Genomic DNA, 44536 nt, shown 5'->3' on the forward strand with positions numbered 1-44536 from the left:
AAGCGCTGCCGCACCCATTCGGATGCGAAAAGCTCGTCATTAACCAAACCACTTCGGGTCAGGTCATCAACGACTTCTTCAATCATCGAGGTTGGAAACTCCTCGACTGCCTCGAGCCTTTCTACGAGTTCCTTGCGGGAGCGCATTCGCTGATCGAGCAAGCGCAGCGCCTTAGCACGAATCGGAGCCTTGGATTCCTCACGACCCGCATCGTAGAGCGAACTACCGTCAGCTTCCGCAATCTGCTGAGCAAGCTTTTCGATAGTCTCCCGCACATCGCGGCCGTTACGATCCTCCACGGTCCTCACTTTTCATGTGTCCCGGCACTACGCCTCGAGCCAGCTAGTCTTCCAAATCATCGAAGTCGATGTCCGGCACGACATCGACAGGGGCATCGATATCGGTCTCGTCCTCGACCTCAGCGAATTCCCCGACCCCGAGTTTCTTCTTAATCTTGACTTCGATTTCCTGGGCAATTTCTGGATTCTCGCGCAGGTGCATACGAGCCTTTTCCTTGCCCTGGCCCAACTGATCGCCCTCGTAGGTAAACCACGAACCCGACTTCTTGACGATGCCGTTATCAACGCCCATGTCAATCAACGAGCCCTCACGCGAAATGCCCTCGCCGTAGATGATGTCAAACTCTGCCTGCTTGAACGGCGGCGACACCTTGTTCTTGACTACCTTCAAGCGCGTGCGGTTACCCACGGCATCCTGGCCGTCCTTCAACGTCTGAATTCGGCGTACGTCGCAGCGAACGGAAGCGTAGAACTTCAGTGCTTTACCACCCGTGGTGGTCTCAGGAGAGCCGAACATGACGCCAATCTTTTCACGCAGCTGGTTAATGAAGATGGCAGTGGTGCCGGTGTTAGACAGGGCGCCCGTCATCTTTCGCAGCGCCTGACTCATCAACCGCGCCTGCAGACCAACGTGGGAATCGCCCATTTCACCGTCGATTTCAGCCTTCGGAGTCAACGCGGCCACCGAGTCAACCACAATGATGTCAATAGCACCGGAACGCACCAACATATCTGTGATCTCAAGTGCCTGCTCACCGGTATCTGGTTGGGATACCAGAAGGTTGTCCGTATCTACTCCAAGCTTGCGCGCATAAACCGGATCCAGCGCATGCTCCGCATCAATAAATGCGGCAATACCGCCCTGCCGCTGTGCCTCTGCAATAGCATGCAGTGCGACTGTGGTCTTACCTGAGGATTCTGGACCATAGATCTCTACGATACGACCACGTGGGAACCCACCCAGGCCCAAAGCCACGTCGATAGCGATATTGCCGGAGGGAATAACCTGAATTGGAGGACGATTGTCATCCCCCAGGCGCATAACTGCACCTTTACCAAAGTCCTTCTCAATATTCGCCAGAGCTACATCGAGCGCCTTCAGGCGATCATTGCCCTGGTTCGAAGCCGTAGCCTTCTTACGAGCCATAGTTCGTTGTTCTTCCTCATTGTCATTGTCGCGTACGGTATCGGGTTCTGGAGCCGTACTCAGAGAATGTGTGTCCCGATTTTCATCCAAAACAGAAACTTCGCTCACACTTAATTAGGCGCGAAACTAGCCGTTCCGGTTCCAAATTGGTCCGCGACATCTCTACTGCCGGTTACACCCGGAAGTTATACCGAATCAGACGGATTGACTTCATCAGCACTTTCGATAATATGCGAAACCCTGTTCGAATGGCAACGACACGCAAGTGCCGTCGGCAAGCATTCGCCGTTGTCTACGCCGGAACCTATTCGTCAGGGCCGTACCAGCGGTCTTCAGGAATATCGTGTTCCCTACACAGCGCCCACCAGATATCTCGAGGTTCGACCCCGTCCTCAAGCAATTCCGCGGGAGTCTTTCCATATTCCATCAGCACGTGGGAATGCAACAGCCACGGGCCGTGCTGAGGCCCAAATTCGTAATTGACGAAGTTGTGAAAATCGGCCAATCGCATGAGACCAACGTACAAGATACCTGTCACTGATACCTACCTGGCCCCCTCTGTTCATAACCTAATCCCCGCTCCCCTGCCTGAACAGTGCTCAACCCAGGGGATTAAGATGAGAGCTGTGAATAATTCCAAGGTGTATGACCTCACTATTATCGCTGCTTTCGCAGCACTGATCATCGTACTCGGCGGGATTGCCATTCCCGTTGGCGGTCTCGGCGTGCCAATCGTGCTACAGAACATGGGCATCGCACTGGCAGGGATGATTCTCGGATTCAAACGCGGCGGCCTCGCCACTACCCTGTTCCTGGCTGTTGGGCTCGTGGGTGTCCCAAACATGGCGGGCTGGAAACCACTTCTCGCCGCACTCCCCGGCCCTACCGTGGGTTACATTGTCGGCTACTTAATTGCCGGTTTCGCAATCGGCGCGATTGCCCAGCAAGCACCGCGGGCGAAGGTTTCACGAATCAGCGTCTTCATCGGCGCGGGCCTCGTCGGAGTTCTACTGCAGTACTTCTTCGGATCTGTCGGCTTGGCATGGCGTATGGGACTTAGCTTCACCGACGCACTGATTACCAACGTCCCGTTTATCCCGGGCGACGTTGCAAAGGTTGTCGTAGCCGCGCTTATTGCTACTGCCGTACTGCAGGCTTTCCCTGATTTGCTTCCCGACGCTGCCAACCGTAAGCAAAGTCGTTTGGTTAAGGAAGCAGCCACCTCGGGCAATTAACCCACAGACTTAGAAAGGTCCTCGAGTCGCACTATGCCCACCATCGCTTTTGACCGCGCTTCCGCAACCTATTCGGGACGCCAGATATTGAGGCCAACCACGCTAACTCTCACAGAGAACCGTATCGGCATTATCGGCGAAAACGGTGGCGGTAAGTCCACGCTGGTGCGACTTATTAACGGCCTGGGCCCGGTCACTGGCGGCACGGTTACGTATGAGGGCATGAATGTCGCAAAGCAGGCAAAGGCAATTCGCAAGAAGGTCGGCTTCATCTTTTCTGATGCGGATAACCAAATTGTGATGCCGACAGTCGCAGAGGACATTGCCTTTTCACTACGCAAGCGAAAGCTAACAAAGGATGAGCGCAACCAGCTGGTGCAGGAAGCCCTCGAGCGATTTGGGCTCGCCGATCATGCTGACGCCTCGCCGCACGTGCTCTCGGGTGGACAAAAACAGCTTCTGGCGCTGGCGGCAGTGTTAATTCTTAATCCCACGACCATTATTGCCGATGAGCCCACTACGCTCCTCGACTTGCGTAATCGTCTCCACATTCGGAAAATTTTCGCCCAGCTTGAGCAGCAAATTATCGTGGTCACTCATGATCTGGATTTTCTTATGGACTTCGACCGGGTTATCCGTGTAAGCGCAGGAGAAATCGTCGACGACGGTGCGCCCAAGGAAGTTATTGACCGATACGTCAGCGATATGACTCGTGCAGAAGAAGGCCGCTCATGATTCATCCAGCCGATGTCCCGTTAGGGCTTTACCTCAACCATAAGTCGCCTGCGCACAGGCTCCCGACGGCCCCCAAGCTCATCATTGTCATCGCATTTTTATTGCTCACCGGGATCCTCGTGGATACCTGGTTAGGCGGGGCGATTGCCCTGGCAATTGTCACCCTCGCTTATGCGGTGGCCAAGGTGCCACCCATGGTTGCTTTCCGACAGCTCCGTGGAGCCGTAATCATTTTGGCGCTGCTTTCGCTTCTCCTATGGTGGCGCGCCGGGGGTGAGCAAGCGCTGACGACCTTCCTCGCGCTTCTCGCCGCAATCGCAGCGGCAATATTGCTAACGCTGACGACCCGCGTCAGCGACATCATGGATACTTTGACCACTGCGATGCAACCGTTCGCTCGTTTCGGCCTACCAGTCGACACCATCGCGCTCGCACTATCGCTGACGCTGCGTATGATTCCGCTTCAAGTTATGGCCGCTGCCGAGGTACTGGAGGCTCGAAAAGCCCGAGGGGCTGCCGGCTCAATCATCGCCTTCGGCGTACCTGTGGTCATCCGAACCATTAACCGCTCGAAGGCAATGGGTGATTCGCTAATCGCACGTGGCGAAGGTGAGTAGCAGAATTAATTGCCCTCACGCAGCTGGCGCATGCGCTCAGCAACAGCAGGGTCAACGTTGGAGGCAGCATTTCCCTCGATGGACTTCTGAGCCTCGCCACCAGAGAGCTCGTTGCCGCCGTTCATTTCTGCGCGAATCTGCTCCAGGCGAGAGTGCCCAGCAAGCTGAACGCCTGCGGCCTCTACCTCAGCCATACGCCCCTGAACCGAGTTCTGAGCCAGCTCAGCCTGGCCAAGAGCGTTAGCGTAACGACGCTCAATCTTGTCACGAACCTGATCCAGGTTAGGTGTAGCCCCCGAAGAAATCTGATTCATCGACTGCAAGGACTCAGAGACCTTCTCCTGCATCTTTGCTTGCTCCAGCTGGCTGAGGAGCTTTGCGCGCTCCGCGACCTTCTGCTGCAACTGCATGGAATTACGCTCGACGGCCTTCTTAGCCTGAGTTGCCTGCTGCAGCGACTGATCGTGCAGAGCCTTCAAATCTTCTACCGACTGCTCAGCAGTAACCAACTGAGCTGCGAAAGCCTCAGCTGCGTTCTCATACTCCGTAGCCTTGGCGGTATCCCCCTCAGCACGAGCCTTGTCAGCGAGCTGCAATGCCTGACGAGTGTTCCCCTGCAGCTTTTCAATTTCAGCGAGCTGGCGGTTAAGGCGCATTTCCAGCTGGCGCTGATTACCAATCACCGCCGCTGCCTGCTGCGATAGTTCCTGGTGCTGCCGCTGGGCATCCTCGATAGCCTGCTGAATCTGCACCTTCGGATCAGCGTTTTCCTCAATCTTGGAATCAAAAGCGGCCATCAAGTAATTCCACAGCTTTACAAATGGATTAGCCATAGCGTCCCATACACCTTTCTTATTGCAACTACCTCAAAGCAGGTCTGTGCTTATCGCGCACCCAATCTTAACTAAAGCCAAGCATCTTCGGGTGCTAAGTGCCGGAGCAGTGGAGTGAAATTCCACCGCCGCAACCAATTTCTACATCGCTGCCAATTCCGGGCTCGCCGAATGCAGAGCCATCGCTGTGGCCGCCTCCATCATCAAATCTGACACCGTCACACCAAGCGCCGCACATACGGACGCCAGCAGCTCAGATGAGACTTCTTTCCGTCCACGCTCAAGCTCGGACAAATAACCAGGGCTAATAGCCGCATGTTCAGAAAGCTCACGCAGCGTCTGTCCACTGCGCGAACGAATATCACGCAGCGTTTCCCCCAGTGCCTCTCGCAGGAGTGGCTCACGAGATTCTCCCCGTTCCGCCAAATCCTGTGCCGTTAACTTTGCAACCGATTCAGGCTGCTCCGCTACAGCCACCCGTGCCGACGGCGCTGTGGCATCCATGGAAGCCTGCAAAGCAGCAGCGCTATCTACCTCTGGGTAGCGAATGGTCATAAGTGCAGTATTGTTGGTCATCACTTTCTCTAACGCTTTAGAGGGCCGACCTGTTCCCAATTTTCAAAAATTCTACTCACCCTCGAGATTCTGCAACAACAGTTCTAACGCCAATACCACTGCTTGACGACGAATCTCCGCGCGCGACCCCTCTTTATTCACCGGCAACCTAACAGCAGTTACCCCATCAAGGTACGAAACTCCCGGCGGTTTCAGACCACACCAGACTTCACCTACTGGGTGCCCATCCTGCATCGCTGGACCAGCAACGCCAGTTAGCGAAATCCCCCAGTCCGCCACTGCTTTATTTGCCACTCCAAGTGCCATATACCGGGCCGTCAACTCGGACACGGGGCCATATGCGGCCAAAGCATCCTTTGGCACGTCGGCAAGCAATGCCTTCGTGTCAGTGGCGTAAGTGACCACGCCACCGCGGAGAACGGCGGAGGCTCCCGGTACGGAGGCAACTGTAGCGCAGAGAAGACCTGCGGTAAGTGATTCTGCGGCTGCAAAAGTCTCGCCACGAGCCGTAAGCGTTTGGACGAGTTGAAGCGAAACGCCATCGACACCGTCAGCGTTTTCGTCGCTCTGGGAGAGGCGTTCGACTGTGTTCACAGCTTTACCCTCCACTTAATTTCTCTACGAGACCTTTCGCGCATCCACAATGTACTGGATACCAGTACCGACGGTGACGACAATGGCGGCAACCATCACAATCCAGGACGGCCAGAACAACCAGTCCACTGGCATCAGGAAGAGCCCCACTGCTACAGACTGCAGGACCGTCTTTATCTTGCCGCCCCGAGAAGCCGGAACAACACGCCCCTGACGCAGGGCGAACATACGCCAGATGGTGATGCCACCTTCGCGAATCACGATGATGACAGTCACCCACCACGGCAGAATGTCGATGATGTTCATACCAATCAGCGCAGCCAGCATTAGAGCCTTATCGGCAATCGGATCGGCAATCTTGCCAAAGTCGGTAATGAGGTTACGGCTACGTGCGAGGTGCCCGTCCAACTTGTCAGTCGCCATCAGAAGCGCGAATACGACAAACGACCACCAGCGCCAATTGGTGGCTTCGCCGCCCTCCTGAAGAAGTACCCACAGGAACACCGGTACTCCGAGGATGCGAAGCACGGTCAGGAAATTGGGCAAGTTCCAGTTGGAAACACGGCTTGTATCAGCACTTGGAGCAGTCACAGTTGTTACCTTATCTCACAATCGTGTTCGATTAACGCCCAGGCTCGTTCTTACCGGTGTGTGAACCGTTAGTTTCGCTTCCGGCCGACGTTGACCCCTCACTGACAGAAGTAGAGGAGGCGTGAGAGCCGAGGCCATCGCGGCTTCCATCATCATCGTGGTGAACACGCGGAAGGGCAATCGCACCCATGTTTTCATCACGCTTGCTCTTGAGCCACGATGCCAGGACAGTCACCACCAGAACGATGACGATGACCGCCAGCGACGCCCAGGTCGATACTTCAGGCACCGACACGTTCTCACCGCTGTTGATAAACGGCAGGTTGTTTTCATGCAGTGCGTGCAACAGCAACTTCACACCAATAAAGGCCAGGATGACACCCAGGCCATAAGCCAGGTACACCAAGCGATCCAGCAGACCGTCGAGCAGGAAGTACATCTGTCGCAAACCCATGAGAGCAAGGGCATTTGCAGTAAAGACGATGTATGCCTCATCCGTCAGACCGTAGATAGCCGGGATAGAGTCAAACGCAAACATCACATCGATAAAACCGATGGACACCAGCGCGATGGCAAGTGGAGTCAAGTAACGCTTGCCGTTTTCCTTAACGGTCAACTTGTCCTTGTTGTAATGGTCCGAAATTGGGACGATTCGACGCAGCCATTGAATCAGCTTCATATCCGACGGATCGGGTTCCGGCTTATCGACGGCTTCGTCGTACACCGTCTTGATAGCCGTGTAAATCAGGAAGATTGCAAACAGGTAGAAAACGTCAGACCACTTGGCAATAACTGCCGCACCAGCCCAAATGAACAGGCCTCGGAATACCAGCGCCATCGCAATACCAAACAGCAAAACCTTTTGTTGGTACTGGCGCGGAATCTTGAATGCGCCGATGATGAGTGCAAAGACAAATAGGTTGTCTACGCTGAGCGCCTTTTCGGTGATATAGCCCGATAGAAACTCAATGCCTCGGTGGTGATCCCATAACAACCACACCATTCCGCCGAAAATTAATGCCAAGACTACGTAGAAAGCGGTCCAGATGCCGGCTTCCTTCATAGTTGGGTTATGCGGCGTGCGAACGTGTGCATAGAAGTCAAAGGCGATAAAACCCATGACGACCACAATGGTGATAATCCATACCAATGCGGGGACATGCATATTAAAAAAAGACCTCCGGTCGTGCGAACATGAACCGGAGGTCTCTCCTGCTTCTGCCATCGTGGCAAAAGTGACGGTACCGGGATTCGATGTGCACAAGACGAGTCTGTGCGTCCAATCCGTGCTGACGATAACCGTCACGGGCTAGCGGAAAACATCCGCTTTTACCGGGGATACTCCCCTCCACGTGTGCCGACTATACACGCAATCAGAAACGGCGGTAAGGCTGGGTCGTCCTACGCCATAGATTGATTCGGATCCGCGTCGACTACGTTTACTTCTTCCTTAGGAGCATCCTCCGGGTTTGCGCCCTTGATCATCCACTTAATGGTTTCGAGCTCCTCTGGCTTGACCAGCACCTCACGTGCCTTAGATCCCTCTGACGGTCCAACCACTCCGCGAGTTTCCATCAGATCCATCAGTCGACCGGCCTTGGCGAAACCGACTCGCATCTTGCGCTGCAACATCGAGGTCGACCCGTGCTGTGCGGTGACCACCAGCTCGACTGCCTGAAGCAAATCTTCCAGGTCATCTCCGATATCAGGGTCAATGTTGCGCTCAGCCTCAGCGCTCTTATCCTCCGTGACTCCCTCGGTGTAATCCGGCTCGGCCTGCGCCTTAGCTGCATCGACTACTGCCTGAATCTCTTCGTCTGTGACGAAGGCGCCCTGAAGACGTCGCGGCTTGCCTGCACCCTGTGGGATGAACAGGCCATCGCCCATACCAATGAGCTTTTCAGCACCGCCCTGGTCAAGAATGACGCGGGAGTCCGTGAGCGACGAGGTAGCGAATGCCAGTCTCGATGGCACGTTCGTCTTAATCAAGCCGGTGACCACATCCACAGACGGACGCTGCGTAGCCAGCACCAAGTGGATACCGGCGGCACGGGCCTTTTGCGTGATGCGCACAATCGCATCTTCGATATCGCGGGGTGCGGTCATCATCAGGTCTGCCAACTCGTCAACGACACAGACAATGTACGGGTACGGACGGTACTCGCGCTCCGAGCCAAGTGGGGTCGTAATCTCACCGGACTTGACCTTACGGTTGAAGTCCTTGATGTGACGGACGCGGGCGGCCTTCATGTCCATGTAGCGCTGTTCCATCTCTTCAACCGGCCACTGCAGAGCCGCCGCGGCCTTCTTCGGCTGAGTAATGATTGGCGTAATGAGGTGAGGAATCCCCTCATATGGAGTCAGCTCGACCATCTTCGGGTCCACCAGAATCAGGCGGACATCCTCCGGGGTCGCACGAGTCAACAGTGACACCAACATCGAGTTTACGAATGCGGACTTACCCGAACCGGTCGAACCGGCAACGAGAAGGTGCGGCATTTTCTGGATGGAGTGCGAGATAAACTCGCCCTCAATATCCTTACCGAGACCAATCAGCATCGGGTCATCGTTCGCAACGGTCTTGGGCGCGTTGAGTACGTCGGCAAGCCGAACCATCTCACGGTCGTTGTTCGGCACCTCGATACCAACGGCCGACTTCCCCGGAATCGGAGTCAGTAAGCGGACATTGTCGGTCGCTACCGCGTAGGCAATGTTGGACTGCAGGTTCGTGATCTTCGAGACCTTCACGCCCGGGCCAAGCTCGACCTCGTAGCGAGTCACCGTCGGACCGCGAGAGAAACCAGTCACCGCAGCATCGACCTTGAATTCTGCGAATACTTCAGTAATCGCCTCGATCATGCGGTCGTTCGTCGCCGTACGTGTCTTGGGACGCTCACCTGGAATCAACAAGTTAGTCGATGGCAGGTGATAGTCAGATTCCGGCGTGCGTGCCGACGAACCGGAAGTACCCTCGGCATCCTTTTCCAATTCAGACTTCGGAGTTGTGGCCGGAATCTTAGAGGCATCGATACCAGAACGAGCGGCAATGGCATCCATTGTGCGGCGGGTAGCCTCAGACACTGCATCCCGCGAATCATCGACAGACGACTCGCCCTGCGGCGCGCTCGCCGGCTCTACGACCTCAGGTTGAACAGCGGGCTGTTTCGGAGCTCGGGAATCGGAAACACAATTCCGTTCGCTGTTACTAGCTGCAGCAGCCTCCTGCGTCGGGTACTCGGAGTACTCGTCATAATCCTCGTCGACAGCGTGGTAGTTCGTGCCCCCGACAGCTGGAATAGTCGATTCTGTCTCAGCGGTGTCGCGATGTACTGCATCCGACTGAGTTTCCTCCACGTACTCAGCTGCCGGAAACGCCGGCTCCACTGGGGAAACTCGATTGGAGTGCGGTGCCCCATTCCGGACATCGAACACTGTGGTCTTTGCCGAGTCGTAGTCGACATCCTCAACCTGACGGGCACGTCGCGGAGCCTGTCGGTTCCTCTGCGGCTCTTCGTTCAAAAGATCGTAGAGGTTACCGTCAGTATCCGGTTCGTCGTAAGGCGCGGGTTCGGGTGCGGACATACGGCTATCCGCGCCACGACGAGGCGCTCGGTAAGCAGAGCGATCGGTCGAACGAGACGAGGAATGTTGCGTGCGGCTGCTGTGGCTTGGGCGACGCTCAATTAGCTGCGTCGGCTGGTCAAAGTCCTCATCGGCATATGCGGTATCGGAATCCCAGCTCGCACGACGTTCCAGCATGTCATCGACATTGCCGTAAGGATCGTCCGATTCCGCCTCGTCGCCGGCACGACGCGAAGACCATTCGGAAAAATTGAAGTATTCCTTAGTGGCATCGATAAGCTGGCGCACCGTCGCGCCAGAGAGCACCAGAGCGCCGTAAAAAACGATACCCAGCAACAAAACCACGGCGACCCACGAGGTAAACCCGGCTGCTAGCGGCGAACCGATATAGCCACCAATTGCGCCACCGGCTGCACGTCGCCCCTGCCAGTCCGCAGGACGACCCGAGCCGATATGCACAATTGCGAGCAGCCCCACCACGATCAGCGAAGCTCCAGTGATCGTAGGTGTCAGACGTTCACGGCGTGGCATAGCATCCAGCATCATTAATACGGAAACAACACCGAGCAGCACCGGAAGTACAAAAGCGCCGATACCAATGAGCGTGCGCACTGCCGTTTCAATGAACTCCCCCACTGGCCCTGCCAGGTGGAACCATGTCGAGCCAGCGAGCACAATCGCCAACGCCAGCACGAGTAGTGCGAGGCCATCCTTCGATCCCGGATCGCCACCCTCATCGAAGTCTGCGTCGAACTCGTCAGCTGGCACGGAGGCCTGTGCCGGCGGTTCAATTACATCGTCATAGCCGCTAGCAGCTTTACGACGCTTCCTACGGGGCTTCGTCGAAAAATCGGCGTCACTTTCGCGCCGCGACATATTCTCCTCTTCATCTCGCTTATTTTTGCGACCGCCTACCCGACGGGCAAGACCGGCCACGCCGCGGGCAGTTTCAGTCCAGGCGCTGGCCAAGCTATTGCCCACGAACGACATGGCGCTAGGAGTGCGCTCGAATTCCTCCGTGGCACTGTGCACGGGGTATCGCCGCGTGGCATCTGTCTCCGCAGAGCGGGAAGATCCACGACGATTGTCAGTTCTGGTTCGGCTGGTCGCAGACATGACCATTACCTTACAGCTAACACCGGATCGTTTTCACATTAGTCACACGCATGTCATTGTTTAACAGGTGGGCTGCCACGACCGTCCAGAACTGAGAACGCGATCTTAAAGGCTGTTGCGCTTGATGCCCGATTCGTCGCCGTCGATGGTGACGCGTACCTCGTCACGGCCATAGAGCCACAACACCAGTTCCCCGACGCTACCGCGGACAGTCACAACCGGAGCACCTTTAGCGCTGTTGTCGATTAGGGTCACCGCAACCCCGTCGTCGCGCATTAGCACCACGGTCGAGGTCGACCCGCGCAACATCATACGGCCGGCAGTAGTGACCAGGCGCCACAGGTCTGAAACTCCGGAGGGTGGTAGCTGACGAACGGTCCAACCTTCCTGGGCACGACGGACATCCTCGTGGTGAACGAAGTTCTCCGCAGTGTTGACGTAGCGGTCTGCCCAGTTCATTGGATTCCATCGCGGAGCACCACTGCCCCACTTCCCCACCACTTCGACGTAGGGCATTCGATTGACCTCAGCGGTAACAGCATCGAGGCGTTCCGAAAGCGCCTTGACGAACATCCCGCCAGCGGCATCCAGACGGTTTTCGCGAATGTAAAGGTGGTTGGCCAAATCCCGGGTTGTCCAGCCCTCGCACAAGGTCGGTGCGTCGGGACCGACGCTGAGCAGTAGATTAGCTAGGTCTTCACGTTCCCGTTCAGCAAAAGTCATAGCTCCAGACTAGACCAGGCACGGAGAAGCCCGCATCCACACGGCTTTAGGTGGATGCGGGCTCTTACGCTAAAAGACCCTCTAGAAACTTAGATGCTTTCGCGCGACTCCTTGATTTCCTCATCGGTGACCTCTTCGGCTGCCTCTGAGGACATCGGCACGATGGTCGGAACAACCATCGGGCTGCGACGCCATTTCTGGTTAATGACGCGCTCGGTGCGGCGACGAACTTCCTGAGCCATACGGTATGGATTGTTCTCGCCACTGCCAGCCAGGTCAAAGAGAGTATCGTCAACTACCTGCTCGACGGTTGCGAGCACTTCCTTGGCGTCGTCCGAGTAACCGCGAGCCTGAGCCCGTGGCTTCTCCAACGGACGACCAGTGCGGTTATCAATGACGGCTGTGACGGTGATAAGACCACCTTCACGCATTTCAGCACGGTCTGCCAGCACGTCAGCGTCGACGTCACCCATGGTGACGCCATCAACGTAGAGGTTACCAACCGGAACCTGGCCAACTACACGAGCGCGGCCGTCAACGAGGTCGACAACCACACCGTTCTGAGCGAGGACAACGTTTTCTGGCTTCACACCAGTGGACACAGCCAGTTCCTTGTTGGCACGAATGTGGCGCCACTCACCGTGAATTGGCATGACATTCGACGGACGGGCTGCGTTGTAGAGGAACAGCAGCTCGCCGGCAAACCCGTGACCGGAGGTGTGAACCTTGGCTTCCTTGCCAGTGATAACCGTGGCACCAATCTGGGCCAACATGTTAATAACGCCGAAGACCGCCTCTTCATTACCCGGTACCAGCGAAGAACTGAGGATAATCAGGTCGCCATCACGAACGGTAATCTGACGGTGCTCACGACGGGCCATGCGAGACAGCGCAGCCATTGGCTCACCCTGCGTACCGGTAGTCACCAGCACGACCTTGTGGGGCGCCATGCGAGCGGCCTCGTTCATCTCCACGATGGTGTTCTCTGGCGCGGTCAGCAGACCCAACTCCTGCGCGATACGCATGTTGCGAATCATGGAGCGGCCGTTGAACGCGACCTTTCGTCCAGACTTGACAGCTGCATCGATAACAGCCTGAACGCGGTAGACATTCGACGCGAAGGCCGCGACGATAACGCGCTGCTTTGCGTCCATAATCAGACGACGCAGGGTCGGAGCCAACTCCGCCTCGGAACCGGAGAAGCCCGGGATTGTGGCGTTGGTGGACTCACACAAGAAGAGGTCGATTCCCTCATCACCGTAGCGGCTCAGCGCCGGCAGGTCAGTCGGCTTTCCGTCCGGCGGGGTCTGGTCCATCTTCACGTCACCGGTGTGGACAACCATGCCAGCTCCGGTCTTAATGACGATGCCAAGGCACTCCGGAATCGAGTGGTTGACATTGAAGAAACGCAGATCGAACGGACCACGCTGTATGTGGCTGGTGTCGTTGACCTCGATGACCTTCGGGCGCTGACGGTGCTCCTGTGTCTTGGCCTGAATCAGTGCCAAGGTAAAGCGGGAAGCAATAATCGGGATGTCCGCGCGCTGCTTGAGCAACCAAGGGATAGCACCGATGTGATCCTCGTGACCGTGGGTGACCACGAGAGCTTCCACGCGATCCCACTTGTCTTCCATGTAGGAGAAGTCAGGCAGAATCAGGTCAACACCCGGCTCATCCGAGCTCGGGAACAGCACGCCACAGTCGACGATAATCAGTCGGTTTTTGTACTCCAACACGGTCATATTGCGACCGATTTCGGAAATACCACCCAGCGCGACCACGCGCAGACCGTCCTTGGGGGCCTTTGGCGGCGCGGGCAGACGTTGCGTCAAGTCTGCACCCTGCATCGACTGCACTACGTTACGACGGTTACCGCCACGCCCGCCACGGCCACCCCGCGAATTATTTCCGCGGTTACCGCCACGGCCACCGCGACCACCACGAGAACCGCGGTTGGAAGAATTCGACGAACCTTGGGACTTCTTAGCGTTGCCGGCGTTCTTACGATCACCGGAACGCTCAGAGCGCTCGGAACGCTGCGAGGACTTCGAGCCGTTGGAATTAGCTCCACCCTTGTCGGAGCCCTTGGATGCAGAGTTCTTGGACTGCTCTGCTGCAGCCACGTCAGACTCGGAAGGCGGACCGGCCTTACGAGTTACCTTGCGGGCGCGATTGCGTCCTTCAGCCACTACAGAACACCTGCCTTCCGCATAGCTTCTTCAAGCACCTCAAGCTGCTGGTCATTTGCTGCAATTTGCGGCAAGCGTGGATCTCCTATCTCAATGCCCTGCAGACGCAGAGCGGACTTAGCAAAACTTACACCGCCAAGTGCAGCCTGAGCGGCAAACAGCGGAGTCATCTTTGCGTGGGCAGCCTGCGCACCAGCAAGGTCTCCCTTGTCAAAGCAAGAGCGCACCTCAGCCAGCAGCTGCGGGGCTGCATGTCCAATAACGGAAATGAACCCGGTGGCGCCAATCGACAGCCACGGAAGGTTCAGCACATCGTCACCGGAGTACCACGCCAAATCAGTATTAGCGATAATGCCGGCGGCAGCTCCCAAGTCCCCCTTGGCGTCCTTAACAGCCTGGATTCTCGGGTGCTCCGCCAACCGGTAAATGGTATCAACTTCAATCGGAATAACCGAACGCGGCGGAATGTCATACAGGCACACCGGAGCCTCGGTTGCGTCGGCCACCGCCGTAAAGTGGCGGTACAGGCCCTCCTGGGACGGCTTGGAGTAATACGGCGTGACGACGAGCAGCGCATCCGCGCCCGCCTCCACAGAAGCCTTTGCCAGCTCAATGGACCCGGCCGTGTCATTGGTGCCGGCACCGGCCACAAGCTTGACCTTATCGCCCATCTCTGCGCGGACAGCTCGGAGAAGCTCAAGCTTTTCCTCAACGGTCGTAGTAGGCGACTCGCCAGTAGTACCGGCCAGAATGAGTGCATCGCAGCCGCCGTCTACAAGATGCCCAGCGAGCTGCACACCTGCCTTGACATCGAGGTTTCCGTCCTTATCAAAAGGGGTCACCATAGCTACGGCGACAGTGCCGAAAATGTCAGCACCGCGAGTTGACGCAATTCCTGTGCTCATTGTTGACTACCTTTTCTTAAAAATCTCAATCGACTATATCTTCACACTGTACGTGCGATTACCCCTCGAAGGCGTAAGGACTCGACGCGACGACCGACCCATCCTTCAGAGTGTTGATCTCAAAATCCCCAAAAGCAACAGGAGCGCAGCGCTGCAGCTCCCGCAGACAAGCCACCGCCAACTCCCGAATTTCAGCATCGGCATGCTCGGTCGCACGCATCGAAATGAAGTGGCGCCAAGACCGGAAATTACCAGTAATCACGATTCGAGTTTCGGTGGCATTGGGCAAAACCGCCCGGGCTGCCTGGCGTGCCTGCTTTCGCCGCAAGATAGCGTTGGGCTCATCGGCCCACTTCTCTTCCAGTGCGTCTAATAACTCACCATAGGCGAAACGGGACTGATCAACCGCGCTTTCGAAAACTCGCAATAGATCCGGGTCCTCCGCAATTGCGGGAGGAACCACAACATTGTTGGAACTAGCCGGCACAAACCGCTGCGACAACTGCGAAAAGGAAAAGTGACGGTGCCGTGTGAGTTCATGTGCACACGAGCGCGACAGCCCACGGACATAGATGCTTGCACTTGCGTGTTCAAAAAGTGAGGTGTGGCCTACCTCGAGCACATGCCGCAGATATCCCCTATTCGTCGCAGTTCGCGGATTGGGCTTGTCCCACGTTTCATAACAAGCCCGGCCAGAGAACTCAATTAATGCTTCCCCACCGTCGGCATCGGTATCAAAGTCGATGTCCTCAGGTGGGAAGAAATTGGTCGAGGCAATCAGTTGCGCCTTGAGAGTGACGTTTTCAGACATTTTCAGTGAACTCCTGGCAATTACAGTCCCAGGAACGGCTCCAGTCCCACAGTCAGGCCCGGAAAATCCTCAATTTTACGCACGCCCAGCAGCACACCCGGCACAAAGCTGGTGCGCGAGTAGGAGTCCTGCTTGATGGTGAGCGACTGTCCTTCAGCGCCGAAGATAACGGTCTCGTGAGCCACCGAACCGGTCATGCGTACTGCGTGTACCGGAATGCCCTCCACATCAGAACCGCGAGCGCCCTCGAGCGTCTGTTCAGTGGCATCGGGCTGCTCCCCCATGCCTGCTTCCTTGCGAGCACGGGCAATAGCCTCAGCAGTGTGGATAGCGGTGCCCGAGGGGGCATCCTTTTTAAAAGGATGGTGCATTTCGATAACTTCAGCGGACTCGAAGTACGGAGCGGCTAGCTCTGCCATCTTCATGGTCAATACTGCAGAGATTGCGAAGTTCGGTGCAACAAGGACATTGGCGGCACCGTCGGCGTCGTCAAGCCAGCGCTGCACCTGATCGAGGCGCTCCTTGGTAAAGCCCGTGGTACCCACGACGGCGTTGATGCCATTCTTAATACAGAACTCAAGATTGCCCATCACAGCGTCGGGCTGAGTAAAGTCAACAATGGTCTGCACACCAGCGGTGACAAGTTCATTCAGGTCATCGCCCGAGTCGAGACCCGCTGCCAGCTCCAAATCGTCGGCGGCATCAACTGCCTCGCAGATGGTGGACCCTACCTTGCCCTTGGCGCCAAGTACGCCGACCTTGATATTGCTCACAGCTCTCTTGTCCTTTCCCAACGGGTTCATCTCTATCCCTTACCTTAGAATGTGTTGGGCAACATGTGTGCCAATGCCCCCCGTCGGCTTTGCCGTTTTGTCGGCTTACGATGGGGATTTTCTTGCGCTAAGCCGCAACATCTTTGAAAATTACTTTTTCAGTACCTATATCTAGAAAGTGACTTCTCTTGGTTTCTGAATCTGAAGATTCCGAATTGAGCCCAAGTTCGGAAGCAGCACAGGCCAAAGCGCCGAAAAACGCTTACATGGCCATTTATGTGCTACTAGCTGCGGCATTTATGGCTATCTTGAACGAGACGGTCATGAGTGTCGCAATTCCCGTCGTTAAGGCGGACCTTAACATCAGCGCAGCGACTGCCGGATGGCTGACAACGGCATTCCTGCTGACCATGGCTGTTGTCATTCCAGTCACTGGATTTCTCATTGCCTCAGTGCGCTTCCGCACTCTTTTCGCCATCAGCCAGGGGCTATTTGTCGTAGGCACTCTCATTGGTGCCTTCGCGCCAGGTTTTGCAATCGTGCTGCTCGCACGCGTTGTTCAAGCCTCCGGCACCGCAGTGTTGCTGCCACTACTGATGACCACGGTTCTCAATGTGGTACCGGAACATGAGCGCGGTCGCATGATGGGACGCATGAGCATAGTCATCGCCGTCGCACCTGCTATCGGCCCCACTTTCTCCGGTTTAATTCTGGAGATTGCAAACAACAATTGGCATGCGCTCTTCGACACGATGCTGCCGCTCGGCCTGATTGTGCTCGTGGTCGGTGTCATCCTCGTGCCCAACATCGAGGAAAACTCCGCCAAGCCCATCGATATTCTCTCGGTGTTCCTCAGCGCAGGCGCATTCGGTCCGCTCGTGTATGCGCTCAGCCGTGTGGGTGCCGAATTTTCGCTTATCGACGGAATCCTCTGCGCAGCCGGAATCGTGCTACTGGTGCTCTTCATCATGCGTCAGCGCCGCTTGGCACCACGAAACCGAGCTCTGCTGGACCTTCGGACCTTCCGTACCAAGAGCTTCACACTGTCCACAACCATCCTGACTTTCGGCTTTATGCTGATGTTCGGTGTGATCATCATTCTGCCGCTCTACCTCAACCTGCGCGGTGTTGATGTCAAGACCATTGGACTAATTGTGATGCCCGGCCCGCTGATTATGGGGCTTATGGGTCCGACTGTTGGCCGCCTTTTCGACACCTACGGTCCGCGTCCGCTGGCAATCCCTGGTTCTATTGTTCTCGCCCTCGGTCTCTTCGGGCTCGGCTTTATCTCGGCGTCCACTCCGCTGTGGTGGATTGTCGCCTGCCACATCGTCTTTGAGATCGGTCTGGGCCTGCTGTTTACTCCACTGTTCACATTCGGCCTTGGCGATCTTCCCAAGAACCTCTACCCGGATGGCTCAGCGATCCTGAACACGCTGCAGCAGGTTGCAGGCGCGGTTGGTACTGCACTTTTTGTCGCACTGTCGACTGTCATTGCCGCGGGTCTTTCCGGCGCTGGTGCAGCAGCTCCTGCAACCGCCGACCTGATTCGTGGCTATAGCATTGCGATGTTTACCGCCGCGGGGCTTGGCGTGGTGCTGATATTCCTGACCACGCTGCTCAAGCCGCAGCGGAAGAAGATCGCATTGCAGTAGCCCCCCCGAGACCGGGAGTAATACCGCCTAGACTAGGCGGCTTGCTCCCGGCCCCGGATTTCCAACGAAAAACTCCGGTTCCGGCATTCCTCGGTCACGGAAAGCCGACGCAACTGCATTCGCTGCAGCATTGACACGGTCGTGTGGCAGCAGCGCAATGGCACTGCCACCAAAGCCACCGCCAGTCATTCGGGCACCGAGCGCGCCCTGCTCAAGCGCTACGTCTACAGCAATATCCAGCTCTGGACAGGAAACTTCGTAGTCATCCCTCAGCGAAAGATGGCTTGCCACCATCAAAGTGCCAAAAGCCTCGAAGTCCCCCTCGGAAAGCTTTTCAATCGCCTGTGCCGTCCGGTCAATTTCGGTAACAACGTGACGCACTCGGCGCGCCACCGTATCAACCCACTGATCCCTATCTGCCTCAGCTGGGACGTTCTCCTTCGCCCAATTGATAGCAGCACCAACTGCATCATCCAGGCCGCGGAAATCAGATGCCCCAACACCATTTTTCACGGCATCAATGATTCCGCGACGCGTCGCATACTGACCATCCGAGAGACTATGTCGAACATTGGTGTTGATCACCAAAATTTCTAGATCCTCGTCTGCGAAAGCAGCCTTGACAAGCTGGTCAGAACTCTTCGCAAAGTCAATGGCCAGTGCATGTTTTTCCTTGCCCTTGATGGATATACGCTGATCCAGACCGCCGGTAGAGGCACCAACGACCTCATTTTCTGCGCGGATAGCCGCCTCAACAATTCCCTGCTGCTCTTCATCGTTTGGTGCACGACCGTGGACGAGTTCAAAGGCTGCAACGCCGACAGAACACTCCAGAGCGGCGGAGCTAGACAACCCAGAGCCGACCGGCACATCGGAAGAAATCGCAATGTCAAGGCTTGGGCAATCTGCAGGCAACAGCCCTGCCTCACGCATAGCCCAGATAGTGCCAACTGCGTATCCCGTCCAATTTGCAGGAGAGTTCGGACCGACATCGGACATTGCGATATTAACCGGCCTGTCACCGTCTGCGGCATCGTCCTTGTCCATCAAGTCCGAAACGATTCGCACTGTCCACGAGTCCCTGGCATTCTGAGCACCCACCGCTGCAAAAGTACTCTGCGCCAACGCGAATGGCAGACAGATGCCATCGGCATAATCGACATGTTCGCCAACTAGGTTGACTCTGCCTGGGGCGCGAAAGACACCCTGTGGTTCCGAACCGAAGCTGCGCCGAAATTGCTCTGTTACATCAGATACGGCCTGCTTATGGGGACGAGTGCGCAGCCAGCGAGTCTGGCCAAGCTCCCGGAAGCGGTCAGCGATTGCCTCTGGTGTTGTATCCGAAATCCAGGCTCCTTGCCCGGACTCTGAACCAGCGAGGAATTTCATGCGTCCTGCAGAGCGCATCATGGAATAGAGCTGCAAATGGAGGCGCCCAAACTGGTGATCCTCGCCTACCGGAGCTTGGTTCCAGGCAGCGATGTACGGCGTTTTATCGATGCCGGGGAAGAATCGGTCAATACGTCGCAGCAGGTCAAGATACATTGCTGCCAGTTCGTCCTTTTCCGCATCGGTCAGCTCCTGGAAGTCACCGACAGCGCGATTTGCCATCAGCATGACTTCGACTGGCCACTTAGCTGCAGCTGGGACGAATGCGGTGAAGTACTCCCCTTCTGCGATGATTCGTCGACCTGAAGCCTTTTCGGCCTCCAGGACATCATCAAAAAGGTCGCGGCCGGTGGTTTCAAAGTGAGCCTTCGCGCGTGCAGCGATGGCCGCCGCACGAGATGGCAGATAGGGGTAGGAGTAAATCTGCCCATGGGGATGCTGCAGTGTTACCCCAATTTCCTTGCCCCTGTTTTCAAAGGGGAACACCAACCGCACACCTTCGAGCTTGCTGAGTTCCGCAGTGCGGTGCGCCCACGCTTCAATAACGGTGCGAGCACGAGTGAAAGTCAGATCCCGGAAGGAGTCCGAAACATTCGGGGTAAAGCAGACAACCTCACACCGAGCCAAGGCCGGCTTCCGCGGGAAAATCTCGGCGCCGTCGACAGTCTGAGCAAAGTCATCCGGAACTTCCATGTGCATAGAAAGCGATGGGAATCGGTTTTCAAAAACCACCACGTCGTAGTCGCTGGCAGGCACCTCTGTGGGAAGTTGTCCCGGCAGCGTCGGAGCTAAGGGGTTCTCGCCAGCAGGAGGCATAAAGGTGCGGTTCATGCGGTGTGCCGCGTAGCAGTACCAATCACCTGTCAGCGGATCTTGGCGCAGCTCCGACTCTGTAATCGCCTGTGGCAAATCACGTTCGTCGGTTAATTTTCGGGTCTTCTTGCCCGAGACATAGTCCGGTTCATCGTCGAAGTAGATTAGCTCGCGACCGTCGGCAAGCGTAGTGCGCGTTACCGAAAAAGCGTGAGAGTGCTGGTCGTCGGTTGTCATTTATCCTCCTTATGATTCTTCGACAACCGTTGGGCGTAGTTTTGCCCAGGCATAGAAAACGATTGCAAAGAGGAGCAGGGCTATTCCGCTGTACAGGTTATACGTCGGCTCTTTGGCAACATTGGTCTCAGGGTTGACCCCAGGATCGAGGAACAACCACGATAGCAGCAAAATGATGCCGTAAAGACCAAGCATCGCCCCAATGACGTTGCGAATGTCAAAGGCACCTGCTTTCTTTTTACCGGCGCTGACAGTCGCTTTTACAGTTGAGTTGTTTTGCGTCCGTGACATGATTTCTCACTAGCTCCTATGCGAAAACGATGTTGAGAACTACGGCCATCACCAGGCACAAGATACCCAGCGGAACAGTTCGCTGTAGCAATGGCAGCTCTGCCTCAGCAGCGTCTGTGAAGTGAGCCTTTGGGGTGACGGATTTGACGAAACCGACCAGCTCCTCATCGGGTTTCGGCCTTGTCATGAGAGAAACGACGACGGCCACCACAATATCGACGACGAATGCCACGGAGGCGGCAGCGAACGCAGTGCCCTGCCCCGGTAGCTCAAAGATAGTTGCGCTTGCCGACGTGAACTCGGAGATGTACCAGTACAAGATTGCAGCGCCCGTTCCTGCAAGCAGAGACGTCCAACCTGCTGTCGGCGTCATGCGCTTCCAGAACATACCGATAAGGAAGGTAGCGAACAACGGTGCGTTGAAGAAGCCGAATAGAGTCTGCAAGTAGTCCATGACATTGCCGAAATTATCGGCAATCAGTGCGGTGAACACTGCGATGCCGGTCGCGCCAATGGTAGCGATACGGCCAACCTTGAGGTAGTAATCATCTGCTCGATTCTTCACGACGTAGGTCTGCCAAATGTCGTAGCTAAAGACTGTATTGAACGCGGAAATATTCGCCGCCATACCTGCCATAAAAGCTGCTAGCAGCCCTGCAATAGCGATGCCCAGCAGGCCGTTGGGAAGCAGATCTCTCATTAGGTACAGAATTGCGTCGTTAGGCTTGGCGGTCTGATCCATGATGGGTGCGACGGTGGCGCCGGCGATCATGCCCGGCAGCACGACGATGAACGGGATGAACATCTTCGGGAAAGCACCGATGATTGGAGTCTTGCGGGCGGCCGACAGTGAGTCGGCGGCCATGGAGCGCTGAACTTCCACGAAGTTGGTTGTCCAGTAGCCAAACGACAGCACGAAGCCGAGGCCAAAGACCAGTCCAATGACGGAAATCACGGGGTTATCAAAACCGGAAATATCCGTGCCCGGCCAAGTGTGGAAGTGCGATTCAGTGGCAACTTTTTCCTTCAGCCCGGACCATCCGCCGACGCTGTGCAGGCCGATCAGAGTCAGTGGCAACAGAGCTGCGACAATCACGAAGAACTGAAGTACCTCGTTGTAGATTGCTGCGGACAGTCCGCCCAGCGTGATGTAGGACAGCACGATGACTGCGGCGACTACCAACGTCAGCCACAGCGGCCAGCCGAGTAGCGCATTGACCACTTTGGCCAGAAGCAGAAGGTTAATGCCTGCAATCAGCAGCTGCGCGATAGCGAAAGAGATTGCATTGACCAGGTGTGCACCGGGACCAAAACGACGCAGCATGAACTCCGGAACTGAGCGAACCTTGGAGCCATAGTAGAAGGGCATCATGACAATGCCCAAAAACACCATGGCTGGGACGGCACCAATCCAGAAGTAGTGCATGGTCTGGAAACCGTATTGCACACCATTTGCGGACATGCCCACGATTTCCACGGCACCGAGATTGGCTGAGATGAACGCCAACCCCGTCACCCAAGCCGGCAGTGAGCGCCCCGAGAGGAAAAAGTCAATGGAGCTGGACACTTTGGCTCGTGCAGCCCAGCCAATACCGAGGACGAATAGGAAGTACAGAGCAACGATGGAGTAATCCACCCATGTCGCGTCGAGTCTTAAGGCTGATTGCGCCACTATCACGACGGCCTCCTTGCGGTTAGGCGGTTGATACGTATTCAGAAAATGCACGAATAGGGATTTCCCTTATTTCGGCACCTGATATGGCGCACGCCCAACAATGGCCATGAAAGTGGCTAGACCTACCGCAAACCGTAGGGGCAAATCGCCACTACCCTGCACAAAAGGAAGACCTATTCTTTTACATTCGTCCCCTAGTGTAGTTTCCTTTCTTAATTCAAGGTGAATTAATTAAGACGGATTTAACCCAGTTGAGGGGGCTGCAGTCCTCTGAGCTGAGTAAAACTATTTTCCGCCCGTCTCCGCGCGCAGTCCCATGGCAAGAGTTTTTGTCTCTCCAGCCTGAAGTCGCAGCAACCCGGTTCCGGAGCGGAGCGCATCTGGCGGACATGTCATTGGTTCCACCGCAATCGCATTCCCGTGCCCAGGGAATCCTTCTCGTCGTCCAGCGTCGGCAACATAGACCTGGAAGAACCGGAATTCATCATCGGCCCAGAGCACAGCACCCTTGCCATTTGGTCCAACCAAATGCGCTTCACGACGGCGCGGTGAGCCATTCTCGGCTGTTTCCTCGGCAGCAAGGAAGCAGTGATCCAGCCACAGTCCATCCAGAGATACTCCCTCTCGAAGGCTGGGAATCACTGTCTCCGCTGGCACCGCTGGGCCAGCGGGCAGGTTTCGAATTGGTTCCAGTGGCAGGTTTTTATCAACGGGCAACCGAAGTGTGCAACTGTCGAAATCAGCGCCCAAAGCGCTTAGGTAAGGATGCCAGCCCAGACCAAACGGGCACTCCCTATCGCTGCGATTATGCACTGTGAACTCAGCCGATAGGCCGTCTGTAGCGGTGACTTGCCAACGCACGGTCATACCGAGTTCCCAAGGCCAGCCCGACTGCGGCTCAACTTCCACATGCAAGGTGACGCTGCTGTCATCAGCATCGACCACGGTCCAAATGCGATCTGCAACAAACCCGTGAATAGCATTCGCCCGGGACGGCTCCGAAATATCTAACCGATGGACTTCCCCACCGAAGATAAACACTCCGTCAGCGACCCTGTTCGGCCACGGAGCCAGGAGCGTACCTGCGGACAACGGTGGATTGAATCCCTTGGGATAGTCTGTCAGCAGTGGCAGACCACAGTACTCCAGTGATCTCGGGCCACCACCGAACTGGGAAATACTTGCGACGTAGTCACCGGCGGAAATGTCGATGAATTCATGATCGTGCGCGACAAGTTGCATGCGCAAATCACCTTCCACGTGGGTTCGAAAATTAATCCCTTCGAAACCCGAGATTAACCCAAAACAAAAAGCGCGGTTAGGTCAATTTGTGACCTAACCGCGCCATCGCTACTCGCGTTGTCGGAGGCTACATACAGCACATCCTCCGTCGCCAAGCATTAGTCGTCCTCGACTGGAACCAACGAAATCTTGCCGCGGTTGTCGATATCAGCGATTTCGACCTGAATCTTGTCGCCGACATTGATGACATCCTCAACCTTCTCGATGCGCTTGTCGCCACCGAGCTTGGAAATGTGAATCAGACCGTCACGGCCCGGAGTCAGGGAGACGAAAGCACCGAAAGCGACAGTCTTCACGACAGTTCCCAGGTAGCGCTCGCCCACCTTCGGCAGTTGCGGGTTAGCGATTGCATTAATCTGCTCAATTGCAGCGTCCGCAGCCTTACCGGAAGTTGCCGAGACAAATACGGTGCCATCGTCCTCGATGGAGATATCAGCACCGGTTTCCTCGGTGATGCCGTTGATTGTCTTGCCCTTCGGGCCGATGAGCTCACCGATCTTGGACGCCGGAACCTTAACGGTGGTGATCTTCGGAGCAAGACCGCTCATCTCGTCCGGAGACTCGATGACCTCGGCCATGGTGGACAGGATGGCCAGACGTGCGTCACGAGCCTGGGACAGGGCATCGGCCAGAACCTTCGACGGAATACCGTCGAGCTTGGTGTCCAGCTGCAGTGCGGTAATGAAGTCCGCAGTACCAGCGACCTTGAAGTCCATGTCACCGAATGCGTCCTCGGCACCGAGGATATCGGTCAGCGCGACGAAGCGGTTCTCACCGTCAACCTCGCCGGAAACCAGGCCCATGGCGATACCGGCAACCGGAGCCTTCAGCGGCACACCGGCGTTGTACAGCGACAGAGTCGAAGCACAGACCGAACCCATGGACGTCGAACCATTAGATCCAAGGGCCTCGGAGACCTGGCGAATGGTATACGGGAACTCCTCACGGGACGGCACGACCGGCAGCAGAGCGCGCTCAGCCAGTGCCCCGTGACCAATCTCGCGGCGCTTCGGAGAGCCAACACGACCGGTCTCGCCGGTGGAGTACGGCGGGAAGTTGTAGTGATGGATGTAGCGCTTGGAAGTAACCGGGGTCAGCGAGTCAATCTGCTGTTCCATCTTCAGCATGTCCAAAGTGGTGACACCCAGAATCTGGGTCTCGCCGCGCTCAAACAGCGAAGAGCCGTGGGCACGCGGAATCAAGCCGACCTCAACGCCCAGGTCACGAATGTCGGTAACACCGCGACCATCGATGCGGAAGCCCTCAGCCAGAATCTTCTCACGGACAATCTGCTTCATCACTGCGTTGTATGCAGCGCGAATCTGCTTAGATGCAGCCTGCTCGTCGACATCATCGGAGACGAAGCGCTCCAGCAGCTGCCCCTCGACGTCCTCCATGTACTCGTTGGTGGCGTCATCTCGATCCTGCTTACCCGGGATGGTGAGCAGCTTGGCCAGCTTCTTAGCAGACTTCTTCTCGACTGCATCAAAAATCTCATCGCTGTATGCCGGGAACAGCGGGAACTCCTGCGTTTCCTTCGCTGCGCGCTCAGCCAGCCCCTTCTGTGCCTCACACAGAACCTTGATGTGCGGCTTTGCAGCCTCGAGGCCCGCGGCGACGATGTCCTCAGTCGGTGCCGGTGCGCCGTCAGAAATACGCTTGACGACGGTCTCCCCTGCTCCGGCCTCCACCATCATGATGGCGACATCTTCGACGTTCTTACCGCGACGCTTACGGGTGACGATGCGGCCAGCGACGACCATCTCGAACAGAGCCTGCTCGTGCTGCTCCTCGGTCGGGAAAGCGACCCATGCACCCTCCGGATGCTTGTCATCGGCGACAAGCGCGATGCGGACACCACCGACAGCGCCGGAAACCGGCAGCCCGGAAAGCTGAGTTGCAGCTGACGCGCCGTTGATTGCGACGACGTCGTAGCAATCCTTCGGATCCCAGGACATGACGGTGACGACAACCTGTACCTCGTTGCGCAGGCCCTTGACGAAGGTCGGGCGCAGCGGACGGTCAATCAGACGACATGCCAGGATGGCGTCGGTGGACGGGCGGCCCTCACGGCGGAAGAACGAACCCGGAATCTTGCCCGCAGCGTACATACGCTCTTCAACGTCGACGGTCAGCGGGAAGAAGTCAAAGCCCTCGCGGGGCTGGTTGGAAGCGGTGACGGTGGACAGGAGCATGGTCTCCTCGTCCAGGTAGGTGGTCACCGAACCATCGGCCTGACGAGCCAGCTGACCCGTTTCAAAGCGAATGGTGCGGGTGCCGAAATCACCATTGTCGATGGTAGCAACGGCCTCGGTAATACCGAAATCCTCATCAAAGAAAAATTCAACAGCCTTGCTGTTGGCCATAGGTTTCTTACTCCTAGAAATAGCGGCGATCATCGATGTCGCCTGTAAAAGATCGAATGAACTTCGTTTGCGTCACGCATTCTACCAGCTAACGCAGAAAGTTCTCGTATTGGACGGATCGGAGATCTCTCACTGCCATCTGGGTTCTTGCACCTACGCGGGGTTCTAGGAGTTTGCGGAGCGGGGGCACTTATCGATGACTTCTCTTCACTCATCGATGGATTACCGTGTCTTGTCGATGGTGCCCCGACACTTATGCGCACGCTGTCGATCAGCCCCCTCCACATGTCGATGAGGTATTCACTTGTGGCCACGCTACAGCGCATCGATGAGTGAATACCACAACGACAAGTGACCAAAAAGCCCCGCCGTGAGCTTCCATTCAATGGAAATCCAAACGGCGGGTCTAAAAGCTTAAAAGCCTTGAATTAACAGAGCAACTTACACCAATGACGCTCTGACAAACAGGACCTTAAGGGAAACCTTAGCGGCGCAGACCAAGGCGCTCGATCAGCTTACGGTAGCGCTCAACGTCATTGTCCTGCAGGTACTGCAGCAGGCCCTTGCGGCGACCGACCAGCAGCAGCAGACCACGACGAGAGTGGTGATCGTGCTTGTGGAACTTCAGGTGCTCGGTCAGCTGACGAATACGAGCGGTCAGCAGTGCAACCTGAGCCTCCGGGGAACCGGTGTCGGTCTCGTGCAGGCCGAACTCCTTGAGAATCTCAGCCTTTTCTGCAGTGTTCAAAGCCATGTAAATCTAACTCCTTGAATCAAATTATGGTCGTTTTTTCAGTCCACATTCTCGGCTTTCCCGGAACCAAACAGCGTCTGGCAGCTGGTTCCTCGCAACTACTTGTGGACCGCAGTCACAGCCGACGTTTTACTTTAACAGCTAATCGGTCTTTGCCAAAATGGCCTCGGTGTCTACTACGTCCTGGTTCATCCGGTCAATGAGCTCCTCGACCGAGTCGAACTTCTCCATTCCGCGAATCCGATCGACAAACTCAACCTGCCCGGCGATGCCGTAGAGGTCCGCGTGACGGTCAATCACGTAGGCCTCGACCGTTCGATCAGTGTCTCCAAAGGTCACATTAGTGCCCACCGACACGGCTGCTGGGTAGCGCACCCCAAACTCGATATCGCCCTTCGGGTCCGGCTCCGGGCGGGCTGCCGTCGGCTGAGCCGTAAACCATGCCGCGTAGACACCATCAGCCGGGACTGCCAAGCCCTCAGCGAAGTCAATATTGGCGGTCGGAAAACCCAGCTGCGCTCCCCCACGCCCCTGACCGGGAATAACGTCACCATCGACACGGTAGAAGTACCCGAGACACGAGGCGGCTGCGGACACCGCTCCGTCGGCAAGCAAACCGCGAATACGTGTCGACGAAACGCGTTCGGTCGAATCCGCGGCAGTGACGTCGAGGAGGTCGACGATGGTGACGTCGACCCCACACTTACGGCCGTGCTCCGGCATAGTCTCGGCAGTACCTGCGGCCTTCTGCCCATAGGTGAAGTTCTGGCCAACAAAGACGGCCTGTGCATTCAGCTTGTCGCGGATAACGGTGCGTACAAAGTCTTCTGGGGGGATGCTGGAGAAGTTCTTGTCGAAGGGCACGACGAGCATGGCATCAATTCCCTCCGCTTCTGCCAGCTCGGCACGACGGGACACGGTGGACAGTGCCGGCGGCACCTTATCCGGGGCAAACAGCGCTACGGGGTTGGGGTCGAAAGTCATCAACAGCGACTTCACGCCACGAGCGCGAGCGTCACTGACCGCAGCAGCTATCAGGCGCTTATGCCCTAGATGAATACCATCGAACACTCCGATGGTTACGACCGTGTCCCCCAGGTCTTCGGGTGCATTGTCCAAGCCATACCAAATCTCCACAAAGAGCTAGTGTAACTGGTCACCGTTTAACACACCGCATATAGCGCAACATAGGATTGCGTCTATGACCGACTTCGATCCGATTGCAGACTCCGGCATTGTCATCGTCGACAAGCCCCAAGGCTGGACAAGCCACGATGTAGTGGGCAAACTCCGTCGAATCTTCCGCACCAAGAAGGTCGGCCACTCCGGCACCCTCGACCCAATGGCCACCGGTGTGCTCGTCCTCGGCATCGGCCGCGGCACGCGTTTCCTACCCCATGTCCACGCGGACACGAAGTCCTACCAAGCCACCATTCGGCTCGGCGCTGCCACACTTACCGACGACGCCGAAGGCGAGTTGCTCTCCGAATCGTCAGCGGCATCGGTGACCGATGAAATGGTTCGAGAGGAAATTGCGAAGTTCACCGGCACGATCATGCAAAAACCTGCGGCGGCATCCGCAGTGAAGATTGACGGTGTCCGCGCCTACGAGCGCATCCGCCGTGGCGAGAAGGTCGATATCCCAGCGCGCCCGGTGACAATCACCCGCTATGAGGTTCTGGACATCCGCCACGACTCCAATCCTTCCCGTCCCGGGGAGTGCATCGATATCGACGTGGAGGTCGACTGCTCTGCTGGCACTTTCATCCGCGCCTTAGCTCGTGACTTGGGGGATGCACTGGGAGTCGGTGGTCATCTCACCGCTCTGCGACGTACTGCCGCCGGCGTTTTCACTATTGAAGAAGCATTGACTATCGACGAGCTCACAGCGAAAGCCGAGCAATTCGACACCGCCAATCCAGAAATTGCTGAGATGCGACGCCCCCTTCCGGAGCGCGCCGCTTCCTTGCTGCCGATGAGTCTGGACGCGGCCTGCCTGCGTTGCTTTGATTCCCGCGAAATAACTGAACAGCAGGCGGCTGATTTGGCTCAGGGCAAGTGGCTGGAGCCAATCGGAAAACCTGGAGTCTATGCGGCGGTGTCTCCGACGGGAAAGGTCCCGGCGCTGCTCACAGAATCCGGCAAACGGGCCAAGACGGTCTTCGTGGTACGCCCGGCCACGCTGTAACTACTTCTCAAGGCTTTTAACACTGCTCGAGCCACACCGCGGTGGCAACGACGCCTGCGCCGCGGGCCCAGAAGCCCTTTACTCCGCGGAAGGCGTCGGGAATCTCACGGTGAAATGTTAGCTGTAGAGGTCCGCCTGCGAGTCCTCGGGAAAAACCTCGCGCTGCTATCCGTCTCTTCCTCGGTTGCACGGAAACTTCGTCGAAGTCTAGCCACTGCCCGACTATCGGCTCCCAGAGTTTGTACACTGATTCCTTGGCGCTAAATTGCACCAGCGGATCCAGGCGAGCTTCGTCAGTGCGCAAGACTGCATCGATGATTCCTAACTCTAGAGTCTGCTCGACCTCGACATCGATGCCAATCCCCTGCAGCTGTTCAGCGCTCGCGGACACAGCTGCCACGGCCCCGTCGCAGTGGCTAATTGACCCCACGACTCCTCGCGGCCACAGCGGCGCTCCAGTGGTCGACACGCCAATCCCACCTGGGGCAGACTCTCCTAGCCGTTGCAACGCCTCATGTGCAGCGAGGCGTCCTCGGGTGAAATCACGGATTCGAGCAGGTGCTGCACTATCAGACAGCCTCAATTCAGCACTACGGAGCTGCTGCAATTCCGCATCACTAAAAGGACGCTCGGCATTGGAGTCAATGACCAGCCGGCTACCGGCGGGTAAATGCCCGGCCAGGTACTCCTGAACGTCGGCAAGCACACTCATGCGCTGATGCCGTACCATTTCTCTCCACGGAAACGGGTAGCGACAAAGATGAGTCGCAGAATCATGAATGCCAAGAGACCACACCATACGCCGGTCAGCCCCCAACCAAATGCCTGAGCCAGCCAGACCGGCGGGAGGAATCCGCACAGGACCGCGCTAACGGTGGCGTTACGGAGGAAGGCTGCATCGCCGGCGCCGAGCAACACGCCATCGAGCGCGAAGACGACACCGCCGATAGGAATCATTGCGACAAGAATCCACCATGGTCCGGCGGTGACTGCGTCAATCACGCCTATGGAGTCGGTAAAAATGCGGACGATATTGGCATTACCCACTGCGAAGACGGCCGCTAGGCCGAGAGCAATGACGCTTGACCAGACAGTAACTCGCTTGCCAGTCCAGCGGGCAACGGCCGTGGAGCTACCGCCCAACGCTGCACCGACGAGCGTCTGTGCAGCAATCGCTAGCGAGTCGAGCACCAACGAGATCAGATTCCACAGTTGCAGCATGACCTGGTGCCCACCTAGCGTGGTCGGCCCAACGCGGCCAGCAACCGCGGCGGCAGAGAGGAACGCTACCTGGAAGGACAAGGAGCGAACGATGAGATCGCGACCGAGGACCAGCTGGCTTTTGATAATGGCGCCATTCGGGCGCATGGAGAGCTTGCGGTTAGAGCACTCCTTGAAAAGACTGCGGAGGAACAGCCCGCCGGTAATCAATTCGCCGAAAAGGACGGCCATTGCAGAGCCCTCGAGACCGAAGGCGCGGACTAGAGGCACAATCACAATGGCGGCCGGAACAAGGCCTGAGAGCACAAATAGCAGCGGCGAGCGGGTGTTTTGGATACCTCGTAACCAACCATTTCCAGCCTGCGCAATCAACGTCAGCGGAATGGCGAAAGCAGCAACTCGCAACCATTGCCCGGCATCATGAGCGACCTCCGGATGAGGAGCTAACCAACCGGTAAATACCGGTGCCAACCCACGATGATGGCAAAGAGGCTAAGGCCCACAAAGATGGCGACCCACGTCGCTTGCACCCCCTCTTCGACCGCCTCGTCCACGTTGCCCCTGCCAAAGGCTCGCGCTGATCGGGCAGTCGTGCCGTAAGCCAAGAAAGTAAGCTGCGTAGTTACCACGGAAAATACCGTCGAACCAGCAGCAAGCGCCGCAAGCTGGACGGCTCCGAGCCGACCGATGACAGCCGTATCCAGCAGCACATAGAGTGCGGGCGCAGCAAGAACGCCCAACGCTGGCAGCGCCAGCGAAACGATTGCGCGAAGGCTGACATCTGACTTCGCACTGTGCCCGGTTCGCTCTATGCCAGTTTGCTCAATCTCAGTGCGCTCCTGAGTTTCTCGCGAGTCCGACAATCCCCTAGGCCTCGCTTGTGCCTCGGCGTGCCTGGGCTGCGACATCGCTGGTGTCCAGGATGGCTTGCAACAGCTCATCCTTGCTGCACTCGCGAGTCAGGCCGGCTGCGCGCTCGTGGCCACCGCCGCCAATTTCCAGGGCGACCTGGGAGACATCGACAAGCTCGCGAGAACGCAGCGAGACCGCCCACTGGCCTGGCTCATACTCCTTAAGTACCGCACAGACATCGGCCGCATTGGTCGTACGCACAATGTCCACGACGGATTCAATCTCATCGTGGCCAACTTCGGCGGTCTGGTCGTACTCAATGACGACGTGGATTAGGCCTGCGCCGTCGCCCCACTCGGGCACCAATGTCGCGGTGGAAAGCACCGTGCCCAGGAACGGCAGGTAGGCAAACGGATGCTCTTCCAGCAGCTGTGCACCAATCGTGCGCGGATCGAGCCCCTTATCCAGCAGGCGCGCCGCTGCAGTGTGCATGCGAGAACGGCCGAACTGGAACGACGCGGTATCCGTCAACAGCCCGGCGTAGAGAGCATGAGCCATCGGCGTGGTCAGCTTGATACCCCAGACCCCAAAGAAGTCCAGGAGCACCATGGTCGAGGACTCTGCGAGTTCATCAATCATGTTGACGGACCCAAAGCGAGTGTTGGTCGCGTGATGGTCAACATTGATAACGCGATCGGAGGCCATCACGCGATCTTCGAGCGCACCGAGACGCCCCGGGCTTGCGCAGTCGACAGTCACCCACGTGTCAATGTCTTCATCCAGGTCCGTGTACTCGACGAAGCGTTCCCATCCGGGGATGGTCAGCAGCGACTTGGCAGGCAAATCGCTCTCACCGTAGCTGGCGACAGCCGAAATGCCACGCTGTACAAGTGCCATGACCATCGCAGATGCGGCACCAATCGCATCCGCATCAGGGTGAACATGGGCAATGACGCCGACTTTCTTAGCGTCGGCAAGCATATCCTGCATCTGCTGAATCGGCTTGGACATGCGGCGATTAATCGCCTGGGAAAGCTGGTGAGCTGCCTGCTCCTGAGCCTGCGGAGAAGTGGTCACGTGGGTGCCCCTTTCATCGATAGATGTGGCCGGTGGAGAGTTTTACTCCTCGTCGCGGTATGGGTTGGCATCGCCTGCGGGCTTTGCGTTTCTGGCCTGCTCAGCCAATTCCGCGTCGCGCGCGCGAGTCTTATCAAGCAGCTCCTCAAGGTGCGCGGAGATCTCCGGCACCGTGTCAACCTCAAAAGCCAGCGTCGGTGTGTAGCGCACACCGGTGCCACGACCGACTAGGGAACGCAGCTGCCCCTTTGCCTTTTCCAGCGCTGCTGCTGCCGACTCGTAGTCCGGTTCCTCGTCGAGTGTACGTCCGCGCACAGTGTAAAAGACTGTGGCGTCGTGCAAATCGCCGGTGACGCGGCAGTCGGTGATAGTCACAAACTCCAGACGCCGGTCCTTAATCTCACGCTCGATTGCGCTGGCGACAATCTCCTGAATACGCTTGGACAGCCTGCGCGCGCGTGCTGGATCTGCCATTTTCGGCTACTCCCTATCTATCTATATCTGTGCGCAACCATTCGTAGCTAGACCCCATATAGCGTGAGGCCTGAAGTGCCCCTTCGCTGACAAAGACCCATTTGGGATCCGGCAAAAACGGTTCAATACAAAGGACTGCTAATACTAACACGCAAAACACTACTCAACTTCGAACCGCATTTTTCGCGACTTCGCCTAAGCCCGTCTACCGGGTGCAGCCACTTGCTTCGCCGCACGCTCGCCCTTTGTTAATAGCCTATTAATCATCACGACAACACTGCCGCCATCATCGATGTCATCGACGGCTTGGGGTCGCTACCACGGAATTGCGCAGCTGAAACGTGGTCTCCTCAAAAGCAAAGCCCGCTGCCCCACACCAATTCAACGGTCGGAAAAGTCACGCCAGGGAGCAGCTCAGAATCTTTGCCTACAGCTAACGGCCTACCCGTATGCTCTTAACGGCGCTCCACGAAGTTGTACATCGGTAACCCATTAACATGAGAACAGTCAGGCAGTGAATCCATCACGCTGTCCTGCAATGGTGTTTCTCCCTCGATACCGAAAATCCATTTAACCGCAGCATTACCTAGCTCCAGCGGATGAAAAAGATAACTTACCTCACCGTTTTTATCCTTGGGCGCTACGCTGCCATGGGTTTGTTCCCATTCAGCCACATCCGTCGGATGTAGTACCTCGACGTGTTCACCGTTAGCGAACGGTACCTCGAAATCCAACAATCTTCCCGAGCTGAAAAACCGCTGCATGTCAAAATCATAGTCTTCGCAGCTTGCCCCTAATTCTCTGGTGGGAGTCGTATAGTGGCACGAATCGACAACACTATTGATGCATAGTGACCAACTTGCACGCGGATCATTCGCCAACGCTGCGTCCTCAATTAGGTCGTATACGTCGTCGGTCCCGAAAAGCAGCGTTGGCCCAAACGCTACCGCGTGGAAGTACCAATTATGACCATCCTCAATGGTTACTTCGGAATCAAAGGCGAACTTCCCTGGCCAAATCTTGTCCAATTGCGCAAGAGTCTCCTCTGCGCTCGCAGGAGGATAACTCAAAATATTCGTTCGCGGCAGCTCATCCGAGAGCGCAAAGAGATTAGTTTTTAAGCCCATAACGAGCACCATACGCAAAAAGGCGCTCCCCGAAGGGAGCGCCTTATCAAAGTTCACGCAGTGTTTAGCCTACGTTGCTACGTGCGCGGAACCTCGACCATCTCGTAGACCTCGATAACGTCGTCCACCTGGATGTCCGGGTAAGACAGCACCATACCGCACTCGTAACCGGCTGCCACCTCGGTAGCATCGTCCTTCTCTCGCTTCAGCGACTCGATAGTCGCCGAATCCGTAATGACGTTGCCGTCACGAACCAGGCGAGCCTTCGCGTTGCGGCGGACCTTGCCGGACTCGACCATACAGCCGGCGATGAGGCCAACTGCGGAGGACTTGAAGATGGCGCGAATCTCTGCACGACCAATCTCCTTCTCCTCGTAGACCGGCTTGAGCATGCCCTTCAGAGCAGCCTCGACATCCTCGATAGCACGGTAAATCACCGTGTAGTAGCGGATGTCAACGCCCTCAGCGTTGGCAACCTCGGTGGCCTTGCCCTCGGAGCGAACGTTGAAGCCGATGATGACGGCGTCAGACGCAGCAGCCAGCGTGACGTTGGTCTGAGTAACAGCACCGACACCACGGTCGATGATGTTCAGTGCGACCTCGTCGTCGACCTCAATCTTGAGCAAGGCTTCTTCCAGTGCCTCGACGGTACCGGCGTTGTCGCCCTTCAGGATCAGGTTGAGGGTGTTGGTCTCCTTCAGGATCTCGTCCAGGTTCTCCAGGGAGACGCGCTTGCGACGACGTGCCTGCAGTGCATTACGACGACGTGCGTCGCGGCGGTCTGCAATCTGGCGGGCCGTACGATCCTCGTCAACAACCAGGAGGTTGTCACCAGCACCCGGCACGGAGGTCAGGCCGAGCACCTGAACCGGACGGGAGGGACCGGCCTCATCGACGTCGTTGCCGTACTCATCGACCATGCGGCGAACACGACCATATGCGTCACCGACAACGATGGAGTCACCGACGCGCAACGTACCGCGCTGAACGATAACGGTTGCCACCGGACCACGGCCGCGGTCAAGGTGAGCCTCGATGGCGACACCCTGAGCGTCCATATCCGGGTTGGCGCGCAAATCCAACGAAGCGTCGGCAGTCAACAGCACTGCTTCGAGAAGCTGATCGATGTTGAGGCCCTGCTTAGCGGAAATATCGACGAACATAGTGTCGCCGCCCCACTCTTCGTCAGTGAGACCGTATTCAGTCAGCTGACCACGAATCTTCTGCGGATCTGCAGTTTCCTTATCAATCTTGTTGACTGCAACGACAATCGGCACATCAGCGGCCTTGGCGTGGTTAATAGCCTCAACCGTCTGCGGCATGACGCCGTCATCAGCTGCAACAACCAGAATCGCGATATCGGTCGACTTGGCACCACGAGCACGCATGGCGGTAAACGCCTCGTGACCAGGGGTATCCAAGAAGGTAACCTTGCGCTTCTCGCCGTCGAGCTCCACCGGCACCTGGTAGGCACCGATGTGCTGGGTAATACCACCGGACTCGTGGCCACCAACGTTGGCCTTACGAATCGTGTCCAACAGGCGCGTCTTACCGTGGTCGACGTGACCCATCACAGTTACCACTGGCGGGCGTTGTTCCAGGTCCTCATCGTCGCCTTCATCCTCACCGAATTGGAGGTCGAAGGATTCAAGCAGTTCGCGGTCCTCATCCTCTGGCGAAACAACCTGGACCTTGTAGTCCATCTCGTCGCCGAGCAGCTGCAGGGTCTCGTCGGATACCGATGCAGTTGCCGTAACCATTTCACCGAGGTTGAACAATGCCTGAACCAGTGCTGCGGCATCGGCATTGATCTTCTCAGCGAAGTCAGACAACGATGCGCCGCGTGCGAGGCGAATGGTCTTGCCCTTACCGTTAGGCAGCTTGACGCCACCCACCACGGATGGTGCCTGCATCGCCTCGTACTCGTTGCGCTTCTGACGCTTCGACTTGCGTCCGCGACGCGGGGCGCCTCCTGGCCGCCCGAATGCACCTGCAGTTCCACCGCGACGTCCGCCGCGACCACCGCGCGGTCCACCACCCGGACCACCCGGGCCGCGACCACGGCCGCCGAAGCCGCCGCCGCCACCGCGGCTTGCCTTTGCAGGCATCTGTCCCGGGTTCGGGTGCGAAGGCATCATCGCCGGAGTCGGGCGATTGCCGCCCGGCTTATTACCGCGGCCCTGTCCACCTTGTGGACGCGGGCCACCCTGACGTGCTCCTGGCTTCGGCCCCGGACGGCCGTTTCCGCCCTGCGGGCGAGGACCACCCTGGCGTCCACCCGGCTTCGGCCCCGGACGGCCAGGACCGCCCTGCGGACGCGGCATGTTGGACGGCCGCGGTGCCGGACGGGAAGATCCGCCGGTCGAGAATGGGTTGTTCGCCACACGCGGTGCGCGTGCGCCTGGCTTCGGCCCCGGCTTCGGGCCAGCAGGCTTCGGCGGGCGTGGCATTTCCTGTCCCGGCTTCGGCGAACGGGACGGTGCTGCTGGCTTGGCACCTGGCTTTGCCGCCGCTGGTGCAGCCGGCTTAGCGCCTGGCTTAGCTGCTGGCTTGGCACCCGACTTAGCAGCAGGCTTAGCTGCAGCCTTCGTAGCTGGGGTCTGTGCAGACGCGTCAGCACCTGCACCAGCATTCTTCTCTTCGTAGACCTTCTTCATCTTCCTGACGACGGGTGGTTCCACCGTCGAAGAAGCGGTCTTAACAAACTCGCCCTGAGCCTTCAGCTCGGCGAGTAGTTCCTTGCTGGTGACCCCGAGCTGCTTAGCGAGCTCATGGACACGTAGCTTTCCGGACACTGCTCTCCTCACTAGTGGGGGCCGAGCAGCGCCCGATGGCGGATTCGTCCACGCACCGAGAGCGCCTGCAGGGCTCCCTCTTATCTATTGCCGTTCATCGCTGATGCTTCATCGTGTGCTCATCAGTGTTCAGGTCTTTCTGTTGTCATTTTTCCTGCCTCCCTGCTTAGCGACACGCACATCGCCAGCGGGGGCGAAAACCTCCGCCGCTTCGTAGTGCGTGGCGATAAACTGTTTAACCGGAAACGCATCTACCTGCGTAGATACCTTCAGTGCGCGGCCAAATGCACGGCGCTTGTCGGCGATCTCCCAAGCTTTTAGTGTTGGGGTAATCCAGGCACCTCGTCCCTGCATCCGACGACGCGGATCAGCAACGACGGCTACTGAGCCATCTGAACGGGTGGTAGCGACAATGCGCAGCAGCTCCGAGCAATTGCGACGCTGCTTAGTTGCAATACAGGTACGTGTGGGTGCAGGTGTATGAGTTGTCGAATTCGGGTTTGTCACCCGCGAAGCCGTCATACTCCTGACGCACCCACCTTCCTGCTAAGAAATTCAGCGCGAAAATTCGCATAGAAAAATCACGCCTTGTCGTTTGGCCACTTCCCAGCATAACCCGAAAAGGCGGAAAAGTGCCAACCCCCTAGGCACTTTCCCGCCACTTTCGCAACCGCTGGGACGCTGACGTTGCGTCTACTCCGCGTCGGAGTGGATATCGATTCGCCAGCCGGTCAGACGAGCCGCCAGACGGGCATTCTGTCCCTCCTTGCCGATAGCAAGCGAGAGCTGGTAGTCGGGCACCACAACATGTGCACGGCGCTCATCCATGTCTAAAATCTTGACACTAACGACCTTGGCTGGCGCCAGCGAGTTACCAACGAACTTCGCCGGATCCTCGTCGTAGTCGATGATGTCAATCTTCTCGCCCTTGAGCTCATTCATAATCGAGCTCACACGCTGACCGCGCGGCCCAATGCAGGCGCCCTTAGCGTTGAGCCCCTTGACCGTGGGACGTACAGCAACCTTGGTGCGGTGACCAGCCTCGCGTGCAATCGAAATCAATTCCACTGCCCCATCGGCAACTTCCGGAACTTCAAGTTCGAAGAGCTTACGAATGAGCTCCGGGTGCGTGCGTGACAGGTGAATCGCGACACCCCGCGGTGTCTTGTTCACACCGACGACGTAGCACTTGATGCGGTCACCGTGCTTGAGTTCCTCACCTGGCAGCTGCTCAGCCGGCATCAGAATACCGTCGCGACCATTGGCCTCCGAACCGATGTGGACGACGACAATGCCCTTTTCATTGGCATAGACATCGCGCTGGACCACGCCGGAAATGACCTGGTTAGACAGGTCTGCGTATTCGTCGAGAACCTTGTCGCTTTCCGCATCCCGCAGACGCGAAAGGATGGTCTGACGAACAGCGAATGCAGCGGTACGCTCAAAGTCCTCCGGAGTATCGTCCCATTCGGAGATGAGATTGCCCTCGTCGTCTCGCTCCTGAGCAAAGACTATGACGTCACCGGTCTCACGGTCGATTTCGACGCGCGCATACTGTGCCGGTGCGGTGGTATTACGGTAACTTTCACGCAATGCCCGGGCGACCAGTCCCAGCATTTCGTCGACAGGAATACCCTTTTCCCTTTCCAAGGTTCGCAGGGCAGCTAATTCAATCTTCACTTGTTATCCTCCAGCCTGGTCAAGGCATCGTCATAGTCTAGTCCCGCAAAATCTTTCTCGGCTGCGGGCGGATTAGAGAATTCAACTTGTACCACTGCACGGGCCACATTGGTTAATTGGACACGCTGACCAACAGCCTTCAACCGCCCCTTTGGCCCTTTAGAGGTAACGAGAATGATGGATTCTTCATCCGGCGACAGCGCACCAATGCGGGCTGCAATCGCGGAACCGTCGGCAAGCGAAATTTCCGCAATGCGACCACGGTTACGGCGCCAGTGTCGTGGCTGCGTCAGCGGTGCGTCAATACCAGGAGTGGAAACTTCCAAGGTGTAGCCCTGAGCGCCGAAGTCGGCTTCGCCACGTGCCTCCGCGGCATCCAGAGCGGAAGATACTTCATGCGTGGCCTGTTCCAGAACATCGAGGTCAGGACGCTCATCTGCGTCAACCAACACAATGACCTGTGACTTTGCGCCGGCGCGAACGACCTTGACATCTTCCACAGCCAGGCCGATTTGTGCGAGCGCCGGGCTCACAAACTGTTCAATTTTCTCGGGTGCGGGTATCGCCATAGTCGTAGAGTCTACAGGTCAAGTGCTAGGAATTGCGCACCTGGGCACTTGCCACGCACCGCATTGATACAAAGTGCCGCCCGCCGTGGCACCATAGTGAGGTGATTGTTGAACCTCCCGCCCCCAGTTTTGCTTCCGCATCGCGTCGCACTCGCACTCTCTCGCGCCGTGGCTTCCTCGCTGCTGCCCTCGCCGTGGGATCACTTCCCGCGCTCTCCGCGTGCTCGCATCTGGTGGCACCACGCCCGGATTACGCCATTGAGGTTCTCCACGCACTGGCGGCGCGCGATGCACATTCGCTTACCGACGCCGATCCTGACCTCGCAGCTGTGCGCTCCGCGCAGGTCACCGAACTGGATAAGGAAATCACACGCGCCTGCGGTACCCGCAAGGACGGTAAACCTGTCGATGAATGCGGCTCGGACGTCGCAGTCCCAGGATCCCTGGCTGCCGGTGTCGATGCGAAGTTACTGCTCACGGACTCGCGAAATAGTCCAGTACTGACGAAGGCTCTGGATTCACGCACTGCATTGCGGGAGGAGCACACTGCGCGCCTTGCCACGGCTGTCGATGGCGGTATAGTCCTCGCTCTGCGTGCTGCGGGCGCTAAGTGGGAGGAGATTGTCCCATTGATTCCCAGTGACAGGGATGAAATCTCGGGTGCCGGAGAACAGATGACTAAGGCACTGCAAGCCGAATACATGATGATTTACGGTGTTGGCGTCGCCGCACCACGTGTCGGAGGCGATACCACTACTGCTCTTTTGGCTCGTGGCGAGCGCCACCGTATTTTGCGCGATCGTGCCCGGCTAATTTTGGAGGATTCCGACGTTGAGGTGCCGAAGAGCGCACCTGGCTATATGCCGGAAGATGCTCCTTCACCGGACACGGCACCCGTCGATTACATGATTGCGTTGGAGCGCTATTGCGCCCAGGCGTGGGAAGACGTATTGCTCGCTGCCAATAACCCTCGGATACGTATGTTCGCACTGCAGGCAGCTGGCGTGGCTGCCGCCGGAGTGGCAGCGCTAGGTGGCAACAACTTGGAGCCGCTGCCGGGACTCTAAGCCTTGCGAACCAACTCCGCGACGTGATCTGCAATGCCGTCAGCGGCGACCTCGTCGGTCTCGTTGGTCAGGCGGTTACGCAGCTCCACCTTGCCGTCCGCGTAGCCACGGCCAAAGATGACCACAAACGGCGTACCCAGCAACTCAGCGTCCTTGAACTTCACACCGGGGCTGACCTTCGGACGGTCGTCGAAAAGCACCTCAATGCCCTGCTGACTGAGGTCTTCCGCCAGACGTTCAGCGGCCTCAGCTGCTTCGGCGTTCTTACCGGCCACAGCGATGTGAACCTTGTACGGTGCTGCGGCAACTGGCCACTTGAGGCCCTTTTCATCCAACTGCTGTTCTGCGAGGACAGCAACCAGACGGGACACACCAATGCCGTAGGACCCCATCGTCGGACGAGCACGCTTACCGTTGACATCGAGGATGTCAATTTCAAAGGCGTTGGTGTACTTGCGGCCCAACTGGAAGATGTGGCCAATCTCAATGCCTCGCTCAATCTTCAGTGTGCCGTGTTCCTCCGGTGCCGGATCGCCGTCGCGAACCTCGGCGACATCGCAAATGCCGTCGATCTGGAAGTCGCGACCGGCGACCACACCGACGATGTGCTTACCCTCCTCGTTGGCGCCCACAATCCAATTCGTGCCCTCCGCTACGCGTGGGTCAGCTAGGACCTTCACGCCGTGATCAGCGAGCCCCTGCGGGCCGACGTAGCCCTTAATCAGGAAGTCATTGGCTGCGAAGTCCTTGTCCTCCAGCAAGCGCACCTCACCCGGTTCAAATGCGACTTCGAGACGCTTTTCATCGACCTCACGGTCACCGGGAACCAGGATTGCGGTGAGCTGTTCCGGCAGGGCGTTGCCCTCCTTATCGACCTTCTTCGGGTCGACGGCGACGAGAACGCACTTCAAAGTATCGGCAGCGGTGACCTCGCATCCGAGGTCCGCGCCATTGGCCCAATCAACAAGCGCTGCAATGGTGGTGCAGTTCGGAGACTCGTAAACCTTCGCCTCCGGCTGCCCCTCAATCGGCTGCGGTTCGACTGCCGGGATTCTCACGGCTTCAACGTTGGCGGCGTACTCACCGTCGGTGGAGACTACGAAGGAGTCTTCGCCATTTTCGCTAACAGCCAGGAACTCCTCGGAGGCCGAACCGCCCATAGCGCCGGAGGTGGCGTGGCAGATTTCGTACTTAATGCCCAGCCGGTCAAAAATTCGCTGGTACGCACCGCGGTGCAGCTGATAAGAATTCGCCAGCCCCTCGTCGTCCATGTCGAAGGAGTAGGAGTCCTTCATCACGAACTCGCGGCCACGCAGAATACCCGCGCGCGGGCGGGCCTCGTCGCGGTACTTGGTCTGAATCTGGAACAGCGTTGTCGGGAAATCCTTGTAGGAGCTGAAAAGATCCTTGACAGCCAGCGCGAACATCTCTTCGTGCGTCGGCCCCAGCAGGTAGTCCGCGCCCTTGCGATCCTTCAGACGGAACAGCTCGGGGCCATATTCGGTCCACCGATTCGTCGCCTCGTACGGTTCACGCGGGAGCAGTGCAGGGAATGCCAGCTCCTGTGCGCCAATGCCTTCCATCTCCTCGCGCACAACCTTCTCTACGTTGCGCAGAACCTTCAAGCCCAGGGGCAGCCAGGAGTACACACCAGGGGCAGTTCGCCGGATGTAGCCGGCACGGACGAGCAGCTTGTGGCTAGGGACCTCGGCGTCAGCAGGATCCTCGCGCAGTGTGCGTAGGAACAGCTGGGACATTCGCGTAATCATGAATGCTGATTTTACCCGTCGATCATTCTTCGCAACATGCGGGGCATTACTATGGTGCCCATGCTCGTAGTCCTACCCCCATCTGAAACCAAAGCCACTGGTGGCAGCCATCCCGCAGTGGACTTTTCCTCGCTGAGCTTCGGCTCCCTCAACTCCATCCGCGAGCACATTGCAGCCGATCTCGTGGCGTTAAGTGCGAACAGGGAAGCCGCGATGGAAACACTGAAACTGGGGCCACGTCTCGCTGACGAAGTCACAGCTAATGCTGCACTCCTAGAGTCGCCGACCATGCCGGCTCTCGAGCGCTATACGGGGGTTCTCTACGACGCACTCTCCCCCAGCGACCTGCCGGAAACCGGCCGTGCTCGACTCGCCATCGGATCAGCGCTCTTCGGCGTCATTGGCGGGGACGACCTCATCCCCCGCTACCGTCTCTCTGGCACGGTCAAGCTCCCCTTCGCGGATCAGCCTGCCGACGCAGCTCCCACGATGAAGCGCCGCTGGGGCACCGCCATCACCGAGGCTCTCAATGATGTCGACTTCCTCATCGACCTTCGTTCCGGCACCTACGCCAATTTGGGCAAAGTCAAGACCGCGACAACGATGACCGTGCTCACCGCCGAGGGCAAAATCGTCAGCCACTTCAACAAGCACTACAAGGGCCTATTTGCCCGTGCCATCGCCCTTTCCGACACAGCACCGACCGCCCCCACAGAGGCCGTCGACATCGCGCGCGCCGCAGGATACAACGTCTCGCTTGACGACGGCGCCCTCATCTTCCGCGTCCCGGAAAACTAAATGTCGTCGTTGTAGCGCTTCCGGCCTGCCACAATGGCAGCAATGAGCGCAATGACGGCGATGAAAATGCTGTCGTATCGCGAGCCTTCTCCGCCGAGGAGAAGGAGGCGGAAGATGATCATGGCTCCGAGGTAGAACACGAGGAAGGTCGCAGCGCCCATCCAGATGGCGCTACGCAGCTGGTCGTCGGCAAGCAGTCGGGTAACAAGCCCTGCCTTTTGCTGCTCTGGCTCACGCTTCTTCGACTTGTTGTTGCTCGACTTGTTGCTCTTACTCATCGCCCTCATCCAGACCGGCGACTTCACCGATGACGATAACTGCGGGCGGCTTGATTCCTTCTTCGACCATCTTTTCACCCAGTTCACCGAGCGTGCAGCGTAGCGACTTCTGATTCGGCAGCGTGCCGTCCTGGATGACTGCAGCCGGAGTCTTCGGGCTGCGGCCGGCCTTCATCAGAGCCTCGGCAATCTTCGGCCCGTTCTTAACTCCCATAATGATGGCAATAGTGCCGTGCATGCGGCCAAGCGCATCCCAATTGACTAGCGAAGTCTTGTGCCCCGGTGGGACGTGACCGGACACGACAGTGAATTCGTGGTTGACGCCACGCATGGTAACTGGGATGCCAATCGTCCCCGGTACCGCCAGTGCCGAGGTGATACCCGGCACAACTCGAACCGGTACCCCTGCCTTCTGCAGCTCGTGAAGCTCTTCAAAACCGCGGCCGAAGATGTACGGATCGCCACCTTTGAGCCGGACCACAAAGTAGCCCTCGCGGGCACGATGAACTAGCAGTTCATTGATGCGCTCCTGAGCCATGGCGCGACCGTAAGGAAGCTTGCCGGCATCAATGATCTCGACATCCGGCTCCAAGTCACCGAGCAGCGACAGTGGACCGAGGTGGTCTGCGACGACGACGTCAGCAAGCCGGAGCAGGCGACGCCCCTCAACGGTAATCAGACCAGGATCGCCCGGGCCACCGCCTACGAGTGCGACCTGACCTGCCAGGTCACCTGCGCGCGACGCGCGACGGCCGGTCAGCGCCGCAGGAGTAAGCGGGCTGGATGTCCCGGTTTCATCGTCGACGAGAATACCTCGGCGGTGTCCCTCGAGTGTCACCTCACGCAGCAACGACTCGTCACAGCAGACCATGAGAGCCTTGCCCCAGCTCATCGCCTCGGTAAAACCAGTGCGGGTCAAAGTAATACGGCCGTCTGCAGCCCAGGCCTCAATCGCAGTTGTTACTTCCCCACCCTCACACACAGTGACGTCAGCGCCAGAGTCCAACAACCGAGGAATCACGCGCTCTGCAGCCGTGGAACCGCCAATCACCAACACACCGTAGTCTTTGAGAAGCAAACTCATAGCTAATACTTTACCCGGCGCACGAAGCAACAAAGCGACTGACGTTGCCCGGCGCACCCGCCGGATGAACATGCAGGTAACCGGCATGAATCCGCCCAGACTCGGAAACGAAGCCGTCGCGAACTGTCTCGCCTTGATATCCACGCCAACCCCAGGCGGGTTGCCACCCGGCCGCAGCAGCGACACTTGCGGGGTCATCAGTGAGCGCTGTCTTGTGGAACTCGTGACCGCGTACGCGCGTACCTACCGGGCACAATGCAGAATCAGTCAGAGCCACAGCCTCGCGGTACCCCAACTTCAACCGTGCCATGTGCGCTCGCCCCGGGATGATGCCGCACATACGGCGCCC

Annotated in this window: 38 protein-coding genes and 3 pseudogenes; 7 read left to right on the top strand and 34 right to left on the bottom strand. The window is 57.5% G+C overall.

Going from position 1 to position 44536, the window contains the following annotated elements; genetic code table 11:
* From HMPREF3011_RS05795 to HMPREF3011_RS05805, 3 genes and pseudogenes are all read right to left on the bottom strand, one after another.
* Positions 1-275 (bottom strand): annotated as a pseudogene (locus tag HMPREF3011_RS05795) (regulatory protein RecX); the annotation flags it as partial.
* Between the two features lie 67 nt (positions 276-342).
* Positions 343-1446, bottom strand: coding sequence for a recombinase RecA (recA, locus tag HMPREF3011_RS05800; RefSeq protein WP_038628758.1), 1104 nt, complete (start codon positions 1444-1446; stop codon positions 343-345).
* 304 nt (positions 1447-1750) lie between these two features.
* The gene (locus HMPREF3011_RS05805; RefSeq protein ID WP_080972864.1) at positions 1751-1984 is read right to left on the bottom strand and encodes a DUF3046 domain-containing protein; all 234 of its coding nucleotides are present in this window, start codon (positions 1982-1984) and stop codon (positions 1751-1753) included.
* Positions 1985-2063: 79 nt separating this feature from the next.
* Here HMPREF3011_RS05805 and HMPREF3011_RS05810 point away from each other — a divergent pair, with 79 nt between their 5' ends.
* The 3 genes from HMPREF3011_RS05810 to HMPREF3011_RS05820 are packed head-to-tail and all read left to right on the top strand — an operon-like array spanning position 2064 to position 4033.
* Complete coding sequence (locus tag HMPREF3011_RS05810; protein WP_038628756.1) at positions 2064-2681, top strand: biotin transporter BioY; 618 nt, start codon at positions 2064-2066, stop codon at positions 2679-2681.
* 33 nt (positions 2682-2714) lie between these two features.
* Positions 2715-3416 carry an energy-coupling factor ABC transporter ATP-binding protein gene (locus HMPREF3011_RS05815; protein ID WP_038628754.1) on the top strand — a complete coding sequence of 234 codons (702 nt, stop codon included), beginning with the start codon at positions 2715-2717 and terminating at the stop codon, positions 3414-3416.
* On the top strand, positions 3413-4033 hold the full coding sequence (locus HMPREF3011_RS05820; protein WP_038628752.1) for an energy-coupling factor transporter transmembrane component T family protein: 621 nt from the start codon (positions 3413-3415) through the stop codon (positions 4031-4033). Before HMPREF3011_RS05815 ends, HMPREF3011_RS05820 begins: the two co-directional genes overlap by 4 nt.
* Positions 4034-4038: 5 nt before the next feature.
* On the opposite strand, the gene HMPREF3011_RS05825 is transcribed toward HMPREF3011_RS05820, so the two are convergent.
* The 11 genes from HMPREF3011_RS05825 to dapB form a co-directional block, all read right to left on the bottom strand.
* Positions 4039-4866 carry a PspA/IM30 family protein gene (locus tag HMPREF3011_RS05825; protein ID WP_038628750.1) on the bottom strand — a complete coding sequence of 276 codons (828 nt, stop codon included), beginning with the start codon at positions 4864-4866 and terminating at the stop codon, positions 4039-4041.
* Between the two features lie 141 nt (positions 4867-5007).
* A complete protein-coding gene (locus HMPREF3011_RS05830; RefSeq protein WP_038628748.1) occupies positions 5008-5442 on the bottom strand; it encodes a helix-turn-helix domain-containing protein in 435 nt (144 codons plus the stop codon).
* 51 nt (positions 5443-5493) lie between these two features.
* Positions 5494-6036 carry a CinA family protein gene (locus tag HMPREF3011_RS05835; RefSeq protein ID WP_070841525.1) on the bottom strand — a complete coding sequence of 181 codons (543 nt, stop codon included), beginning with the start codon at positions 6034-6036 and terminating at the stop codon, positions 5494-5496.
* Between the two features lie 24 nt (positions 6037-6060).
* Positions 6061-6627, bottom strand: coding sequence for a CDP-diacylglycerol--glycerol-3-phosphate 3-phosphatidyltransferase (gene pgsA / locus HMPREF3011_RS05840; protein ID WP_016422605.1), 567 nt, complete (start codon positions 6625-6627; stop codon positions 6061-6063).
* A 31-nt stretch (positions 6628-6658) separates the two neighbouring features.
* Complete coding sequence (locus HMPREF3011_RS05845; RefSeq protein WP_016422604.1) at positions 6659-7792, bottom strand: TerC family protein; 1134 nt, start codon at positions 7790-7792, stop codon at positions 6659-6661.
* A 236-nt stretch (positions 7793-8028) separates the two neighbouring features.
* Complete coding sequence (locus HMPREF3011_RS05850) at positions 8029-11325, bottom strand: DNA translocase FtsK (protein WP_070841526.1); 3297 nt, start codon at positions 11323-11325, stop codon at positions 8029-8031.
* Positions 11326-11430: 105 nt separating this feature from the next.
* Positions 11431-12048, bottom strand: a complete 618-nt coding sequence (locus HMPREF3011_RS05855; RefSeq protein ID WP_016422602.1) for a TIGR03085 family metal-binding protein — start codon at positions 12046-12048, stop codon at positions 11431-11433.
* An 89-nt stretch (positions 12049-12137) separates the two neighbouring features.
* A complete protein-coding gene (locus HMPREF3011_RS05860; RefSeq protein WP_038628746.1) occupies positions 12138-14237 on the bottom strand; it encodes a ribonuclease J in 2100 nt (699 codons plus the stop codon).
* A complete protein-coding gene (dapA, locus tag HMPREF3011_RS05865) occupies positions 14237-15142 on the bottom strand; it encodes a 4-hydroxy-tetrahydrodipicolinate synthase (RefSeq protein ID WP_038628744.1) in 906 nt (301 codons plus the stop codon). Before dapA ends, HMPREF3011_RS05860 begins: the two co-directional genes overlap by 1 nt.
* 58 nt (positions 15143-15200) lie before the next feature.
* A complete protein-coding gene (gene thyX, locus HMPREF3011_RS05870; RefSeq protein WP_038628740.1) occupies positions 15201-15953 on the bottom strand; it encodes an FAD-dependent thymidylate synthase in 753 nt (250 codons plus the stop codon).
* A gap of 20 nt (positions 15954-15973) precedes the next feature.
* Positions 15974-16726, bottom strand: coding sequence for a 4-hydroxy-tetrahydrodipicolinate reductase (gene dapB, locus HMPREF3011_RS05875; protein ID WP_038629577.1), 753 nt, complete (start codon positions 16724-16726; stop codon positions 15974-15976).
* A 266-nt stretch (positions 16727-16992) separates the two neighbouring features.
* Between dapB and HMPREF3011_RS05880 the strand changes: the two genes are divergently transcribed.
* The gene (locus HMPREF3011_RS05880) at positions 16993-18381 is read left to right on the top strand and encodes a DHA2 family efflux MFS transporter permease subunit (protein WP_235191250.1); all 1389 of its coding nucleotides are present in this window, start codon (positions 16993-16995) and stop codon (positions 18379-18381) included.
* Positions 18382-18408: 27 nt separating this feature from the next.
* Here the strand turns inward: HMPREF3011_RS05880 and galK are convergent, their stop codons facing one another.
* From galK to HMPREF3011_RS05915, 7 genes are all read right to left on the bottom strand, one after another.
* The gene (gene galK / locus HMPREF3011_RS11650; protein ID WP_081914019.1) at positions 18409-20820 is read right to left on the bottom strand and encodes a galactokinase; all 2412 of its coding nucleotides are present in this window, start codon (positions 20818-20820) and stop codon (positions 18409-18411) included.
* Between the two features lie 9 nt (positions 20821-20829).
* Complete coding sequence (locus HMPREF3011_RS05890) at positions 20830-21111, bottom strand: hypothetical protein (RefSeq protein ID WP_038628733.1); 282 nt, start codon at positions 21109-21111, stop codon at positions 20830-20832.
* A 16-nt stretch (positions 21112-21127) separates the two neighbouring features.
* The gene (locus HMPREF3011_RS05895) at positions 21128-22789 is read right to left on the bottom strand and encodes a sodium:solute symporter family protein (protein WP_187402601.1); all 1662 of its coding nucleotides are present in this window, start codon (positions 22787-22789) and stop codon (positions 21128-21130) included.
* 282 nt (positions 22790-23071) lie between these two features.
* Positions 23072-24028: an aldose 1-epimerase family protein gene (locus HMPREF3011_RS05900; protein ID WP_049181206.1), complete on the bottom strand. Its 957-nt coding sequence runs from the start codon at positions 24026-24028 to the stop codon at positions 23072-23074.
* Between the two features lie 158 nt (positions 24029-24186).
* Entirely contained in the window at positions 24187-26454 is a 2268-nt protein-coding gene (locus HMPREF3011_RS05905) for a polyribonucleotide nucleotidyltransferase (protein WP_038628721.1), read from the bottom strand.
* 484 nt (positions 26455-26938) lie between these two features.
* Entirely contained in the window at positions 26939-27208 is a 270-nt protein-coding gene (gene rpsO / locus HMPREF3011_RS05910) for a 30S ribosomal protein S15 (protein WP_016422594.1), read from the bottom strand.
* A gap of 141 nt (positions 27209-27349) precedes the next feature.
* Positions 27350-28345, bottom strand: a complete 996-nt coding sequence (locus HMPREF3011_RS05915; protein ID WP_038628719.1) for a bifunctional riboflavin kinase/FAD synthetase — start codon at positions 28343-28345, stop codon at positions 27350-27352.
* Positions 28346-28409: 64 nt separating this feature from the next.
* Here HMPREF3011_RS05915 and truB point away from each other — a divergent pair, with 64 nt between their 5' ends.
* Positions 28410-29396: a tRNA pseudouridine(55) synthase TruB gene (truB, locus tag HMPREF3011_RS05920; RefSeq protein ID WP_038628717.1), complete on the top strand. Its 987-nt coding sequence runs from the start codon at positions 28410-28412 to the stop codon at positions 29394-29396.
* Between the two features lie 16 nt (positions 29397-29412).
* Here the strand turns inward: truB and HMPREF3011_RS05925 are convergent, their stop codons facing one another.
* The 9 genes and pseudogenes from HMPREF3011_RS05925 to rimP all read right to left on the bottom strand — a co-directional run bounded on the left by HMPREF3011_RS05925 (position 29413) and on the right by rimP (position 39191).
* Positions 29413-30108: a 4'-phosphopantetheinyl transferase family protein gene (locus HMPREF3011_RS05925; protein ID WP_246821436.1), complete on the bottom strand. Its 696-nt coding sequence runs from the start codon at positions 30106-30108 to the stop codon at positions 29413-29415.
* Positions 30105-31480: pseudogene (locus tag HMPREF3011_RS05930) on the bottom strand (MATE family efflux transporter). The gene HMPREF3011_RS05925 and the pseudogene HMPREF3011_RS05930 overlap by 4 nt, the downstream one beginning before the upstream one ends.
* Before the next feature lie 4 nt (positions 31481-31484).
* On the bottom strand, positions 31485-32546 hold the full coding sequence (locus HMPREF3011_RS05935; RefSeq protein WP_038628714.1) for a DHH family phosphoesterase: 1062 nt from the start codon (positions 32544-32546) through the stop codon (positions 31485-31487).
* Positions 32547-32588: 42 nt separating this feature from the next.
* A complete protein-coding gene (gene rbfA / locus HMPREF3011_RS05940; protein ID WP_016422588.1) occupies positions 32589-33020 on the bottom strand; it encodes a 30S ribosome-binding factor RbfA in 432 nt (143 codons plus the stop codon).
* 455 nt (positions 33021-33475) lie between these two features.
* Entirely contained in the window at positions 33476-34204 is a 729-nt protein-coding gene (locus HMPREF3011_RS05945; protein WP_049181202.1) for a hypothetical protein, read from the bottom strand.
* 20 nt (positions 34205-34224) lie between these two features.
* A complete protein-coding gene (infB, locus tag HMPREF3011_RS05950) occupies positions 34225-36942 on the bottom strand; it encodes a translation initiation factor IF-2 (RefSeq protein WP_070560375.1) in 2718 nt (905 codons plus the stop codon).
* Between the two features lie 129 nt (positions 36943-37071).
* The gene (locus HMPREF3011_RS05955; protein ID WP_038628710.1) at positions 37072-37464 is read right to left on the bottom strand and encodes a YlxR family protein; all 393 of its coding nucleotides are present in this window, start codon (positions 37462-37464) and stop codon (positions 37072-37074) included.
* Positions 37465-37635: 171 nt separating this feature from the next.
* Positions 37636-38622 (bottom strand): transcription termination factor NusA, encoded by a 987-nt coding sequence (nusA, locus tag HMPREF3011_RS05960; RefSeq protein ID WP_038628709.1) that lies wholly within the window; start codon positions 38620-38622, stop codon positions 37636-37638.
* Positions 38619-39191 carry a ribosome maturation factor RimP gene (gene rimP, locus HMPREF3011_RS05965; RefSeq protein WP_038628707.1) on the bottom strand — a complete coding sequence of 191 codons (573 nt, stop codon included), beginning with the start codon at positions 39189-39191 and terminating at the stop codon, positions 38619-38621. Before rimP ends, nusA begins: the two co-directional genes overlap by 4 nt.
* A gap of 101 nt (positions 39192-39292) precedes the next feature.
* Between rimP and HMPREF3011_RS05970 the strand changes: the two genes are divergently transcribed.
* A complete protein-coding gene (locus HMPREF3011_RS05970; RefSeq protein WP_224786669.1) occupies positions 39293-40258 on the top strand; it encodes a DUF4439 domain-containing protein in 966 nt (321 codons plus the stop codon).
* Here the strand turns inward: HMPREF3011_RS05970 and HMPREF3011_RS05975 are convergent.
* Positions 40255-42027, bottom strand: coding sequence for a proline--tRNA ligase (locus HMPREF3011_RS05975; protein WP_038628703.1), 1773 nt, complete (start codon positions 42025-42027; stop codon positions 40255-40257). The two genes, HMPREF3011_RS05970 and HMPREF3011_RS05975, sit on opposite strands and share 4 nt — an antisense overlap.
* Before the next feature lie 60 nt (positions 42028-42087).
* Here HMPREF3011_RS05975 and HMPREF3011_RS05980 point away from each other — a divergent pair, with 60 nt between their 5' ends.
* Positions 42088-42825: a YaaA family protein gene (locus HMPREF3011_RS05980; protein ID WP_052155635.1), complete on the top strand. Its 738-nt coding sequence runs from the start codon at positions 42088-42090 to the stop codon at positions 42823-42825.
* Here HMPREF3011_RS05980 and HMPREF3011_RS05985 read toward each other — a convergent pair.
* The 3 genes and pseudogenes from HMPREF3011_RS05985 to HMPREF3011_RS10975 form a co-directional block, all read right to left on the bottom strand.
* Entirely contained in the window at positions 42822-43103 is a 282-nt protein-coding gene (locus HMPREF3011_RS05985) for a hypothetical protein (protein WP_224786668.1), read from the bottom strand. The genes HMPREF3011_RS05980 and HMPREF3011_RS05985 overlap by 4 nt on opposite strands.
* Positions 43096-44187 (bottom strand): uroporphyrinogen-III C-methyltransferase, encoded by a 1092-nt coding sequence (cobA, locus tag HMPREF3011_RS05990; RefSeq protein WP_038628700.1) that lies wholly within the window; start codon positions 44185-44187, stop codon positions 43096-43098. The genes HMPREF3011_RS05985 and cobA overlap by 8 nt, the downstream gene beginning before the upstream one ends.
* 10 nt (positions 44188-44197) lie before the next feature.
* Positions 44198-44536: pseudogene (locus tag HMPREF3011_RS10975) on the bottom strand (cobyrinate a,c-diamide synthase); the annotation flags it as partial.

The sequence above is a fragment of the Corynebacterium sp. HMSC074C04 genome, from assembly GCF_001838295.1.
Taxonomy (GTDB): domain Bacteria; phylum Actinomycetota; class Actinomycetes; order Mycobacteriales; family Mycobacteriaceae; genus Corynebacterium; species Corynebacterium amycolatum.

Bases quoted from the DNA above. Each gene is read 5' to 3' on its own strand.
- galK (WP_081914019.1), bottom strand. From the start codon at position 20,820: ATGACAACCGACGACCAGCACTCTCACGCTTTTTCGGTAACGCGCACT.
- HMPREF3011_RS05890 (WP_038628733.1), bottom strand. From the start codon at position 21,111: ATGTCACGGACGCAAAACAACTCAACTGTAAAAGCGACTGTCAGCGCC.
- cobA (WP_038628700.1), bottom strand. From the start codon at position 44,187: ATGAGTTTGCTTCTCAAAGACTACGGTGTGTTGGTGATTGGCGGTTCC.
- HMPREF3011_RS05815 (WP_038628754.1), top strand. From the start codon at position 2,715: ATGCCCACCATCGCTTTTGACCGCGCTTCCGCAACCTATTCGGGACGC.
- HMPREF3011_RS05810 (WP_038628756.1), top strand. From the start codon at position 2,064: ATGAGAGCTGTGAATAATTCCAAGGTGTATGACCTCACTATTATCGCT.
- rimP (WP_038628707.1), bottom strand. From the start codon at position 39,191: ATGGCGATACCCGCACCCGAGAAAATTGAACAGTTTGTGAGCCCGGCG.
- HMPREF3011_RS05925 (WP_246821436.1), bottom strand. From the start codon at position 30,108: ATGAGTGTGCTTGCCGACGTTCAGGAGTACCTGGCCGGGCATTTACCC.
- truB (WP_038628717.1), top strand. From the start codon at position 28,410: ATGACCGACTTCGATCCGATTGCAGACTCCGGCATTGTCATCGTCGAC.
- HMPREF3011_RS05980 (WP_052155635.1), top strand. From the start codon at position 42,088: ATGCTCGTAGTCCTACCCCCATCTGAAACCAAAGCCACTGGTGGCAGC.
- HMPREF3011_RS05975 (WP_038628703.1), bottom strand. From the start codon at position 42,027: ATGATTACGCGAATGTCCCAGCTGTTCCTACGCACACTGCGCGAGGAT.
- HMPREF3011_RS05955 (WP_038628710.1), bottom strand. From the start codon at position 37,464: ATGACGGCTTCGCGGGTGACAAACCCGAATTCGACAACTCATACACCT.
- HMPREF3011_RS05905 (WP_038628721.1), bottom strand. From the start codon at position 26,454: ATGGCCAACAGCAAGGCTGTTGAATTTTTCTTTGATGAGGATTTCGGT.
- dapA (WP_038628744.1), bottom strand. From the start codon at position 15,142: ATGAGCACAGGAATTGCGTCAACTCGCGGTGCTGACATTTTCGGCACT.
- thyX (WP_038628740.1), bottom strand. From the start codon at position 15,953: ATGTCTGAAAACGTCACTCTCAAGGCGCAACTGATTGCCTCGACCAAT.
- HMPREF3011_RS05985 (WP_224786668.1), bottom strand. From the start codon at position 43,103: ATGAGTAAGAGCAACAAGTCGAGCAACAACAAGTCGAAGAAGCGTGAG.
- HMPREF3011_RS05820 (WP_038628752.1), top strand. From the start codon at position 3,413: ATGATTCATCCAGCCGATGTCCCGTTAGGGCTTTACCTCAACCATAAG.
- rbfA (WP_016422588.1), bottom strand. From the start codon at position 33,020: ATGGCAGATCCAGCACGCGCGCGCAGGCTGTCCAAGCGTATTCAGGAG.
- HMPREF3011_RS05830 (WP_038628748.1), bottom strand. From the start codon at position 5,442: ATGACCAACAATACTGCACTTATGACCATTCGCTACCCAGAGGTAGAT.
- HMPREF3011_RS05850 (WP_070841526.1), bottom strand. From the start codon at position 11,325: ATGTCTGCGACCAGCCGAACCAGAACTGACAATCGTCGTGGATCTTCC.
- recA (WP_038628758.1), bottom strand. From the start codon at position 1,446: ATGGCTCGTAAGAAGGCTACGGCTTCGAACCAGGGCAATGATCGCCTG.
- HMPREF3011_RS05900 (WP_049181206.1), bottom strand. From the start codon at position 24,028: ATGCAACTTGTCGCGCACGATCATGAATTCATCGACATTTCCGCCGGT.
- rpsO (WP_016422594.1), bottom strand. From the start codon at position 27,208: ATGGCTTTGAACACTGCAGAAAAGGCTGAGATTCTCAAGGAGTTCGGC.
- HMPREF3011_RS05855 (WP_016422602.1), bottom strand. From the start codon at position 12,048: ATGACTTTTGCTGAACGGGAACGTGAAGACCTAGCTAATCTACTGCTC.
- HMPREF3011_RS05845 (WP_016422604.1), bottom strand. From the start codon at position 7,792: ATGCATGTCCCCGCATTGGTATGGATTATCACCATTGTGGTCGTCATG.
- HMPREF3011_RS05880 (WP_235191250.1), top strand. From the start codon at position 16,993: ATGGCCATTTATGTGCTACTAGCTGCGGCATTTATGGCTATCTTGAAC.
- HMPREF3011_RS05825 (WP_038628750.1), bottom strand. From the start codon at position 4,866: ATGGCTAATCCATTTGTAAAGCTGTGGAATTACTTGATGGCCGCTTTT.